This window comes from Streptomyces composti (assembly GCF_012034205.1).
In the GTDB taxonomy this organism is placed as follows: Bacteria; Actinomycetota; Actinomycetes; order Streptomycetales; family Streptomycetaceae; genus Streptomyces; species Streptomyces composti.
Map to the genome: position 1 here is coordinate 56,687 of NZ_JAATEM010000013.1, position 57,053 is coordinate 113,739.

Consider the following 57,053-nt stretch of genomic DNA (forward strand, 5'->3'; position numbering starts at 1 on the left):
CCGGCGGGCGATCGCGGCGTCGGAGATGTCCACGGCGTCCGGGCTGGCCTCGGCGGTGTCACTGCGCCGGGCGTAGGCGTCGAACAGGCGGCTCTTGTTCTCCAGGATCTGCAGCAGCCGTTCGTCCACGCTGTCCGTCGCCAGCAGCCGGTGCACCTGCACCGGACGGGTCTGCCCCATGCGGTGCGCGCGGGCCACGGCCTGATGCTCCAGCGTGGGCTTGACCTGCGGCTCGCACAGCACGACCACGGAGGCCGCCTGGAGGTTGAGCCCGACACCGCCGGCCTCGATCTGCGAGAGCAGCACCGCGGGCCCGTCGGTGCCGGTGAAATCGTCGACGATCTGCTGGCGCCCGGCGGCGGAGACCGAGCCGGAGATCGGGCCCAGGACGACGGGCCGCCGCACCCCGCCGCCGGCACCGTCCGCGGCGTTGTCCGCGCGGTTCGCGCCGTCGGCGCCGGATGCGCCGCCGTCCTCCTCCGCCAACGCCCGCCGGACGACGGCGAGTACGTCCCGGAAGTACGAGAACACCACCACCTTGAGCCCGTTCTCGGCGGCCTCGTCCACGAGCTCCCGAAGCCGCTGCAGCTTCGCCGACTTCTCCGGATCCGCGTAGGCGGCCCGGCGCATCGCCATGAAGTTCCCCTCGGCGACCGCCGCGCGGTAGGCCTCCTCGTCGGCCGCGCTGAACTCCTCCCACTCGTCGACCTGGAGCAGCGCGGGCAGCTCGGTGAGCACGTCCTGCTGGTTGCGGCGCAGATAGGCGGGCGCCACCGAGGCCCGGAAGGCCTGCGGCCCGGCGACCGCGTCGCTGCGCCGCACCGAGGGGACCAGATCGGGCCGCACATGCCGCAGCAGCGCCCGGAACTCCTCGACGTGGTTCTCCATCGGCGTGCCGGTCAGGAACAGCACCCGCTCGCAGTGACCGGACCACACCGCCACCGAGCGGGACCGGCGGGTCTCCGGGTTCTTGACGTAGTGCGCCTCGTCGACGACCAGCAGGGCCGGGCGGGTGCCGCCGCCGTCCTCGGGGGCGGGCAGAGTGCGCAGCATGTCGAAGGTGGTGACGGCGACACCGCCGCGCTCGCACCACTCGGCGTACGCGTCCTGCCGCTGCGGGCCGTGCAGGGCGAGCGCGCGCAGGGTGCTGCGGGAGCGGATCTCGCGGGTCCAGTTGATCAGCACGCCGGCCGGGCACACCACCAGGAAATGGCTGTACCCCTCGGCCGCCAGATGGGCCAGGACCGCGATGGCCTGCACGGTCTTGCCGAGCCCCATCTCGTCGCCGAGGATCACCCGGCGCTGGGCCAGCGCGAAACGGGCGCCGAAGGACTGGTAGCCGCGCAGCGAGACCCGGCGGTGGGTGTCGTCGAGCGGCTGGGCGTGCACCCGCTCGACCACCTCCGAAGGCAGGAAGCCCTCGCTCGCCGCCACGTCGGTGCGGTGCTCGGAGACCTCGGCTAGCTGGCTGTAGTACTCGGCGGAGCGCAGCTCGAAGCCGACCCAGGCCTCGATCTCGTCGGCGGGCGGGCGCAGCAGGTCGGTGGTCGCCTGGGCGAGCAGCAGCGGCAGGTCGCGGCGGCGGGCGTCGGCCACCGTCTCCTGCAGTTCGGCGACCGCGGCCAGCGCGCGCTCGCGCCGCTTGCGCCCCGCGAAGAGCATGCGCAACCGCCCGGAGGCGGGCCTGGCGGCGGGCAGCAGTTCGCCCAGCCGCTTCTCGAGCCGCTCGGCGGCGTCCAGGGCGCGGCGCAGCTCGGGCCCCGCCTCGACCAGGCGGTGCAGGGCGGCGACCAGGGCGGTGGTGCGCGGCTCGGGGTGGTCCACGTCGATGCGGACGGAGACGGTCTCGCCGACCGCGCGGGCGATCTGCCGGGCGGCGGCCAGCGCACGGTCGGCGGTCTGCTCCCCCACCCCGGGCAGCTGCCGCAGCTCGTACCGGCCGGCCTCGTACACGGCACGCACGGTCGTCAGCCCGGCCGCCTCGAGCGCGCCCAGCATCAGCCGGCCCTCGGTGGCGTCCCTGAGCCGGGCGACGGGGATGAGCTCCAGCTCCTCGGCGACCAGCTCCTCCTTGAGCGGGGCCAGCGCGGAACGCACGGCGTCCAGGGCGCGCTCGTGCTCCTCCCGCAGCGCGCGGGCCGCCTGGTGCAGCGGCCCGGCCTGCGCACACACCTCCCGCGCCACCCGCCCGGCCTGCACCGCCTCGCTCGCCATCACACCCCCGTCCCGCCGGGCCCGTGCTCGACCGACTCGACTCACCAGAACTCCTCGGCGTGCTCGCCGGGGGGCCATCCTGGCACGCCCCACCAGCACCGCGGACGCGTACGGCCGCTCCCCCCTTCCACAGGATCCGGCCGCACAGGACCCGCCCGGCCGCCCCGTAGCATGTTCGAACCCACGGCCATCGGCGGATCACTTGTTCTTCACGGGGGCGTAATAATTGAAAACGACACGAACCCGGATATGCACGCCGCGTGTGCTGCTGTGGACCACGGCAGGCGCGGCGGCCCTCGCGTTCCTCGTCGCGCTCGAATTCGCCGCCCGCCGGTACGGCCAGGCCGGCCCGCTCACCCATCAGGTGCGCGAACTGATCCTCCCGCCCAAGTCCGGCCCCCGCCTCTACGCCGGGCTGGCCCTGACCATGGTGGTGCTCACCTGGCGGCAGCGGCTGATCGCGGCCGGCGCCGCGGTCGCCATCGACCTCGCCTTCTTCCTGGTGCGCTGGGCGATCGGCGCCGACATGAACTTCGGCAACGGCGCGCTGTGGGTGATCGTGGGCTGCGCGGTCCTCGCCCTCACCCGCAGGACCGGCGCCGAACGCGTACTCCTGCTCAAGGGTGTGGGGCTGGGCCTGCTGCTGATGGCCGGGCAGAAGGCCGGGGACGCCTGGCTGCTCATCACCTCCAAGACCCGGCCCACCGTGCTCGACGAGTACGTCCTCGTCGCCGACCACGCCCTGGGCGACCCGTCCTGGCTGGCCGGCCGGCTGGTCGAGCTCACCGACCCGGTGAGCACCCACCTTCTCCATCTCATCTACGGCCAGCTCCCGCTGGCCGGTGCCCTCGTGGCGCTCTACCAGCTCCGCAACGTGGCCGTGGAACGCCGCTTCCCCCGCCACCACCTGATCCGCACATTCCTGGTCATAGGCCTCATCGGCCCGGCCGTCTACATGATGTTCCCGGTCGTCGGCCCCGTGTACGCCTTCGGCGCCGACGGCGGCACCTGGGCCGCGGCTCACCTGTGGCCGGACACGCTCCCGTCGGTTGAGCTCCCCCGGCCGATGCCGTTCGACGAGATCACCCCGCGCAACTGCATGCCCAGCCTGCACACGGCCTGGGCCGTCGCCCTGTTCATCCACACCCGCGACGGCTCCCGCTGGATGCGCTTCGCCGGCACCTTCTGGCTGATCGGCACCCTGAGCGCGACGCTCGGCTTCGGCTACCACTACGGCGCCGACCTCGTCGCCGGAGTCGTCTTCGTCCTCACCATCGACGCCGGGATGCGCGCGAGCGCCCGCGGCTGGACCCGATCCGACACCCTCCTGGTCGCCCACGGCACGGCCGTCTTCACCGCGCTCGTGCTCTCCTACCGCTGGCTGCCGGTCCCCATGTCCGAGCACCCGTGGATCTCCGGCCCCCTGATGATCCTGGCGATGCTCTCCGTGATCTACGGCTACCTGCGGCTCACGGCGTCCGAGAAGCCGGAGGCCACCCCGCCCGTGCCACCCGGCCCGCACCCGAACGAGGCGCGACCCGAACTCGTATGAGGGCGAGAGAAGGGGGGCGCATGCCGTAGATCCTCAGACGTGGAAGCGGAATGTGCACCACAACGCTGTGACCTGCGAAGACACGTTTCCCGGGGGTCCCAGTCAGCACAGAACCAGCACGGGAAGCACAAGGTCAGCACTACGCCACCTCCTCGTACTCTTCGGGCGCCTGCGGCGCATCGCTCGCCACGGGCACGGGCCGCATGGCGTCCTGCATGACCTCGCGGCAACGATGCCAGGCCCCGGGGACGAGATGCCCGTAGATGTCGACCGTGGTCTTGATCGACTTGTGGCCGAGCCAGCGCGAGACCTCGTGGATCGGGATGCCGTTCGCCAGGGCCGTCGAGGCGAAGAAGTGCCTCAGCGCGTGCGGGGTGTACTTGGGCTTGCCGTTCGCGCCCACCAGTCCGGCGCCCTTGCACGCCTTCTTGAAGTGGTAGCCGTATGTTGTGGCCGTGGGCATGATGCCCTTCCCACGCTCGCGGGGCGCGAAGAAGACGTCGAGCTGCCGGTCCCTGCCGGCCTTGTCCTTGAAGATCACCGGGATCGGCTCCCACCGCTCCAGGTGGGCCTTCTCTCCGAGGGGAGCGCCGGCCTCCTGCACCGCTGGTTGGCACAGCGGCTCCGCGACCGCTGGCTGACCGAGGCCAAGCACCGCGCCGCGCATGTCTCGTACGAGGCCGCACGGCACCGCGCGGAGAGGAGCGGCCTGTGACGGCGTACGACCGGCGCCTCGTCGAGCTCCTCCTGCCAGCGGTGTGGGACGCCGACGCGGCGTACGGCATCCGCAGCCCCACGGCCCCGGACGCGGACATGCCGAAGGGGACCGTCGATCCGAGGGCCGCGAGCACCCTGTTCGCCCACCTCGCCGACATACGGCAAGGGTGGGCGGCGGCTCCTCTCACTCTCGGCGAACGCCAGGCCCTAATCCTTCGGTACGGCGTGGATCTGCCGGACAACGAAGCCGGGGCCCTTCAGGGCATCACGGGACGAGCTGTCCGCTACCGATGCGAGCGCGGGGTCGGAAAGATCGCGGCTCACCTGAACGGACATGAATAGGTTGATGGTTACGACGGAGACAACTCGCCCAGCAACTGACGCAAGTCCTCCGCGAGGACGGCACACCGAAAGCCGGTGTCATCGTCAAGCATCTCCGTAGAGGCGTCGTTGAAGGCAGCGGGAGTCACCCGGGAGAACGGGCTCGTCCAAGCGCCGGCCTTGAGTTCGTACCGGCCCGGCTCGGAGTGCGTCGAAGTCCACTCCCACGCGTTACCGCACATGTCATACACCCCGTAGGGACTGACTCCGCTGTGGTATCGCGTCACCGGGGTAGTCGAGCCGATACCGCTTTCACGGGTGTTGCATTTGGCCGGAGTCTGCTGGCTGCCCCAGGGGTAGATGTCGCCTCTGGGGCCCCGGGCTGCCTTCTCCCACTGCTGCGAGCTCGGCAGTTCCTTGCCCGCCCAGACTGCGTACGCTGCGGCGTCATGCCACGTGACGAAAACCACGGGGTGATCGCGAATGCTTTCCGGGCACCGTCCCTTGGGCCAGTGCTGCGGAGGCGCGTGTCCTGTCGCCGCCACGAACCGCTCGTAGTCCGAGTTCGTCACGGGATAGACGTCGATGTAGAAGGCGGGGAGCCAGACAGGGTTGTTTCCGGCCCCCGACAAGTACACGCCCGCGTCGACGAGAGCCATCTTCTTGCCGTCATGTGGGTGTCGGACCTGATGTTGCCTGGGGAGGGCCGAGCCTTCCTCTGCCCTCTGACCGGGTAACACCGAGCCCAACGAGCTCGTGAGTTTCACGAACCTTGCGTGGACCTCCGGCGAGGATGATGCCAGAGCTGTGTCCAGGGCCGCTTGATTCACAGGGCGGATCTTGATCGTCTCGCCGCGGGCCTCCCACTTGGAGACCATGCGATCACTCACTCCGAGCTTCGCGGCGAACGCCTCGATGCTCATCCGCTGTGCCTCACGCAGCGCCCGGACCTCCAGTCCGGTCCACCTCTCAACTGTGGCCACCCGAGACTCCTTTGAGCGAATCAACGGGAGTCCAGCGTAGTCAGGTGATCGTTACGGCGCGTCGTTACAGCGGATCTGCCGGCACCTCCATGTACGCCTTGCGAAGAGTGTCAATGATTGGGTGGTCGTCGGTCAGGGCGATGTCGTCGACTCCGCTGACGGCACGGACTCCGATCGCCGCGTTGGTCGCGAAGACAGCCTGCATGCCCGCGACATCCGCGAGCCGGACCGGCATCTCCTCGTGGGCATGAGCGTCCTTGAGGAGCTGCATCGTCACGCCTCCGAGGATGCCCGCCTCCGGCCAGATCACGCGCTCCCCGTCGAAGAAGCCGATGTTCCAGGTACCGCCCTCCGAGACGAGCGATCGCTCGTCGACGAACAACGCGTCGTCGAACCCGTTGAGCTGGGCGGCCCGTCGGTGCAGGAGCTGCCCGAAGAGGCCGACACTCTTCACACTCGGCAGGTCGCGGACGTACTTCCTGCTCTGCACCCGCATCGGCGCCAACGGGAGGTTGGCCGCCGGCCTCGTCGTGACAAATACCTGCGGGTCCGCCTTGGCGGCAGGGTGGCCCATGTCGAAATTCGGGTCGAAGACCGTCACCCGCACGACGCACGCGCCTTCAGTCGGGGCTACGCGCCGCGCCAGGTCGCGCACGCGCTCAGGGTCCAGTTCGGCGCCGAAGAGAGCCTGGCAGTCCCTTACAAGCCGGTCCAGGTGGAGCGACAGCCCACGGACACGGCCGTCCTCAACGCGCATGGACGTGAAGTGTCCGTACCCGGTGAGGGCCAGGGTCTTGAGCTGGTCCACGCTGACTGGTTCGCCATTCAATTCAGCCATGCCGACAGCATGGCACCGCCGTAGCGGGAGCCGACGGAAAAGGTCCTGGTAAGCGACCTAAGTTCAGGGAAAGTTCGGTGCCAGGGCAGTGGGAAGACGTTCCGATCCCCTCGCTCGCCGGGCGAATCTTGTTCTGCCGCCGCGGACCGCTGGTACCGCGCCGAGCAGCAACTTTCTCCCCGCCTGGCTCACCGAAGCCTGTGCTGGGCCACCCTGCCGACCCTGAGACGGGAGTTCGCCATGCCCCGAACGAGCATGACCTTCGGCAAGAGCCTCTTGGTGATCGACACCGGCACCCCGGAGCACGACGGGACGACCATCGTCGAGCGCAAGGGGCTCGGGCATCCCGACACCCTTGCCGATCACCTGGCCGAGCGGCTGTCCCGGGCGTACAGCCGCTACACCGTGCAGCACTTCGGTGCCGTACTGCACCACAACTTCGACAAGCTCGCTCTCCTGGGCGGGGCGAGCGAGGTGCGCTACGGCGGCGGCAAGATGACAGCGCCGGTCCGGGTTCTGGTCAACGGGCGGGCCGCCCCCGCCTGCGGCGGCGAGCGCATCCCCGTCCTGGAGATCGTCGAGGCGGAGGTACGGGAGTTCTTCGCCGAGCGCCTTCCGGAGGTCTGCGATCACCTGGACATCTCGTTCAACATCACGAGCAATTCGAGCCCCGGCGCCGTGCTGACCGGCGACGCGGTCCCGGACCGGACTCGCTGGTTCAACCCGAGGTCCATCGACGACCTCCGGGAGCGCCGGGTGCGGTTCTCGAACGACACCTCGCTCGGTACGGGCTGGGCGCCGGAGAACCCCTTCGAGTCGTTCGTGCGCGAGCTGGTGGACCACCTCTCCGGGCCGAGCGACTTCAGGCGAGCACACGTGTGGTGCGGCTCGGACGTGAAGCTCATGGGCTACTGGGACGGCGAGAGCGCGGACATCGTGTTGTGCGTACCGCAGAAGTCGCGGCACGTCGGCAGCCGGGCGGAGTACATCCGCAATACCGAGAGCATCCTCGCCGAGTGCCACCGGCTCGTCGGCATCCGCCTTCCCGGTGCCGAGGCCCGCTTCCGGCTCAACGCGCGCGACATCCCGGAGAAGGATGAGCTGTACCTGACGTACACCGGCAGCTCGATCGAGTCGGGTGACGAAGGGGTCGTGGGCCGCGGCAACCGCGTCAATGGGCTGATCACCCCTCTGCGCCCGATGAACCTGGAGGGCGCCAACGGCAAGAACCCCGTCTACCACGTCGGCAAGCTCTACAACATCGCCGCGCAGCGTCTCGCGCACCGCCTGCACGAGGCGACCGGCGGGCACGCCGAGGTCCACCTCGTCAGCACCACGGGACAGCGGCTCGACCAGCCGTGGCGCATTCTTGTCCGCCTGTCCTCGCGGGACGTGGAGATCGACAAGGTGCAAGCCCTCGTCGTCGAGGCCCTCGACGGGTTCCCGGCCCTGACGGACGAGCTTGTCTCGGACGGGATTGTGCTCAGCTGATGACCACGCAGACGCTCGGAGATGTGCCGCCTGGTTGTCGGCGGCGCCTTCTCGACCACTACGGCTCAACGGCGGCGGCGTGGCTGCGGGCCGCGCCGCACCTTCTGGCCGAGGCGGCGGAGCGCTGGAAGCTCACGCTGCGGAGCTACCACGACGCGGGGCACGCCTCCGTCGTAGCCCTGGCAACCGCCCTCGACGGGACTCCGCTGATCCTCAAGGCGTGGTACGAGCCGCTCCGCTACCGCCAGGAGATCACCGCTCTTCAGACGTGGGCCGGCGGTCCGATCGCTGATGCCATCGAGGCCGCCGACGACCTGTCGGTGGCGGCACTGGAACTGATCGGCGGCCGTCCCGGCGGCGGCGCCCCTCTCTCGCGAGAGACGCAGATGGTGGCCGCCGCCATCCAAGGGCTTCACGGTCTCGGCCAGCGGGGGACGCTGCCGGATCTCCCGAGCCTGGCGCACTTCCGTCGGGAGGTGGTCGTGCCCCGTATCCGCCAACGAGTACGGCGGCTCAACCTGGGCTCCTTGGAGCCGCTCGTGGAGGAGGCGTGCGAGGAACTCCCCGGCCTGCGGGAAGACCCGGCCCGTACGACGGTGCTCCACGCCGACCTGTACCGGGAGAACGTCCTGTTCGACGGAGGAGGGCACCCGCGCCTGATCGACCCGCACCCCTTGGTGGGAGACGCGGTGTTCGACTGGGCCTTCTGGACGGTCTACTACGACCTTGAACGAGAAGTGGCCGACCGGCTGACCGCCGCCTCTCGGATCTCCCGTATCCCCGTTCCGGAGATCACGCCGTGGTGCAGGGCCCTCGCGGTCGACGGCCTCCTCTACTACACAGAGATCAACGACCCCGCGAAGCCGAAGATCGCGAGGGTGCTCTCCACGCTGCTGGCCTCCAGCCCGGGGAGCGATCGGTGACGACGTACATCCTCCGGCACGGGCAAACGGACTACAGCAAGCGGTACCTCGTCAACGGAGACCCCACTCGCCCCATCCGACTCAGTGAAGAGGGCGTGCGCTCGTGCGGACGAGCGTGGGCTGTGCTTCCCCTTCACAGCGTGCGCACGTGGCTGGCGAGCGAGTTCCCGCGAGCGCGGCAGACGGCTGCCCTGCTGATGGGGGTGCCGAAGGCGGAGCTCGTGGTGATCGGTCAGCTCAACGAGCTGGACTACGGGGAGTTCGAAGGCCGCCCGTTCCTGGAGTACGCCGCCTGGCTCGATCACCACGGCGGGGCGCGGCGCCCGCCGGGCGCCCGGGAGTCCCAGCGGGAAGGCATCCGGCGGATGCTCGCCGGAGTACGCGCGGCCCTGGAGCATCCGGGGCCACGCGTACTCGTCTGCCACGGCTTGCTGGTGTCGGTTCTGCTCTGGCACCGGGATCGTTCCCCGGGCGACGCCATGCCGCTGTTCTTCCCAGAGGCCCCGTGCGCCGAGCCGCTTGCCGTCACCGATGAGGCACTGCATGGATGGCTCAAGGCCCTGCTGACTGATCTTGACGGGGAGGGAGCCAGCGATGGAGATGGGCGCGGTGGCGCCGCGATATTGCGGGCCGAAGGGGGGTTCGGCAGTTGCTACCGTCGACCGTGTAGACCACTCGCCGGAGGAGGACTCCCCTCATGCATGATGCCCGCGCCCTGATCGACATGGGTGCCGAAGCGGTACGTCGCCTCGCTCGCCGCGGATACTCGCTGGACCTGTCCGTGCTGGAGAGTCTCCAGTCCCGGCGCAACCAGAACATCCGCTCGGCAGACGAGCTGCGGGCAGAGTCCAAGCGAGTGGCCAGTGAGGTCCAGCAGACGGCGAAGCAGGAGGGGGACATCGCCAAGCTGAAGGAGCGCGCCCGGGAGATCAAGGACCAGATCCGCGAGATCGAGGCCGACCAGGAGAGGGTGCAGGAGGAGCTCCGCAGCCTCCTGCTCAGCATCCCGAACATCCCCGACGACAGGGCTCCCGACGGCGACTCCGAGGAGTTCGCGGTCGAGGTCCGCCGTGTGGGCACCCCGCCAGCCTTCTCCTTCGAGCCGAAAGACCACGTCGATCTTGGCGAGGCCACTGGCATCTTCGACTTCGCCCGAGCGACGAAGCTGTCGGGCCCCCGCTTCGCGGTATCGCGAGGGGCGGGTGCGGCCCTTGAGCGTGCCCTCGCGGCGCTCTTCCTCGACCTGCACACCCGCCGTCACGGCTACGTCGAACACGCGGTGCCGTTCCTCGTCACCCGGAAGACCATGACCGGCACGGGCCAGCTCCCGAAGTTCGAGGAAGACCTGTTCAAGACCGGCACCGCGGATCGAGAGTTGTTCCTGATCCCGACGGCTGAGGTCCCCCTCACCAACCTCTACGCCGACGAGATCATCCCGCCCTCGGAACTTCCGGTCGCCCTCACGGCCCACACGCCGTGCTTCCGCTCGGAGGCCGGCTCGTACGGCCGCGACACCCGGGGGCTCATCCGCCAGCACCAGTTCGGCAAGGTGGAGATGGTCCGGATCTGCGCCCCGGAGGACGCCGACGCCGAGCTGGAGAAGATGATCGGCCACGCCGAGGCGTGCCTGAAGGAGCTGGGGCTCGCATACCGCGTGGTCACCCTCGCAGCAGGTGACACGGGTTTCGCCGCCCAGCTCACCTACGACCTGGAGGTCTGGTTCCCGAGCCAGAACACCTACCGCGAGATCTCCTCGGTCTCCAACTTCGGCACCTTCCAGGCCCGCCGCGCGAACATCCGCACCCGCGGCACGGACGGAAAGCCCAAGCTGGTCGCCACGCTCAACGGCTCGGGCCTTCCGATCGGCCGCACCCTCGCCGCTCTGCTCGAACAGTGCCAGCAACAGGACGGCTCGATCGTCCTGCCCGAATCACTCGTCCCGTACCTCGGCTTCCGCCGGATCCCGGCGGACGGAACACCGGAGGCATAGTGCTTGTCGGCGTCTGCGACTTTCCTGGCAGCTACGCATTCCCCCCTGCCGGATACGGCGGGATCGAACGATGGCTCTGGGCGGTCGCAGTAGGCGCCCGAGCCGCAGGCGCCGACGTACGCCTCCTGGGCCCGGGATGGCTCCCGGAACTGGAAGCCGAATGGGTCCGCAAGCCGGTCCGCCTCGAAGACATCACGCCCGGCTCGCTGGCCGAGCGTGAGCTCAAAGCCGCCGGCTACGACCTCCTGATCGTCGGCCACGAGTACCCGTCATTGCCCGCCTGGGTCCGCACCTGGACCCAACTCGACTGCGACGTAGCCACGTTCCAGCATTCCCCGGTCTTCCAACACGCCGAATCCGCGTTCGACGGCAAGCGATCCCGCCTGTACTGCTACTCGCCCGAGATGATCGAGCGCTACGCCGCCCACCAGCCCGTTCAGGAACTTGCTGTCCACCTCGGCCTCCACGAGGAGGAACCGCCGGCCACCAAGGGACGAGACCTCGTGTGGCTCGGCCGTATCGACGAGGAGAAGGCTCCCCACCTCGCGGTGCGAGCCGCTCAGATACTCGGCCATCGCATCCGCGTCGTCGGCCCCGTCTTCAGCGAGGACTACGTACGGAGCCACGAAAAGCTCTTCTCCGCAGACCACGTGGAGTGGGTCGGGGAACTCGGCGGCCCGGCGAAGACAGCCGCCATCCGCGAGGCATCCCTGTTCGTCTACACCTACGACCGCACCTACGTGGAAGCGGGCGCCGCCGTCTTCGGCGAATCGCTCCGAGCGGGAACGCCCATGGCCGCACTGACCTGGCGGGACGGAACCTGCGCCCAAGCCGCGCTCTGTGACCGCACGGGCGCCACGACGGTCGTCCCGCCCGACGCTGACGACGAGACGGCATCGCAGGCCCTCGCCGAGGCGATCGAGCGCGCCTCCGCACTGGATCACGCTCAGGTCCAAGCCATAGGCCAGCATCGCTTCGACCCGACGCGGCACTTCGAGGCGATGGCGGCACGCTGATGCTGACCGGGGGGCCCACGCATCAGGTATCAACCGCCCTTCGCCAAGTCCTCGGATCAGCCTGGGAGTTCACGTTCGAGGGCACGGATCTTGAGATCCGCCACCGTCGCCGAGGGTCACCGTACGCGCCGCCTCGCCGGCCGCCTTCGTGGGCCGAGCTCCTGGCCACCTTGGAAGACGCCTTCGCGGCCCGCGGCGTTCCTCGCGACGCGTGCATCCCGCTTCGCTGGGGAAGGGAAACCGAGCTGGCCATCTCGGCGGTCCAAGCCCTCGACCCCCTCCTCAAAGACGGCCGTCCCGTGACCTACCGCAGTGGATTCATTCCGCAACCGGTGGTCCGCTTCACCGGGGAGCGAGACGCCACGGGAGAGCTCCTCGACGGCTACCTGACCTCCTTCGTCAACGTCTCGCGCGTCCAGCCGATACAGAGCATCGACGAGTACGCCGCCGTCCTCGACGACTGGCTCTACGTCCTCTCACGACTCGGCTTCCATGCCCGGCATCTCAGCCTCTACGGTCAGCTGAAGGTCTGGCACCGCCGCCAGGTGGCCGGCGTGACCCTCATGTTCCGCCACCTGGACCTCACGCTCGGCGACATCGTGCTCCTCTGGAACAGAGAGAACCCTCAACGCATGGCCGTCGACCTGGGCACGGGCCTTGAACGCTTAGCTTGGGCCCGGACGCTGCGGAGCTGGAAGGAACTGATCTTCGGCTCTCTTGCCGGAGCCGCCCCCGCTCCCACCTTAGACGCGCTTCGCACGGCGACGCTCCTCCTGGGCAACGGCATCACGCCGGCCGCACGCGGCGCGGGCGGGGTGACCCGTCGGGTCCTGGGCGCGATGACCCCAGGGGCTGTAGGTCTCGGAGCGAGCGCCGTGGTTCGAGCATCGCACCAGTACTGGACGACGATCACTCCGCTTCCCGTCCCGTGGCCCGCCGTAACTACCGCCATCGAGCAGGAAGTTGCCCGTCGGGCCGCCACCTGCGGATGATCTTGGCTGGTGTCAAGACGAACCGCCCACGAATCACCTGCAAAGGACGTCAGAACGAGCGCGCCTCTTCCTCCTCGTCGTCCTCCGGCTCCTCGTCCTTACTGTTGGCGGGTTTGGAAGCTGGCTGGTGCGCCACGACCTCGGAGCCTCGGTAGTAACGCCACGCGCTCGGGTAGTCCACCCGCTTGTCGTCGTACATGATCACGTAGCCCATGAGGGCGCTGATCTGCCAGGTATCCGGCAATTGCGCCGCGACGAGGCGGAAGACCTCGTCCGCCGTCATGTCGACTGACGGCACGAACACGGAGATCTCATCGAACTGAGGACTCTCCTGGAAGCGGAAATTGTAAGGAAGACCATCCTTTATCGACTGAAGCAGGTCTGACAGCCTCTGCTCCCCGCGAGTCAGGTTCTCAGCCCTGCGGTCCAGGTCAATCGGGAATAGCATGTCAAAGTGGTTGGCTTTCAAGACTGTTCGGTCACGATTGCGCCCGGGGTCCTTGTTGCCGAACCCGTTAGCGTTCCAGGGGATATGACCGTCCGCCTTATACTTCTTAATGAGCAGCTTTTCGGGAGCGACCGCAGTGAAATCCTCGGCGACATAGAGGCACTTGAAAGTGATCTCATTGAGGGAGATGTTCCGGCGACCAGAGATCTTCCGAAGATGGTTGCCAAGCCGAGCAGGAAGAGGCTTATCGGCCTTCCCTACATACACGAGCTTGTCGCCGCGATAGAGCTGGTACACGCCGGACTTGCTGGCCAGCCGCTCGGCTTCCGCCTGCTCGTCCAGCAGATCGAGGTTGTGCCGAGTGAGTGGAGCACGTGTCAGCTTTCCAAGCGCTTCCGCCAGTTGATCCCCGAGAGCTTGCGTGATGCTGAGGCGGAACTGACTGCTGAACCGGCTGGCCATGCGAGTGAAACCCTCCCGAACGCGTGATCGCCGTCAGCCTATCCGGTGATCCGGTGGGTCGTGAGAAGAAAGTTACTGAAGTCGACACAATGATCAACAACTCCGCGGTACGCTTCTCCCATGTCTGAGCTGCGAGAAGCCCGCCGAGAGGTGGGGACCTGTGTCGAGTTGTTCGCCGGCGGTGGGGGGCTAGCGATGGCCGTGCACTCGGCGGGCTTCCGTCCACTGCTGGTCAACGAGTTCGCCAAGCGGGCGTGCGAGACCCTACGGAGCAACCCGGCGGAGCCCGCCAACGGCGACAGGCCCGCCCGCCCCTGGCCGCTCATCGAGGGAGACGTCCGGGAGATCGACTTCACCAAAGAGGTGAAGGAGCCCGTCGATGTCATCGCCGGAGGTCCACCGTGCCAGCCGTTCAGCCTGGGCGGCGTACACAGGGGCGACGAGGACGAACGCAACATGTTCCCTCAGATGTTCCGCGCCATCCGTGAACTGAAGCCCAAAGCGGTCATCTGCGAGAACGTCCGCGGCCTTCTACGCCCTTCGTTCGCCCCGTACTTCGAGTACATCAAGCGTGAACTGACACTCCCCTTCCTCACGCGAGACGGGGCGACATGGGAGGAACACGACGAGGCTCTAGCGAAGGCCATCGCCAACGATGACACCGATCCGTCCGAGCGCTATGTGGTGACTCACATGCCCGTCAACGCGGCTGACTACGGTGTCCCACAGATTCGCCATCGGGTGATTATCGTTGCCTTCCGCGCGGACCTCGGAATCGACTGGGAGAAGTATCGCCCCAAGCCGGAGTACTCGGAAGAGGCCCTGATTCATTCAATGCGGGATGGCGGGCCGTACTGGGACAGGCATACGGAGGTAGACGACGACGTGAAGAAGCGCGTCATCGAGAACCTGCCCGATCTCGACCTTGAGAACGAGAAAGTTAAGGAAAAGCTGAAGCTGAAGCCCTGGCGTACACTCAGGGACGCCATCGCGGGGATCGACGAGAACGAGGGTAAGCCACTTCCTCCCATTCCGGTGGAGGCGCTTAAGCCGAAGCGGCAGGTTGGCGAAATTCCGGATCACTTCGGGTGGCCAGGGGCGCGAATGTACCCAGGTCACACTCCTAATCTCCTGGATCGCCCGGCGAAAACTGTGAAGGCTGGTGTTCACGGTGTCCCCGGTGGGGAGTCCGTGATGCGATTGGACGACCCCGAATACGATGGAACCGGCTACCGGTATATGACGGTGCGCGAGACCGCGCGGGTCATGACGTTCCCTGACCGCTGGGTCCTTGAGGGGCCACGCGGCGAGAAGATGCGCCAGCTCGGCAACGCCGTCCCTGTCAAGCTCGGAGCAGCCTTCGCGAGGGCGGTGGCGGCTGCGCTAGCGGACGCGGAGAAGAGGCAGTGACAGAGACCGCGAGTGATCAGCGGCGGCACTGGAAGGAGCGCGTCCCCGCCGATACGGCCTGGAAGCCGAAAGCCGGCATGAGCAAACACGCTCGCGCGGCTGAGCAGGATCGGGCCGCCGGCGGCTCCCATATGCGCGCCGTCAGCTTGGGTGAGGGGCGATACGCGCGCGCCTCCATCGCCCTACGCCTGTACCGCAAGCAACGCCGTATCCGTGCCTACCTGCGGTGGTCACAAGCGGGGGAAACGCGCGAGCGGTACGTAGGCGAGGTGGATGCCTCGACTCGTGCCGCCAACCTTAAAACAGCCTGGGAAATGGCCCGTGCCGCCGGGTACGTCACTACCGAAGAGGTTCCATCCAGTTCCTGGGCGTCGTCTCTCGCGTCCCGGGCGGTGATGCAGGCCAACAAGGGAAGAGACACGAAACCGGAACGCCTTCTTCGGTCAGCACTTCACCGTAAGGGACTTCGCTATCGGGTTTCCACACGGCCGATACCGGAGTTGCGCAGAACGGCCGACATCGTATTCCCGAAAGCCCGCGTAGCTGTGTTTGTCGATGGATGTTTCTGGCATGGCTGTCCGGAGCACTATCGCCCTGCCTCAAAGCGTGCGGAATTCTGGAAAGACAAGATCGCGGGAAACCAAGCCCGAGACGCGGAAACGACAGCCACGCTCGAAGAGCATGGCTGGAAGGTCGTACGTCTCTGGGAACACGAAGACGCGTCGCAGGCTGCAGAGAGAGTAAGTCAGGTCGTGAGGGAACGGCTGGAAGGTATGGGAACAGGTAGCGCGGGCAGCCGACTGAAGGGGTTGCCTGAATGAGGCGTGAGCAAAGCCGCAGTTCCGGACTTTGCCGCCTTTTCCACCCATTTTCCGCCTCGCCGACCAGGGCGAGACGGCGATCCCTTAGTCGAGTCTCCCCTGTTCGATCAGCTCCCGCACCGCATCCTCATGGCGGCGGAGCACGATCCGACCGTCCCCCGTGCTGTACGCGACCACAGGCGTCCCCGGAGAGACGCCCGCTTGCGCGAGGAGCCCCAGCGGAAGGGTTACCTGCCCGGTCTCGCTGATGGTCACTTCTTCTGGCTCACGCAACATGCGTGGAGTCTCCCACGCGGCACCGACAGCGAGGGCGGGGAGTGCGGGCCGCCTGCCTCGGCGCCCGACATAAGGGGCCGGGTCAGCACCAAACCAGCACGGGAGGGATGCAGAGGGGTGATGAGCGGTGCCGACAGGTCAGCACCAAGTCAGCACGGGCACAAGAAGGGGGCCTAACCTCGAAGAGGTAGACCCCCTCTGACCTGCATGTTTGCTAGATCAGCGATGCTGAGCCACGGAACCCGCTACACGTTGAAGCGGAACTCCACCACGTCGCCGTCCTGCATCACGTAGTCCTTGCCCTCCATGCGGGCCTTGCCGCGGGCGCGGGCCTCGGCGACCGAGCCGGCCTCGACGAGGTCGTCGAAGGAGATGACCTCCGCCTTGATGAAGCCCTTCTGGAAGTCGGTGTGGATGACTCCGGCGGCCTCCGGGGCGGTCGCGCCCTTCTTGATGGTCCAGGCGCGGGACTCCTTGGGGCCCGCGGTGAGGTAGGTCTGCAGGCCGAGGGTCTGGAAGCCGACGCGGGCGAGGGTGGCGAGGCCGGGCTCGTCCTGGCCGACGGACTGGAGCAGCTCCAGGGCCTCCTCCTCGTCCAGCTCGGCGAGCTCCGCCTCCAGCTTGGCGTTGAGGAAGATCGCCTCGGCGGGGGCGACCAGCGCGCGCTGCTCGTTCTTGAAGTCCTCGTCGACCAGCTCGTCCTCGTCGACGTTGAAGACGTAGAGGAAGGGCTTGGTGGTGAGCAGGTGCAGGTCGTGCAACAGCTCGGCGCGCTCGCTGCCCTGGACGATGCCCTGCGAGAAGAGGGTGTCGCCCTTCTCCAGGATCTCCTTGGCTTCCTCGACCGCCTTGGCCTTGGGAGCCACGTCCTTCTTGATCCGCGACTCCTTCTGCAGGCGCGGCAGGACCTTCTCGATGGTCTGCAGGTCGGCCAGGATCAGCTCGGTGTTGATCGTCTCGATGTCGTCCTTCGGCGAGACCTTGCCGTCCACGTGCACGACGTTCTCGTCCTTGAAGGCACGGATCACCTGGCAGATCGCGTCGGACTCACGGATGTTCGCCAGGAACTTGTTGCCCAGGCCCTCGCCCTCGGAGGCGCCGCGCACGATGCCCGCGATGTCCACGAAGTCGACCGTCGCCGGGAGGATCCGCTGCGAGCCGAAGATCTCCGCCAGCTTCTGCAGCCGGGGGTCGGGGACGCCGACCACGCCGACGTTCGGCTCGATGGTGGCGAACGGGTAGTTGGCCGCCAGCACGTCGTTCTTGGTCAGGGCGTTGAACAGGGTCGACTTGCCGACATTCGGCAGACCGACGATTCCGATCGTGAGCGACACGTTTGCGACTTCCCGTACGTGAGGATGAGAACTGGATCAGGACTGGCTTCAGGACTGGATTCAGGACTGGATCAGGATGGGGGTGCTCGGCCTGCCGACTGGTCCGCGCGGGCCGATCCACCAGTCTACGGCGTGACCGCGCCCACCCCGGCGGCGTATCGAACGCCTGGTCGTGGCGGTACCCCGGCGTGTCTGTCGGGCTATTCGGCACATAAGCCGACCTAAGTTGGTCCAGTGGAGCAACCTAGGACGCGATCCGCGCAGTACCCGCCGCGACGGGACGGGCCCGAGGCCAGACCTTCCGGGGCGGGCAGGGCCGCCCGGCAGGCCAGGGCGGCACCCTCGCCGGCCCGTGCGCCGGGGCAGGCGCCGGCCAGGAAGCGGGCTCCGGCACCCCGGAAGCCGGCGCCGGTGCCTCCGCAGGCGGGGCGGGCCACCGGGGGCGGCGTCTCCCGGTCCCCGCGGACGTCCCGGCCGGCGGCCCGCGCGCCGCGTCCCGTACAGCGCCGGCCGGCCGCCGCCACCGCGGCCGCCCGCCGGTTTCCCGGTCCCCGGCTCACCGGGCTCGGCACCGGGCTCTTCTGCATCGCGGCGCTGCTGGTGCTCGGTCTGCTCGCCGGCGCGCTGTTCGGGCGGGCGGCCCAGACGGTGTACGGGGTGCTGTTCCTGCCGGTGTGCGCGCTGACGGCGCTGTGGGTGCGCCGCGGTGATCTGCTCACCGCGCCGGTGGTGGTGCCGGTGGGCTTCCTGGTGGGGCTGGTACCGGTCGCCGAGCGGGGCGACGGCAGCACGGGCAGCAGGCTGATGGGGCTGGTGACCGGTCTCGCGACCCAGGCCGGGTGGCTGTACGGGGGGACGCTGGTGGCGGGGGTGATCGTTCTGGTGCGGCGGATGCGCATGATCCGCCGGGAGCGGAGGGCCGGGCGGAGGGCCGGGTCCGGGTCCGGGCACGTGCGCCGCTGACCGGGTGCGTGCACCCGTGACCCGAGGGAGGCCGGCGCCGCTTCGGGCCGGCTCCCGGTCGCCGGCCGGTCAGACGCCGGTGGCCGCTCGCATCGCCGCTCCGACGATGCCCGCGTTGTTCTGCAGCTGGGCGGGGACGATCTCGGCCTTGATGCCCTTGATGTGCGGCAGGAACTTGTGCGCCTTGCGGCTGACGCCCCCGCCGATGATGAACAGCTCCGGCGAGAACAGCATCTCGACGTGGGCCAGGTACTTCTTCACCCGGCGGGCCCATTCCTCCCAGGACAGGTCGTGGTCCTCCTTGGCCTTGCTGGAGGCGCGCTTCTCCGCGTCGTGGCCGCGCAGCTCCAGATGGCCGAGCTCGGTGTTGGGGACGAGTACCCCGTCCGTGAACAGGGCGCTGCCGATGCCGGTGCCGAAGGTCAGCACGATGACGGTGCCCCGGTGGTGGCGGCCCGCGCCGAAGTGCATCTCGGCGATGCCGGCGGCGTCCGCGTCGTTGACCACGGTCACCGGCAGGCCGCCGAGACGGTCGCCGAGCAGGACGCGCGCGTCGGTGTCGACCCAGCTCTTGTCTACGTTGGCGGCGGTACGGACGGTGGCGCCGTCGGTGACCACGCCGGGGAAGGTGATGCCGACCGGGCCGGTCCAGCCGAAGTGGTCGACGACCTGCTTGACGCCGTCGGCCACCGCGTCGGGCGTGGCCGGGTGCGGGGTGAGGACCTTGTGGCGCTCCTGCGCCAGATCCCCCTTGTCCAGATCGACCGGGGCGCCCTTGATCCCGGATCCGCCGATGTCCACGCCGAAGATCTGCATAGCCTTACGTTACGACGGACCACGGAAGGTCACGGAGTCGATCTCCGTGACCTCCAGCACCCTCCGTGACGATGCGGCACTTTCCGTGACGGGCGGGGCGGACGCCGCGGTCACTCGGCCGCGGGCTCGCCGCTCCCGGCGCCGCCCCGCTCGGCCACCAGGGCGGCGGCCTCCTCACGCAGGTCGCGGCGCAGCTCCTTGGGCAGCGAGAAGGTGATGGACTCCTCGGCGGCCTTGACGATCTCCACGTCCTCGAAGCCGCGCTGGGCGAGCCACTCCAGAACCTGCTCGACCAGCACCTCCGGCACCGAGGCGCCCGAGGTGACGCCGACCGTGGTGACGCCCTCCAGCCAGGCCTCGTCGATCTCGTCGGCGAAGTCCACCAGGTACGCCTCGCGGGCGCCGGCCAGCTTGGCGACCTCGACCAGCCGCTTGGAGTTGGAGGAGTTGCGGGAGCCGACCACGATCACCAGGTCGGCCTGGGCGCCCATCTGCTTGACCGCGAGCTGGCGGTTCTGCGTGGCGTAGCAGATGTCGTCGCTGGGCGGGGAGACCAGCTGCGGGAACTTCTCCTTGAGGGCGTCGACGGTCTCCATGGTCTCGTCGACGCTGAGCGTGGTCTGGGAGAGCCAGACGACCTTGTTCGGGTCGCGGACCTCGACCTTCTCCACGTCGCCCGGGCCGTCGACCAGCTGGATGTGCTCGGGGGCCTCGCCGGAGGTGCCGATGACCTCCTCGTGGCCCTCGTGTCCGATCAGGAGGATGTCGTAGTCCTCCTTGGCGAACCGGACCGCTTCCTTGTGGACCTTGGTGACCAGCGGGCAGGTGGCGTCGATGGTGGCGAGCCGGCCGCGCCGGGCCTCCTCGTGCACGACGGGGGCGACGCCGTGCGCGGAGAACATCACGATGTTGCCCGGCGGGACCTCCTCCGTCCGTTCGACGAAGATGGCGCCCTTCTTCTCCAGGGTCTGCACCACATACTTGTTGTGCACGATCTCGTGCCGGACGTAGACGGGCGGACCGTACTGCTCGAGAGCCTTCTCGACGGCGATCACGGCGCGGTCCACACCCGCGCAGTAGCCCCGGGGGGCGGCGAGCAGGACACGGCGGCCAGGCGAAGCAGTCATGCGGTCCATCGTAAGGGCCGGGCCCCCTCGCCCGGATCAGCGGCGGCAGAGGACCGGGCGCGAGGTGGCGGAGCGACCGGGCGCGGCGGGCAGAGGGACCGGTCGCGGAGAGGGATGGGGGGCGGGCGCGGGGCGGTCACGGTGCGCTGTCGGTGCGGCGCACTACTCTCGCGGGCATGGCTGTCACAACGTCTGCGGAATCACCTCTGCCGGTCAGCGAGGTGTCGCGGCTCATCGGAGGCTGGATCGACCGGCTCGGCGCGGTGTGGGTCGAGGGGCAGATCACCCAGCTGTCGCGGCGGCCCGGTGCGGGCATGGTGTTCCTGACGCTGCGCGACCCGTCGTACGACATCTCCGTGGGCGTGACCTGCCGCCGGCAGGTGTTCGAGGCGGTGGCGGACGTGGTGAGCGAGGGTGCGCGGGTGATCGTGCACTGCAAGCCGGAGTGGTACGCGCCGCGCGGGCAGCTGTCGCTGCGGGCGGCCGAGATCCGTCCGGTGGGGGTCGGGGAGCTGCTGGCCCGCCTCGAGCAGCTGAAGAAGTCGCTGGCGCGGGAGGGTCTGTTCGCGGAGGAGCGCAAGAAGCCGCTGCCGTTCCTGCCGCAGCTGGTCGGGCTGGTGTGCGGGCGTGCCTCGGCCGCCGAGCGGGACGTGCTGGAGAACGCCCGGCACCGCTGGCCCGCGGTCCGCTTCGAGGTGCGCAATGTGGCGGTGCAGGGGGTGCACGCGGTGCCGGGGGTCGTCCAGGCGGTGAAGGAGCTGGACGACATCGACGAGGTGGACGTGATCATCGTGGCGCGCGGCGGCGGCAGCGTGGAGGATCTGCTGCCGTTCTCCGACGAGCAGCTGGTGCGCGCGGTGGCCGCCTGCCGTACGCCGGTGGTCTCGGCGATCGGTCACGAGCCGGACAATCCGCTGCTCGACTACGTCGCCGATCTGCGCGCCTCCACGCCGACGGACGCGGCCAAGAAGGTCGTGCCGGACGTGGGTGAGGAGTTCGAGCGGGTGCGGATGCTGCGGGACCGGGCGCGGCGCTGTGTGGAGGCGTTCCTGGACCGCGAGGAGCGGGGCCTGGCGCACGCTCTGGCCCGGCCCTCGATACAGGATCCGCACCGGATGATCGACGTCCGTGCGGAGGAGGTCACCGCGCTGATCGAGCGGAGCAGGCGCTGTCTGCGGCACCAGCTCGACCGGGCGGACTCGGAGCTGGCCCACACGCATGCGCGGGTGGTGGCCCTCTCCCCCGCAGCGACGCTGAAGCGCGGCTACGCCGTGCTGCAGCGCTCCGACGGACATGCGGTGCGCTCGGCGGAAGAGGTGCGGCCCGGCGAGGCGCTGCGGGCCCGGGTGTCGGAGGGCGAGTTCACGGTCCGCGTGGATGCGTAGGGTGGGCTGATGACCGGCGAGACGGAGCAGACGGTGACCGGCGGGACGGAGCAGGCGGCGGTGGCCGAGGCACTGGGGTACGAGCAGGCCAGGGACGAGCTGATCGAGGTCGTGCGGCGCCTGGAGGCGGGCGGCACGACGCTGGAGGAGTCACTGGCGCTGTGGGAGCGCGGCGAGGAGCTGGCCAAGGTGTGCCGGCGCTGGCTGGAGGGTGCGCGGGCCCGGCTGGACGCGGCGCTGGCGGAGGAGGCGGAGGCCGAGGACGCGGGCGAGGACGCGTAGCCCGCCGGCGGCGCGGTGCCGGGGACGGGACCTGTGAAGTGGATCACCACAGCCCAGATTTTGTTGAGCGTTGAACTTCTTTGGGCGTACGGTCGGATGCGTCAACCGCACCACCGAGAAGGTTCACGCAATGTCACTTGCTCTTGACCCGGCCGCCCAGGACCTGCTGTTCCGCGAGGCGCGCACCGCCAATACGTTCACCGACGAACCGGTGACCGAGGAGCAGGTGCGGGCGATCCACGACCTGGTCAAGTACGGCCCCACCGCCTTCAACCAGTGCCCGCTGCGGATCACCCTGGTCCGCTCCACCGAGGCCCGCGAGCGGCTGCTGCCGCACCTGGCCGAGGGCAACCGGGCCAAGACCGCGTCCGCGCCCCTGGTCGCGATCCTCTCCGCGGACAACGAGTTCCACGAGGAACTGCCCGCCCTGCTGCCGCACTTCCCGCAGGCCAAGGACCTCTTCTTCGCCGAGCGCCCGGTCCGGGAGAAGTCCGCCGCGCTGAACGCCGCCCTGCAGGCCGCTTACTTCATCATCGGCGTGCGGGCCGCGGGGCTGGCCGCCGGGCCGATGACCGGGTTCGACCACGAGGGCGTCCGCAAGGAGTTCCTGGACGACGACCACACCCCGCTGATGATCGTCAACATCGGCCGTCCCGGCCCGGACGCCTGGTTCCCGCGCAGCCCGCGGCTGGAGTACGAGCAGGTCGTCAGCGAGGTCTGACCGCGCAGGACCGCAGGACGCACCGCCGCGTCCGACTCCGCCGGGCGTACCGCCCCACGCGGAAGCACCCCAGGCGGAAGACCGGCCGCCGGCCGCACACTCACCCGGTCACGGAACAGGGCCCTCGCGGAGCGATCCGCGAGGGCCCTGTCGCGTCTGCCTGCCGGCGGCTCACTCGGTGCGCAGCGCCTGTGCCATCTTCGCCAGCTGCCCGAAGGGCGCCGTGCCGGTCACCACCGTGGTCGCGCCGTCCTTGCCCTCGAGGACCAGCGCGTCGTAGTGGTCCCCGTCGTAGCGCGTCCAGGTCTCGCCGTTGATCTCCTGGGTGACGTCCGTCTTCTCGGCGCCCTGGGTCGCCTCCTCGATGAACAGCACCGGCTTGCGCGTGGACTGCTCCACCCCGATGTACTCGCCCTCCGGGGTGTGGAAGCCGAGGTGCCAGGCCTCGCCCTCCTCGCCGCGGTAGCGCACGGAGGTCGCCTTCCAGGTCTTCGGCAGGCCCTCGGGGGCGGCCACCGGGTAGGAGGCGGCGCGGCGGGCGGTGAGCAGCTCGACCCGGTAGTCCACCCGCTTCAGCTCCGGGTCGCTGTCGTCGTGCGGGAGGAACAGCCAGACCACTCCCGCCACCAGACCGATGAGGCCCAGGGAGAGGATCATGTCCCGGGCCGACTTCTGCACGCTGCTCTTTCCTGCCACGCCCCTATCGTCGCAGGTGTCCGGAGCGCTCATCCGTGGGGTCCCCTGCTCATTTTGTCTGCCTAACGATAGAGTCGGGCCCACACCCTCATCCGGCCGTCGTCGTACAGAAAGGTGCGCTCCGATGACCGATCATCACCACTTGCCGTCCGAGCTCGATGTGCCCTCCGAGGCCCCCGACCGCAACCTCGCCCTGGAACTGGTGCGGGTGACGGAGGCCGCGGCGATGGCCGCCGGCCGCTGGGTCGGCCGAGGGGACAAGAACGGCGCCGACGGGGCCGCGGTGCGCGCCATGCGCACGCTCGTCTCCACCGTCTCGATGAACGGCGTGGTCGTCATCGGCGAGGGCGAGAAGGACGAGGCCCCGATGCTCTACAACGGCGAGCGCGTGGGTGACGGGACCGGACCGGAGTGCGACATCGCCGTCGACCCGATCGACGGCACGACACTGACCGCCAAGGGCATGACCAACGCCATCTCGGTCCTCGCGGCGGCCGAGCGCGGCTCGATGTTCGACCCGTCGGCGGTCTTCTACATGGACAAGCTGGTCACCGGGCCCGAGGCGGCGGACTTCGTCGACATCAACGCGCCGGTGAGCGTGAACATCCGCCGGGTCGCCAAGGCGAAGCGGGGCACGCCCGAGGACGTCACCGTGGTGATCCTGGACCGGCCGCGGCACGAGGGCATCATCAAGGAGATCCGGGAGACCGGGGCGCGGATCAAGCTGATCTCGGACGGTGACGTGGCGGGCTCGATCCTGGCGCTGCGCGAGGGCACCGGCATCGATCTGCTGCTCGGCATCGGCGGCACCCCCGAGGGCATCATCTCGGCCTGTGCCGTGAAGTGCCTGGGCGGGACGATCCAGGGCAAGCTCTGGCCCAAGGACGAGGAGGAGCGGCAGCGGGCCGTCGACGCGGGGCACGACCTGGACAAGGTGCTGACGACGGAGGATCTGGTCACCGGGGACAACGTGTTCTTCGTGGCCACCGGCATCACCGACGGCGAGCTGCTGCGGGGCGTGCGGTACCGGTCGGAGACGGCCACCACCGACTCCATCGTGATGCGCTCCAAGTCGGGAACGGTGCGGCGGATCGACTCCGAGCACCGGCTGAGCAAGCTGCGGGCCTACAGCGCGATCGACTTCGACCGGGCCAAGTGAGGCAGGGCTTCGGCCCGGTGACATGAGAGGGCACCCCCTGTGCGGAGGGGGTGCCCTCTTCGTACGGCCGGGGCCGTACGGCCGTTCTGGTGCGGCTGCCTCCTCGGCGCCTCGTGCAGTTGTCTCGTGTCTCGTGCGGTCGCTTCCCGTGCAGTTGTCTCGTGCAGTTGTCTCGTGCGGTCGCTTCCCGGGCGGTCGTTCCCGGGTTGTCGTTCCCGTGTCCGGTCGCGTGCGCCCGCTGCTCCGGTGCGGGATCAGCCGGCCGCGGCTATGCGGTTCGTCGTGCGGGCGGCCTTCTTCAGCTCCATCTCACGCCGCCGGCGGCGGGCCAGGACCACGCGGCGCTCGGCCGCGGTCAGGCCGCCCCAGACGCCGTAGGGCTCGGGCTGGAGAAGGGCGTGCTCGCGGCACTCCACCATGACCGGACAGCGGGCGCAGACCCGCTTGGCCGCCTCCTCGCGGGAGAGGCGGGCCGCGGTGGGCTCCTTCGACGGGGCGAAGAACAGACCGGCCTCGTCGCGGCGGCACACCGCCTCGGTGTGCCAGGGGGTGTCTTGGTCCCTGTCGCGCGCTGGCACCCGCTGGGCCGGAACGGCAGCTACCTGCAGGGACGAATGCGGCGGTTGCAGCACGGTCAACTCCTGACGACGGCTTCGCGGCTGGAGGGGGCTGCGAGATCCACGTGGTGAGCCCGGAGTGACCGGTGCGTCCGACACCGCGGCGCCGAGCCGTCCCCCGCGGCCGGCCCGCGAGGGCGGTTCGGCAACGCCGCGAGCGGGCGTGCCGGGTGTGCCGGGCTCCGCGTGAGTCCCGCGGCGCCCTCCTGGAGACGATGCAGCAAGGCTTACCCGTTGTGCGCGTGCCTATGCACTGAGTCCCCAACCGCCCGGTACGGGAACCGCGTTCAGTGGCACGGGAGGCCGCGGGGACGGCCGTTGCCGCCGGCCGATGCGGCCGGCCGATGCCCTCGGGCGGCCGGCGAACGGCGACCGGCGACCGGCGGCTGAATGCTTGCCTTCACCCCGGCGACCTACGCCCACATGCGCCACAAATAACCGATACGCCCGAAATCATCAGTAGTGGAAGGGTTGTTCGCGCCTGCCGTCAGTGCCCGAGATGCTTGCGCATGCCGCGATGGTGTGCGCGGTCCAGCGAGCGCTGCACCTTGTCCATGATGTCGGCGACCAGCTTGCCCCGCTTCGGGCGCGCCTCCACATTGCCCAGGACCGCCCAGCCGTCGACGTAGACCACCGGCGCCTCGGGGTCCTCCGCGTCGAGCGAGGCCACCTCGAAGTTGCCGAGCACGCCGCCACCCAGGCCGCGCAGCGAGACGTTCTCCGGGACGCGGACCTCGACGTTGCCGAAGACGGAGAACGCCTTGATCACGACCTGCTGGTGATCGAAGAGCGCCTCGCTCAGGTCGATCTCCACGCTGCCGAAGATCGCGTACGCGTGGATGCGGCGGCCCGCGCGCCAGCGGCCCTTGCGGACGGCGGCACTGAACACCGCGACGACGTTGTCGTCCGCGTCGACCGGGATGGCGTCGGCCGCGGGACGGCTCGGGGCGGGGGCAGGGCGGCGCTGGTGGCCGGCCGGGAGGTCGCGGACGAACGTCTCGAGCTCCCCCACCGTCTTGGCGGCCAGCACGCCCTCGACCCGCTCGGCGTGCTCCTCGGCGGTCAGCCTGCCCTCGGCCAGGGCCTCGCGCAGAAGCTCGGCTATGCGGTCACGGTCGGCGTCCGAGGCCCGCAGCTCGGCGGGCCTCGGTGCGTTGTCCTGCTGCGGTGCGTGCTTCTGAAGGTCCACGGCAGCAGCGTACCCAAACACGATAGATCGCGACACCCCCTGTGGTCCGGCAACTGAGCCTTACCTCACAGGCTCAGCCGCGGTCCGCAGGTTTTACGCTGGTGGGCGCCCGCCGACGGAGGCGGGCAGCCGTCTGTCGAGTGAGGAATGGGCGCGATGCCTGAGTTCGAGTACGCCGATCTGCTCCCCACGGGAGAGGACACCACCCCGTACCGGCTGGTGACCTCCGAAGGTGTCTCCACCTTCGAGGCCGACGGGCGGACCTTCCTCAAGGTGGAGCCGGAGGCGCTGCGCAAGCTCGCCGAGGAGGCCATCCGCGACATCCAGCACTATCTGCGCCCGGCCCACCTGGCCCAGCTGCGCCGCATCATCGACGACCCGGAGGCGTCCAGCAACGACAAGTTCGTGGCGCTGGACCTGCTCAAGAACGCCAACATCGCGGCGGCGGGCGTGCTGCCGATGTGCCAGGACACCGGCACGGCCATCGTGATGGGCAAGCGCGGGCAGAACGTGCTGACCCAGGGGCGGGACGAGGAGGCGCTGAGCCGCGGCATCTACGACGCGTACCGGAAGCTCAACCTGCGCTACTCGCAGATGGCTCCGCTCACCATGTGGGAGGAGAAGAACACCGGCACCAACCTCCCCGCGCAGATCGAGCTGTACGCGACCGACGGCGACGCGTACAAGTTCCTCTTCATGGCCAAGGGCGGGGGCTCCGCCAACAAGTCCTTCCTCTACCAGGAGACCAAGGCGGTCCTGAACGAGGCCTCCATGATGACGTTCCTGGAGGAGAAGATCCGTTCGCTCGGCACGGCCGCCTGCCCGCCGTACCACCTGGCGATCGTGGTCGGCGGCACCAGTGCCGAGTACGCGCTGAAGACCGCCAAGTACGCCTCCGCGCACTACCTGGACAACATGCCGACCGAGGGCTCCGAGCTGGGGCACGGCTTCCGGGACAAGGAGCTGGAGGAGAAGGTCTTCGAGCTGACGCAGAAGATCGGCATCGGGGCGCAGTTCGGCGGCAAGTACTTCTGCCACGACGTGCGCGTGATCCGCCTGCCCCGCCACGGCGCCTCCTGCCCGGTCGCGCTCGCGGTCTCCTGCTCGGCGGACCGCCAGGCCGTCGCGAAGATCACCGCCGAGGGCGTCTTCCTGGAACAGCTGGAGACGGACCCGGCGCGGTTCCTGCCGGACACCACGCCCGAGCAGCTGGCGGACGAGGGGGAGGTCGTCAAGATCGACCTCAACCAGCCGATGGACGCGATCCTCGCGGAGCTGACCAAGCACCCGGTGAAGACCCGGCTGTCGCTGAGCGGTCCGCTGGTCGTGGCGCGGGACATCGCGCACGCCAAGATCAAGGAGCGGCTGGACGCGGGCGAGGAGATGCCGCAGTACCTGAAGGACCACCCGGTCTACTACGCCGGCCCGGCGAAGACCCCGGAGGGCTACGCCTCCGGCTCCTTCGGCCCGACCACCGCCGGCCGGATGGACTCCTACGTGGAGCAGTTCCAGGCCGCGGGCGGCTCCAAGGTGATGCTGGCGAAGGGGAACCGCAGCAAGCAGGTCACCGATGCGTGTGCCGCGCACGGCGGCTTCTACCTGGGCTCCATCGGCGGCCCGGCCGCCCGGCTGGCGCAGGACTGCATCAAGAAGGTCGAGGTGCTCGAGTACGAGGAGCTCGGCATGGAGGCGGTCTGGAAGATCGAGGTCGAGGACTTCCCCGCGTTCATCGTCGTCGACGACAAGGGCAACGACTTCTTCCAGGACCCGTCCCCCGCTCCCACCTTCACCTCCATCCCGGTCCGCGGCCCCGGCCTCTCCTGACCACCCGCGAGTCCGACAGGTCCGGGGGCTCGGCCCTCCGGGCCCCCGGCTTCTCGGACACGCGCCGGACCGGCAAGTCGCCTCGTACGGCGCGTGTCTGACGGTGTGTGGCGCAACGCCCGCCCGCGGTGACGCCCCGGGGGCTCCGCCCCCGCCCCCTGGCCTGCCCCACCACCCGCCTCGGCACCTCGAACGCGCACCGAACAGGCAACTCGCTGCACTCGGTGTGCTTCAGGGCAGCGTGTGATACGTCGGCCAGACGCGCGCCGGCCGTTGCGCGCCGCCCGGCCGGAGGGGCGCCCGTCGGTCGGTCACGCGCGACCTCGGCACGCAGAGCCCCCAGCCCTCCTCCCTCCCCCGGACCGGCCCGGACACCGACGCCGACGCACTTCTCCCGGACGTAACACAGGGCGAGCCGGTTTCCCGGAAGACGAGCACGCACCGGCGTCCTGCCCCTCCAGCCTCGGATCGCCTCGGAGCCATGGGGTGAAGCCCCCGGGCGTGCGAGCGCACATGGGCCACCTCGGCGCCGGGGCCCGCCGGCCCGACCGGGTGTCAGGGGGCAAAGCCCCCGGGCGCGAGCGCGCAAGCACCCCCGGATTCCGGGCCGGCCCGGCCTGCCGCCGGAGGGCTGGGGGCGGAGCCCACGTAAGCGCCAACGCGCAAGAGCACCCCCGCCCGGCCCCGACCCGACCGGAGGCCCGGGGACGAGGACCGGGGCACGAGCGCGCCAGAACGCATCCCCGCGTCGGCCGGCCCGACCGGGGGTGCTGGGGGCAAAGCCCCCTCACAGCACAAGCACGCCCCCGCTCCCAGCCCTCAGCCCGCCCTGCCGCCGGGGGCTGGGGAGCGGCCCCCTGGAAGGGGAAGGCGCGGGGGTGGCGCGGGGCCGGGGGTGCTCGGTGACCCCCGGGTGGGTCAATGGGCGGAACATCCCCGGGCGCTCGGGCGCTGTACCCGTTATGAGCGAATACCGGATCGAGCACGACTCCATGGGCGAGGTGCGGGTGCCCGTGGATGCGAAGTGGCGGGCGCAGACGCAGCGGGCGGTCGAGAACTTCCCGGTCTCGGGGCAGCGGATCGAGCGGGCGCACATCGAGGCGCTGGCCCGGATCAAGGGCGCCGCGGCGAAGGTGAACGCCCGGCTCGGGGTGCTGGACAAGGACATCGCCGAGGCGATCCAGGAGGCGGCCGGCGAGGTCGCCGAGGGGCGGTGGGACGCGCACTTCCCCGTGGACGTGTTCCAGACCGGGTCGGGCACCTCGTCGAACATGAACACCAATGAGGTCATCGCGACGCTGGCGAGCGAGCGGCTCGGCCGGGACGTGCACCCCAACGACCACGTCAACGCCTCCCAGTCGTCCAACGACGTCTTCCCCTCCTCCATCCACATCGCGGCCACCGCCGCCGTCACCCGGGACCTGATCCCGGCGCTGGAGCATCTGGCCGCGTCGCTGGAGCGCAAGGCCGAGGAGTTCGCCGATGTGGTGAAGTCGGGGCGCACGCACCTGATGGACGCGACCCCGGTGACGCTCGGCCAGGAGTTCGGTGGCTACGCCGCGCAGGTGCGGTACGGCGTCGAACGGCTCCGGGCCTCCCTGCCGCGCCTGGCCGAACTTCCCCTCGGCGGCACCGCCGTGGGCACCGGAATCAACACCCCGCCCGGCTTCTCCGCCGCCGTGATCGAGGAGGTCGCCCGGGTCACCGGCCTGCCGCTGACCGAGGCGCGCGACCACTTCGAGGCGCAGGGCGCCCGCGACGGGATCGTGGAGACCAGCGGCCAGTTGCGCACCATCGCCGTGAGCCTGACGAAGATCGCCAACGATCTGCGGTGGATGTCCTCCGGCCCGCGCACCGGGCTGGCCGAGATCCGCCTGCCCGACCTGCAGCCCGGCTCGTCGATCATGCCGGGCAAGGTCAACCCGGTGATCCCGGAGGCGGTGCTGATGGTGTGCGCCCAGGTGATCGGCAACGACGCGACCGTGACCCACGCCGGCGCCTCCGGCAACTTCGAGCTCAATGTGATGCTGCCGGTCATCGCCAAGAACGTGCTGGAGTCGATCCGGCTGCTCTCCAGCGCCTCCCGGCTGCTGGCGGACCGCACCGTGGACGGGATCGAGGCCGACCGCGAGCGGGCCCGCGAGTACGCCGAGTCCTCGCCGTCCGTGGTCACCCCGCTCAACAAGTACATCGGCTACGAGGAGGCCGCGAAGGTGGCCAAGAAGTCGCTGGCAGAGCGGAAGACCATCCGGCAGGTGGTGCTGGAGGGCGGATATGTCGAGCGCGGCGACCTCACCGTGGAGCAGCTCGACGAGGCGCTGGACGTCCTGCGGATGACACGGCCGTGACGACGCGGTCCGGCCGTCTCCGGCACGGGTGAACCGTGGCGGGTGCCGCAGCGTCGTATGCCTGTGGCACCTAGTATCTGCGCATGACAGAGGGCGGAGCGGTGAGGCGCGGGCAGGCGGGCGGTACGGCGGACTTCTGGGCGCCCGGGACACAGATCCTGTGGCGGTACCGGGAGAACGGCGGCGCGCGCTTCCACATCGCGCGCCCCGTCACGGTCGTACGCGACGACGCGGAGCTGCTCGCGGTGTGGATGGCGCCGGGCACCGAGTGCGTGAAACCGGTCCTCGCGGACGGCACACCGGTGCACCGCGAGCCCCTGACCACCCGTTACACCAAGCCGCGCACGGTGCGGCGGGACCGCTGGTCCGGCACCGGCGTGCTGAAGCTGGCCCGGCCCGGCGACCCCTGGTCGGTGTGGCTGTTCTGGGAGCCGGGCTGGCGGTTCAAGAACTGGTACGTGAATCTCGAGGAGCCGCTCACCCGCTGGGCGGGCGGCGTGGACTCCGAGGATCACTTCCTGGACATCTCGGTGCGGCCGGACGGCACCTGGCACTGGCGTGACGAGGACGAGTTCGCGCAGGCGCAGCGGGACGGTCTGGTGGACTCCGCGCTGGCCGGACGGGTGCGCGAGGCCGGCCGGGCCGCGGTGGAGGTGATCACCGCCTGGGGACCTCCCTTCTCGGAGGACTGGCCGAACTGGCGCCCGGATCCGGCCTGGCCGGTACCGTCGTTGCCGCAGGACTGGGACCGCACGCCCGCGCATGTGTCCTCATGAGACCCTTGATGCGCCCCCGGGCACGAAACGTAGGATCGTCCTCCGCAAGACAGGGAGCAGATATCGACCGGGCGGCAACTACCGGAGCACGCGCTGGGCTTGACCGGACGTCACCGAGGGGCGGCAGGACGTGATCGAGGGGTACGGCAGCAACACCGGTACGGGCCGGGCACGGTCGGCCTACGGCACAGAAACATCCTCTGACCACACGCGGATCCCGTTCCCGGCAGTTGTTTTCCGGGTATCGGAATCTCGGCGGGACGAAGTGCACGCAGGGCGCACAGCGCCGGACGGACGGACTCGACACGCGTGACGGAGCAGCCGACCTCCTTCGAACGCCCCCAGCCGGGCGGCGCCCCGCCGGTCCCGGCGGGGCGCCGGTGCACACCCAGACACCGGCCCGCGTGCCCGGCGCCGCCCCGGCCTTACCGGCACAGAGCCGCTCCGGCGCCGAGCCTCCGGCGGCGGGGAGTACGTCCGGGAAGTCCTCCGGGGCGTCCGGTACGAAACCCGGTGCGCCGTCCGGATCCTCCGGCAGGCCGGCCGGCGCATCCTCCGGCAAGCCCTCGGGCTCGTCCGGGTCGTCCGAGGCGGCGGGTGCGTCCGGGAGGACGGCGGCCGGCGGCGGTCCGGAATCCCCGGGTGCCTCCGCGGCGGCCACCGGCGCACCCGCCGGCGGGCGGACCCCGGACACGGCGAGTACCCCGAGCGCCTCGCGCTCCTCGGGCTCCCCGCCTTCGGCGCCCCGCACCGAGCACTCCCAGCCGGGAGCCGAGCAGAGCGCGGCGCCGGACCCGCACCGGCCGCGGCCCGTGCCCGAGGGCATCCCGGTGCAGCCGGCCGGCGGTGAGCCGGCGGCGTCCGCGGGGCGCCCGGACGGGCGGGAGCGGCGCACGGGCAAGGGGACGCCGCCCGGGCGGCCCACGCCGATGCGGCGGGACGGGGACCGGCTGCGCTTCGTCGGCGCCGCGACCCGGCGGATCGCCCGCGGCCTCGATCTCGACGAGATCGTGATGGGGCTGTGCCGGGCGACCGTGCCCACCTTCGCCGACGCCATTCTGGTCTATCTGCGCGACCCGCTGCCGGTCGGCGACGAGCGGCCGACCGGCCCGCTGGTGCTGCGGCTGCGCCGCACCGACCGCATCCCGCCCGAGCGGGACACCGAGAGCGGTTTCGCCGCGGCCGTCCAGCCGGAGCCGTCCTCCGAGCTGGAGTCGGTCGGCGCCGAGCTGTGCACCGTGCGGCCCGGCAGCGCGCTCGCCGAGGTGCTGCGCGGGGTGCGACCGGTGTTCACGGAGGCGCCCGCCGCACGCGCCGCGCTGCCCGAACTTCTCGGCGAGGGCCGCGAGTCGGCCGTGCCGGACGGGCAGCGGGCCATTCTCGCGCCGCTGCGCGGCCGACGCCGGGTGATCGGTGCCGCGCTGTTCCTGCGCGGCACCGAGCGCATCCCGTTCGAGGCGGACGATCTGCTGGTCGCCGCGCAGCTCGCCACGCACAGCGCCCTCGGCATCGACAAGGCGGTGCTGTACGGGCGGGAGGCGTACATCGCCGACGAGCTGCAGCGCACCATGCTGCCGGAGAACCTGCCGCGCTGCACCGGCGTGCGGCTCGCCTCGCGCTACCTGCCGGCGGCGGAGACCGCGCGGGTCGGCGGCGACTGGTACGACGCGATCCCGCTGCCCGGCAGCCGGGTGGCCCTGGTGGTCGGGGACGTCATGGGGCACTCCATGACCTCCGCCGCGATCATGGGCCAGCTGCGCACCACCGCGCAGACCCTCGCGGGCCTGGACCTGCCGCCGCAGGAGGTGCTGCACCACCTCGACGAGCAGGCGCAGCGGCTCGGCGTGGACCGCATGGCGACCTGCCTGTACGCGGTGTACGACCCGGTGGCGCACCGGATCACCGTGGCCAACGCCGGTCATCCGCCGCCGGTGCTGCTGCATCTGGGCGGCGAGGCAGAGGTGCTGGAGGTTCCCGCGGGCGCGCCGATCGGCGTGGGCGGGGTGGACTTCGAGGCCGTGGAGCTGGACGCGCCCGCCGGGGCGACGCTGCTGCTGTACACCGACGGCCTGGTCGAGTCGCGTCTGCGGGACGTGTGGACGGGCATCGAGCAGCTGCGCGAGAAGCTCGCGGCGACCGCCCAGCTCACCGGTCCCGGGCACGCGCCGCCGCTGGAGGCGCTGTGCGACGAGGTGCTGGACATGCTCGGGCCGGGCGACCGGGACGACGACATCGCGCTGCTCGCTGCGCGGTTCGACGGGATCGCGCCGAGCGACGTGGCGTACTGGTTCCTGGAGCCGGAGGACGCGGCACCCGGCCGGGCCCGGCGGCTGGCCCGGCGGGCGCTGTCCCGCTGGGGCATGGAGGAGCTCAGCGACTCGGTGGAGCTGCTGGTCAGCGAGGTCGTGACGAACGCGGTCCGCTATGCCACGCGACCGGTGACGCTGCGCCTGCTGCGCACGGACGTGCTGCGCTGCGAGGTCGGCGACGACGTCCCCCAGCTGCCCCGGCTGCGGCAGGCCCGGGCGACCGACGAGGGCGGACGCGGCCTGTACCTGGTCAACCGGCTGGCCCGCCGCTGGGGTGCGACGCGCCTCAGCACCGGCAAGGTGGTCTGGTTCGAACTGAACAACTCGGGCGGCTGAACATCAGCCTGGGCCGCGGGGCCCGTGTGGGCGTGCCGTTGGTGTACGGCACCCGCACGGGCCCCGCGCCCTGACGGTCGAGGCGGCGCCTACTGCTGGTGCTGCCCCTGCGGGTCGTCCGGGTCGCCCGGAAGTTCCAGGGTGGGCGGGGGTGAGGGCTGGCCGTCCGTCGGGGGCTTGAACGTCGGAGGCGAGTGGCTCGGCGGCTCGGACGTCGGCTCCTGCGTGGGTTCCTGGGACGGCGGCGCGGAGGTTGGGGGCTCGCTCGACGGCTCCTGGCTCGGCGTCTGCGAGGGGCTCCGGGTGGGCGAGGGTGTCCAGGACGGCTGGACCGCGGCGCCCTGTTCGGTGTCCAGGTCGAACGTGCTGGTCTCGTCCAGCACGCCGAACATGTACGCCGCCCAGATCTGCGCCGGGTAGCCACCGCCGTTGACGCGCCGTTCGCCGCCCGCCCCGTACATCTCCACCTGCTTGTGCGGGGGCTTGTCGTCCTCGCCGAACAGGCCGACGGAGGTGACCAGGTCGGGCGTGTAGCCGGTGAACCAGGCCGACTTGTTGTTGTCGGAGGTTCCGGTCTTGCCGGCGACCTGCTGGCCCTTGCGCAGCGGGTTGTTGCGGACCGCCGCCTGCGCCGTGCCGTCGTCGACCACGCCGGTGAGCACCGAGGTCACGGTGTCGGCGGCGGCGCGGCTGATGACGCGCTCGCCGACCGCGTCCGGCATGGTGACCGTGCGGGTGCGGTGCTCGGCCTTCTTGATGATGGTCGGGGTGACCTTCTTGCCGTGGTTGTCGAGGGTGGCGTAGACGCCGGCCATCTGCAGCGGGCTGGCGCCCATGGAGCCCAGGGTCTGTGCGGGTACTGCCTCGAGGTCCTCGACCTTCATGCCGAGCTTGCCGGCGGTCTCCATCACCTTCGGCATGCCGATGTCGACGCCCATCTGCGCGAAGACGGAGTTGACGGACTTGTTCATCGCCGTCTGGACGGTGATGGGGCCGTAGTCGCGGTCGTCCTCGTTCTCGGGTGCGAAGCCGACCTTGCGGCCGTCCTCGACGACCTCGCGCTCGCTGGTGCCGTCGTAGATCGTGTCGGCGGTGATGGGGCTGCCCGACTGGGTGGTGGCCTGCTCCTCGAGGGCGGCGGCCAGGATGACCGGCTTGAAGGTGGAGGCGACCTGGTAGTCGGTGCGGGTGGCGTTGTTGACGTAGTGCTTGAGGTAGTCCTGCCCGCCGTACATCGCCACGACCGCGCCGGTCTTGGGGTTCACGGAGGCGGCGCCGGCCTGGATGTCCGCGTCGACCTTGCGGTCCTTGGGGTCCAGCTTCTCGTGGAGCTGGGTCTGCACGGCCTTCTCGAGGGCGGCCTGCTTCTTCTTGTCGATGTTGAGGGTGACGGTCCAGCCGCCCGCGTCCACCAGGGCGTCGGCCTGCTTGGCGTCCTCGGCGGTACCCTCGGCGATCAGCTGCTGCTTCAGCGCGTCGTTGGCCGCGCTCACCAGGTAGCCGGTCTGGCCCTTCAGGCCGGGCTCGCCCTTGGGCGGCTCGGGTACGGGGAACTTCATGCCGGCCCGCTCGGAGGCGTCCAGCCAGCCCTGCTCGACCATGTTGTCCAGGACGTAGTTCCAGCGGGCCTTGACCAGCTTCTTGCCCTTCTCCGAGGCGACCGCCCAGTCGTACTGGTTGGGCGCCTGGAGCAGTGCGGCGAGGTAGGCGCCCTGCTCGACGGTGAGCTTCTCGGCGTCGACGCGGTAGTAGGCCTGGGCGGCGGCCTGGATGCCGTAGGCGTTGCGGCCGTAGTAGCTGGTGTTGATGTAGCCGGCGAGGATGTAGTCCTTGGACTTCTCCCGGTCCAGCTTCAGCGAGATGACCAGTTCCTTGAGCTTGCGGCTGACGGTCTGGTCCTGCGTCAGGTAGTAGTTCTTGACGTACTGCTGGGTGATCGTCGAGCCGCCCTGCGCGCCCTTGCCGGAGAGGGTGTTGAACAGGCCGCGTGCGGTGCCCTTGAGGTCGACGCCGGCGTCCTTGTAGAAGGTCTTGTTCTCGGCGGCGACGAAGGTCTTCTGGACCGGCTTCGGCACCCGCGCCAGGTCGACGACCTCACGGTTGAAGCCGGTGCGGGCCATGATCGAGCCGTCGCTGTACTTGTAGACGTTGCCCTGCCGCTTGGCGTCCTCGTTGCCCGCCGCCGGGATGTCGATCATCAGGTAGAGCGCGATGAAGGCGCCCATGCCGAGCAGGCAGAGGCCGAAGAAGGTGCCGAGGATCTTCCGCCAGGTGAACAGGCGGCGTATGCCGCTGCGGCCGGCCGCCCCCGACGAGCGGCGGTCGCCGGGCGCCGCACGGCGCCCGCCGCGCTGTCGTGCGCGTCTTTCTTCCGCTCGTCCCATGGGTTCCTTCTGCTCCGCTTCATTCGTGTGTGCCCGCGTGCCACACGGTTCGCCGCTCAGGTCAGCTCAGAAAGCTAACACCGGCAGATGTGACAAAGGGCCGCCGATGCGGTCGTTACGGACGTGACAATCAGCACCCGTCCCAACGGAACCGACGTACCAGCGGGGGCCGAGGTTGCCGTGAGCGGGTAATGTGATATCACTTAGCGAGCACGGAGATAGAGCTCCGAGGCAGACAGAGACGGCTGGGAAGAGACGGGGAGCCCCATGGCCACGCAGGACATACAGGCCACCACCGACGTGCCCGAGATGCCCGATCCGCGGGTGCGGGAGTTCGCGGCACACAGCGTCGGCGGCGGTCTCGCACTGCTGCTCGGACTGGTGGGACTGCTGGGCGGCATCGCACTGGCCGTCTCCGCCACGGCGGTGACCGGGACCGGAGCCAAGGCCGCGATGATCGCGCCCGGTCTGCTCGTGGCGATCGTCTCGCTCTTCACCCTGGCCGGGCTGAACACGGTGGCGCCCGGCCAGGCGCGGGTGGTGCAGCTCTTCGGCCGGTACCGGGGCACGATCCGCGAGGACGGACTGCGCTGGGTGAACCCCTTCACCACGCGCAAGAAGATCTCCACGAGGGTGCGCAACCACGAGACCGCCGTGCTGAAGGTCAACGACGCCTACGGCAACCCGATCGAGCTGGCCGCGGTCGCGGTCTGGCGGGTGGCGGACACCGCGCAGGCCACCTTCGAGGTCGACGACTACGTCGAGTTCGTCTCCACCCAGACCGAGGCGGCCGTGCGGCACATCGCCATCGAGTACCCCTACGACGCCCACGACGAGGACGGCCTCTCCCTGCGCGGCAACGCCGAGGAGATCACCGAGAAGCTCTCCGCCGAACTGCACGCCCGGGTGGAGGCGGCCGGTGTGCAGATCATCGAGTCCCGCTTCACCCACCTCGCCTACGCCCCCGAGATCGCCTCGGCGATGCTCCAGCGGCAGCAGGCCGGTGCGGTGGTGGCGGCCCGCCGGCAGATCGTGGAGGGCGCCGTGGGCATGGTGGAGACGGCGCTCTCCCGGATCACCGAGCACGACATCGTGGAACTCGACCCCGAGCGGAAGGCGGCCATGGTGTCCAACCTGATGGTGGTGCTGTGCGGTGACCGTTCCGCGCAGCCGGTCGTCAACACCGGGACGCTCTACCAGTGACGCCCCCCGGGGAGGGTTCCTCGCCGCGCCGCCGGCCGCAGCGCAAGCAGGTGCTGCTGCGCCTCGACCCGGCGGTGTACGAGGCGCTGGCCCGCTGGGCCAACGACGAACTGCGGTCGGCCAACGCCCAGATCGAGTTCCTGCTCAGGCGGGCGCTGGCGGAGGCGGGCCGGCTGCCGGGCGACGCGCAGCCCATCCCGCGCCGTGGCCGCCCGCCGGCCCAGCCGCCCGTACAGCAGCCGGCCGCGCAACCGCCCGGCGACCGGCCGGAACCGCAGTAGCGCGGCACGCCGGAGCCTCCCGCCCCGCCGGGAGGCTCCGGCGTGGCGGTTGCAGAACCGTGACAATCGCCTCCCACCTGCGCTCTCCCACCCGGCGCCACCGAGTACACACGCCGCGTATACACACCGGGTATACACGGTGTGTACAGTGCTCTGCATGTCCATCGGTCACACCCTCCTGGGACTCCTGGAGTCCGGCCCGCGCCACGGCTACGACCTGAAGCGGGCCTTCGACGAGAAGTTCGGTCACGACCGGCCGCTGCACTACGGCCAGGTCTACTCGACGATGTCCCGCCTGCTGAAGAACGGGCTGGTCGAGGTCGACGGCATAGAGGCCGGCGACGGCCCCGAGCGCAAGCGGTACGCCATCACCGCCGCCGGGATCACCGACGTCGAGCGCTGGCTCGCCACACCGGAGAAGCCGGAACCGTATCTGCAGTCGACCCTCTACACCAAGGTCGTGCTCGCGCTGCTGACCAGCCGGGACGCGGCCGACATCCTCGACACGCAGCGCTCGGAGCATCTGCGCAGCATGCGGATCCTCACCGACCGCAAGCGCAAGGGCGACCTCGCGGACCAGCTGATCTGCGACCACGCGCTGTTCCACCTGGAGGCCGACCTGCGCTGGCTGGAGCTGACCGCGGCGCGCCTCGACAAGCTCCGGGAGGCGGTGACCCGATGAGCCCCGTCCCCGCCGGCAGCCTGCTGGCCGCCCAGGACCTGCGCAAGGCCTACGGCCCGACCACCGCCCTCGACGGCGCCGACTTCTCCATCCACCCCGGCGAGGTCGTCGCCGTGATGGGCCCCTCCGGGTCGGGCAAGTCGACGCTGCTGCACTGTCTCGCCGGCATCGTCACCCCCGACTCCGGCTCCATCCTCTACAACGGGCGCGAGCTGACCGCGATGAGCGACTCCGAGCGCAGCGCGCTGCGCCGCTCGGACTTCGGCTTCGTCTTCCAGTTCGGGCAGCTCGTCCCGGAGCTGACCTGCGTGGAGAACGTCGCCCTGCCGCTGCGGCTGAACGGCACCCGGCGCAAGGAGGCGGAGCGGGCCGCGCTGACCTGGCTGGAGCGGCTCGAGGTGGACGACGTCCGCAAGAAGCGGCCCGGCGAGGTCTCCGGCGGCCAGGGGCAGCGCGTCGCCGTCGCCCGGGCACTGGTCACCGGCCCGCGGGTGCTGTTCGCCGACGAGCCGACCGGAGCGCTCGACTCGCTCAACGGCGAGCGCGTGATGGAGCTGCTCACCGATGCCGCCCGCTCTACCAACGCCGCCGTCGTGCTGGTCACGCACGAGGCGCGGGTGGCCGCGTACTCCGACCGCGAGATCGTCGTGCGGGACGGCCGGTCGCGTGACATGGAGCGCGTCGTATGAGTGCCCGCGACTGGGCCCGGGACCTGGCCATGGGCACCCGGTTCGCCTTCGCGGGCGGCCGGGAGGGCTGGATCCGGGCGGTGCTGACCGCGGTCGGTGTCGGACTGGGCGTGGCGCTGCTGCTGATCACCGCGGCGGTCCCCAACGCGCTCGACGAACGGCACCGCCGCGAGCAGGCCCGACAGAACTTCACCTACGGCCAGCAGGTGCCGGAGAAGGCCGACGACACCCTGGCCATCGCCGACCTCGACACCGAGTTCCGGGGCCGGGACGTGCGGGGCCGGCTGATGGAGCCGGAGGGCCCGAAGGCGCCGCTGCCGCCGGGCGTCGACGAGTTCCCCGCGGCCGGCACCATGGTGGTCTCCCCCGCGCTGAAGGAGCTGCTGGAGTCCGGCGAGGGCACGCTGCTGCGGGAGCGGCTGCCGTACGAGATCACGGGCACCATCGGCGAGCAGGGACTCATCGGCTCGCACGAACTCGCCTACTACGCCGGTGCCGAGGGGCTCTCCGACCGAGTCGACGGCTCCCGGGTGTGGCGGATCGACACCTTCGGCTCGCCCGACCCCCGGCCCGGGTCGACCGACCCGGTGCTGCTGCTGCTCGTGCTGGTCGTGATCGTGGTGCTGCTCACCCCGGTCGCGGTGTTCATCGCGGCAGCCGTACGGTTCGGCGGCGAGCAGCGCGACCGCAGGCTGGCGGCGCTGCGCCTGGTCGGCTCCGACGGCGCGAGCACCCGCCGCATCGCCGCGGGCGAGGCGCTCGCGGGCTCGCTGCTCGGCCTGGTACTGGGCACCGGCTTCTTCCTGATCGGACGCGAGGCGGTGGCCTCCGTCGAGCTGTTCGGGATCAGCGTCTTCCCCAGCTATATGAACCCCTCCCCGCTGCTCGCGCTGACGGTCGCGGTGGCGGTCCCGGCGGCGGCCGTGGCGGTGACGCTGCTCGCGCTGCGCGGGGTGGTCATCGAGCCGCTCGGAGTGGTGCGGGCCGCCCGGCCCGCGCGGCGCCGGCTGTGGTGGCGGCTGCTGCTGCCGCTGGCCGGTGTGGCGATGCTCTACCCGATGATCGGACAGGGCCGCGAGGGCGGCGAGTTCAACGAGTACCTGGTGACCGGTGGTGTGCTGCTCCTGCTGATCGGTGTCACCGCGCTGCTGCCGTGGATCGTCGAGGCGGTCGTCGCCCGGCTCGGCTCCGGCGGTGTCGCCTGGCAGCTGGCGGTCCGCCGGCTCCAGCTGAGCAGCGGTACGGCCGCCCGCATGGTCAACGGGGTCGCGGTGGCGGTGGCCGGGGCGATCGCGCTGCAGATGCTGTTCTCCGGCGTCGAGGGCGACTACACCCAGTCGACCGGTTACGACGTGACCCGGGCCCAGATGCAGGTGCGGGTGCCCCAGGGCGTCGGACTCGCCGAGGCGACCTCGACGTTCGAGAACTCCAAGGGCGTCCGCACGGTGTATCCGCTGTCCGAGGGCTATCTGGGGGACGCCTCCTGGAACAAGGGCCCGGAGCGCACCGCCGAGCTGACCGTCGGCGACTGTGCGACGCTGCGCGAGGTGGCGAGGATGTCCTCCTGCCGGGACGGCGACGTCTTCCGGGTCTCGGGCGGCGAGTACGACACCGACACCCCGGCGCTGAGCAAGCCCGGCCGGAAGCTGTACCTGGAGCCGTCCGCGATGCCCGGGACGAAGGCGCCGGACCTGGTCTGGACCGTCCCCGCGGAGCTGAAGCAGGCCGAGTCCGTCGAGGACCCGACCGGCACACGGCGCGGCGGCTTCCTGATGACACCGGGCGCGCTGACCGATGACGTCACCAAGGCGCTCAGGCACGAGCTGTACATCGCGGTCGACCCGTCGGTGCCGGACGCCCGTGAGTACGTGCACAACACGGCGGCGGACCTCGATCCGCTGGCCGAGCCGATGAACTGGCAGGCCACCGAGCGCTCCGAGCGGTTCGACTCCATCCGCACCGGGCTGTTCGTCGGGGCGACGGCGGTGCTGGTGCTGATCGGGGCGAGCCTGCTGGTCTCCCAGCTGGAGCAGTTGCGTGAGCGGCGCAAGCTGCTCTCGACCCTGGTGGCCTTCGGCACCCGGCGGCGCACCCTGAGCCTGTCGGTGCTGTGGCAGACGGCCGTCCCGATCGGTCTCGGTCTGCTGCTCGCCTCGCTGGTGGGCATGACGCTGGGCGCGGTGCTGCTGCGGATGACGAACACCGCGGTGCGGATCGACTGGGCGAGCGTGGCGACGATGTCGGGGATCGGCGCGGGCGTGGTGCTGGTGGTGACGCTGCTGAGCCTGCCGCCGCTGCTGCGCATGATGCGCCCCGACGGCCTGCGCACGGAGTAGGCCTGACGCGGCCGCACCGCACGGAGCGGGCCGTGCCACCGGATTTCCGGCGGCACGGCCCGCACGCGTTCGCGTGGGCGTGCCGGTGACCGTGCGGCTCAGAGCCCGCTGTGCTCCTTCACCACCCGCCTGGCCTGCGCGAACAGCATGCCCACATTGACCGACTTGCGGCAGACGACCACCGCGACCACGTCCTGGTTCTCGTTCATCCGCACGAAAAGGTGCGTCAGGTTGTCGCTGTTGACCAGGATCTCCTGGAAGTAGTGCTGGTCGCTGGAGACGCCGCGGCGCTCCTTGAAGATGTCCTCGATCATCACCACCGTGCGGCCCTGGAACAGGTCGAGGGTCGCCCCCGCCAGCAGGTCCAGGACCTCGGCGGGATGGTTGTCCACGGTCTCGTAGGAGAGCAGCATCCCGGTCGCCATGTCGACCACGCCCGCGGCCAGGCAGTCGGGCGTCTCGCTGCGCAGGCTCTTCACCAGGCCCATGACCCGGTCGGAGAAGCCGGAGTTCATCCTCTTCGTCGTCGCCATACCTCTATGCCCTTTCCTTGCTGGATTCGCCCTCGGTCAGGAGGGAGCCGATACGCCGCAGCGCCGGCTGGGTGTGCTGGTGGAGGCGGTCGACGTCGATGCCCTCGTCGCCGAGGACGACCATCAGGGTGGTGTCGCCGACGGCGTAGAAGGCGGCACAGCCGTGGGTGCCGTAGGCGACGGTCCGCCGCAGCGTGCCGCGCCCGGTCGCCTGGGTGGTGCGCCGGGCCAGTCCGAGACCGGCGGCGGCCAGTGCGGCCAGGCCCTCGGCGTCGATGCCGTCACCGGTGTCCGCCGCGATGAGCAGTCCGTCGGCGGCGGCCAGGGCCGTGTCGGTGATGCCGGCGACCTGCTCCCGCAGGCCGCGCATCTCCGAGGCCAGTGCTTCGTGATCCATGGGGTGAACTCCCTGACGCCCGGCCGCGGCTGTCGCCGCGTACGGCCACGGGCGCCTCCTGTTCGTGTCGATGTGCCGCCATGCTTCCGGCGTGGCTCGGACAGCGGCCCCTCAGCCGCGGCCGCGCAGCCGGAAGAACCCTTTCCAGCTCGTCCCGGCCCTGCCGGGGTCGAGCGCCCTGCTCATGCCGCTCGCCCCGCGCCTGCGCCGCGGCAGCGCGGCGAGGGCGGGGGCGGGGGCGGCCCGGGCCGCCGCACCCGGCTCCGGGTGACGGCCCTGCCTCGTGTCGCCCGCCCTGGAGATGTCCGCCGCCGCGATGTCCTGGGCCCGGGAGGCGTCGCCCGCCGGACCGGCCTCCGCCCGCCGCTCCTCGGCGGCCGGCAGCGAGGCGAGCGCCGACAGCACGGACGGCGACAGCACGGGCCGCCCGGGGAAGCGTTCCCGCGGAGCGGCATCCCCCTGGGCCGCTGCCTGCCGGGGGCCGGCCAGGGCCGGGACCGGTTCCGGCGCGACCGGCGTGCCCGGTGCCGGCACAGGGGCAGCGGGTGCCCTCAGCGCGCCTTCTCGTGACGGGGAGCGGTTCGTGCCGGACTCCTGCGACACGGAGGGCGCCGCGGGAACGGCCCGCAGGGCAGGGCGCTCCGGGGCCGGCTGCCGTGGCAACGGCCGCTCTGCAGCGGCCGCCTGGGCGGCGGGCGGCCGGCCCGGAGCGGCGTCCGGCGTCGGCACGGGCCGTCGCATCGCGGGCGGCTGCCGGACAGCGGCGCCCGGGACGTTCGTCTGCGAAGTCACCGCTCGCCGGGGCGCGTTCCCCGGAGGGCCGGACCGCTCATGCCCCTGCCCGCCGGGGCCCGAGGCCGGCTGCCCCGCCGGGCGGCGCCGGCGCAGGGCCGCCGCCGGGTCGCCCTCGGTGCGGATGACCACGGGGGACGTCTCGGGGCCGGGGCAGGTCAGGTGGCCCTCCTGGAGCATGCGGGAGATCTCGGCGGTGACCGTGTAGACGCTGCGGCCGGTGCGGAAGGCGATGTCTCGGGCGGTGCGGCGGCCGTCGGCGTGGGTGAGGAGTTCGCGCTGGGAGCGGGGCAGACGGGGCCGGGCCGACTCGGCGGGGCCGGCCGGGACGGGGCGTTCGCCGTCCGGGCGGACGGCGTGCGGCAGGGCGGCCAGCGCGGCCAGTTTGCGGGTGGCCTCGTGCAGCAGGCGGGCGGGTGGTTCGCCCTGCTCGAGCGGTGCGAGCGGGTGGCCCTCGGCCGGCTCGGCGCACTCCTCGACGTGTCCGGCGAGGATCGCGAACACCGCGTCCTGCATCGCCATCATGCAGACGACCCGGAGCTGGACGGCTCCCGCGTAGCCGTGGGCGATCAGTCCGGCGGCGGGCCACCTGCCCGCACCGGGTTCCCGCATCAGTTCGGCCCACTGTTCGCCAGTGACCCGTCCGGAGCGCAGCAGCAGCGCCTCGGGGCCGGGAGCGCCGGGGCTCTCGACGGCGACCACCAGCCCGTCGCGGAGGTGGAAGGACCCGCCGGGCCGGCCGGACACCCGGATCTCACCGGTGGTGTGCGCGGCGGCCGCGTCCGCGAGGGCCCGGGACAGCCGCCGGTAGCCGTCCCGGTCCAGGACATCCCGAATACCGGACATCGCTCCCCTCGGCTGCCGCACCGGTGCCCCGAACCGGGGCGGTACACGGTGATTTCGCACAAACGCCTGATGCGTCGTACTGAGGGGGTATGTCTATCAGTTCGGATTCCTGCTCAGGTGCGTCTCCGCGCAGTTGACGGAACCTGGACGAATGCACCGCCCAACCAGTCCTGGACGCACCCTTACCTGAGCAATTCGCACCCGCTTTCCGTTCAGCCTCCGAGTCGGTCGCGGGGGTCGAGCACCCGCACCGGCAGCTCCCGCATCGCCTCCCGCAGGGCCTCCGCCAGCTCCTCGTACTCCGCCGCGCGGGCCGCGCCGGTGCGCATGGCGAGCGCGACGCGGCGGGTCGGGGCGGGGTCGGCGAAGTAGCCGGTGAGGAGCTGGCTGGAGCGGGTGGTCTCCACCTTGACGGCGGTCCGCGGCAGCAGCGTCACGCCGAGGCCGCCGGCGACCAGCTGCACCAGGGTGGACAGTCCGGCGGCGGTGGTGGTGGCCGGAACGCCGGCCCGCCCCGCCTCGCGGCAGATGTCCAGCGCCTGGTCGCGCAGGCAGTGCCCCTCGTCGAGCAGCAGCAGGTTCAGCTCGCGCAGCGCCTCCCGCGGGATGCCCTCGCGTCCGCCGAGCCAGTGGTCCAGCGGGGTGACCAGCACGAAGTCCTCGTCGAACAGCGGCAGTTCGGTCACTCCCGGCACGCCAAGCGGCACGGCGAGCAGCAGCAGGTCGAGCCGGCCGCTGGTGAGCCCCTCGAGGAGACTGGCGGTCTGCTCCTCGTGCACCTGGAGATCGAGGTGCGGATAGCGTTCGTGGACCAGCCGCAGCACGGTGGGCAGCAGATACGGCGCGACGGTGGGGATGACGCCGAGCCGCAGCGCGCCGGTGAACGGGGCGCGTACCGCCTCGGCCTCCTCCATCAGGGCGCCGACCTCCTCGAGCACCGCCTTGGCCCGCACCGCGAGCCGCTCACCGGCGGGCGAGAGCAGCACCCGGCGCGTCGTACGCTCGAGGAGCGTCACCCCGAGTGTCTCCTCCAGGGCGGAGACGGCACCGGACAGCGCCGGCTGGCTCATGCCGATGGCCGCGGCGGCGTCCCGGAAGTGCAAGTGCTCCGCCACCGCCGCGAACGCCCTCAGCTGAGCCAGGCTCGGCTGCCTGCGCCTGTGACTTGCGTTACCCACCGTCACTGATAACTACCTCCGATCAACTCGACCGAGTGTAGCTATTTCAGTAATCAATGCATGGTGTGCCAGCATCGGCACAGTCCAACCCAAGGGAGATGTCCGCAATCCGGATGTCTCTGCGTTGCAAGGAGAGCGTGTGCTCACTGTCGGTGACAAGTTCCCCGAGTTCGAACTGACCGCCTGCGTCTCGCTGGAGAAGGGCAAGGAGTTCGAGACGATCAACCACAAGACCTACGAGGGCAAGTGGAAGATCGTTTTCGCCTGGCCCAAGGACTTCACCTTCGTGTGCCCGACCGAGATCGCGGCGTTCGGCAAGCTGAACGACGAGTTCGCCGACCGCGACGCGCAGATCCTCGGCTTCTCCGGGGACTCGGAGTTCGTCCACCACGCCTGGCGCAAGGACCACGAGGACCTGCGCGACCTGCCCTTCCCGATGATGGCCGACCCCAAGCACGAGCTGATGCGGGACCTCGGCATCGAGGGCGAGGACGGCTACGCCAAGCGCGCGGTGTTCATCGTGGACCCGAACAACGAGATCCAGTTCTCCATGGTGACCGCGGGCTCCGTCGGCCGGAACCCGAAGGAGGTCCTGCGGGTGCTGGACGCGCTGCAGACCGACGAGCTGTGCCCGTGCAACTGGAACAAGGGCGACGAGACCCTGGACCCGGTCAAGCTCCTGGCTGGTGAGTGAGGCATGTCCCTCGACTCCCTCAAGGCCCGGATACCGGACTACGCCAAGGACCTGAAGCTCAACCTGGGTTCGGTCATCGGCAACTCCGACCTGCCGGCCCAGCAGCTGTGGGGCACGGTGCTGTCGACGGCCATCGCCTCGCGTTCGCCCATCGTGCTGCGCGAGCTCGAGCCGGAGGCGAAGGCGAACCTGTCGCCGGAGGCGTACCAGGCGGCCAAGGCCGCCGCCGCGGTGATGGCGATGAACAACGTCTTCTACCGCACCCGCCACCTGCTGTCGGACCACGAGTACGGCAGCCTGCGCGCCGGTCTGCGGATGAACGTGATCGGCAACCCGGGTGTCGACAAGGTCGACTTCGAGTACTGGTCCTTCGCGGTCTCCGCCATCAACGGCTGCGGCATGTGCCTCGACTCGCACGAGCAGGTGCTCCGCAAGGCCGGCCTGGAGCGCGACGTGATCCAGGAGGCCTTCAAGATCGCCGCGGTCATCCAGGCGGTCGCCGCCACCCTGGACGCCGAGGCGGCCCTCGCGGAGTGACTCCGCGAACCCCTCACACGGCCGAAGGCCCGCCCACCGGACGGTGGGCGGGCCTTCGCCTTCGTACGCGCTCCCCGGGGCGGCCGAAGCCGCCGTGCGCGGCTCGGCGGCGTTTCTAGGGCTGCTCCCGGGGCTCCGGGGGTTCGTCGCCGCTCGCGCTCGGCGCCCCGCTGTCACCCGAGGCGGGCTGGGCCTCGGGCGGGAGCGTGGTCGCCTCCGACAGAGCGGTCGCGCCGTGGGGCTTCGGGGAGTGGGAGACGTCGACGCCGGCGGAGTGGGCGCGGAGGTAGCCGACGACCGTGTTGGTCACGGCGACCAGGGGGACGGCCACGACCGCGCCGCCGATGCCGGCGACCATGCCGCCGGTGGCGACCGCCAGGACGACGGCCAGAGGGTGCACGCGTACCGCGCGGCCCAGGATGAAGGGCTGCAGGACGTGGCCCTCGATCTGCTGGACCGCCAGGACGACGGCGAGGGTCATCACGCCGGTGAACACGCCCTGGGTGACCAGCGCGACGACCACGGCGAGGGCGCCGGAGACGACCGCACCGACCAGCGGGATGAAGGAGAACAGGAAGATGAAGACGGCGAGCGGCACCGCCATCGGCACGTCGAGGAAGTAGATGCCGATGCCGATGAAGATGGCGTCGATCAGCGCCACGATCACCGTGCCGCGCACATACGCCGTGAGTGTGCGCCAGGCGACCGGTCCCGCACCGGCGACGCCGGGGCGGGCGGCGGCGGGCACCAGCTTGAGCGCCCACTGCCAGATGCGCTTGCCGTCGTAGAGCAGGAACAGGGTGGAGAAGGCCGCCAGCAGGATGCCGGTGAGCGCCTCCACGACGACCGTGACGCCCTCCAGGCCCGCCGAGGTGATCTGCTCGGTGTTGGCGCCGACCGCCTCGCGCAGGTTCTTGGCGATCTCGTTGATCTGCTTGTCGGTGACGTGGAAGGGGCTGTTGAGCAGCCAGTTGCGCAGCTCGTCGATGCCGTCCTGGATCTGGTCGGAGAGATTGTCGATGTTCTCCATGACCTGCCAGGTCACGAACCAGCCGATGAGGCCCATGACGACGAAGCCGAACAGCGCCGTCAGCGCGGTGGCCGGGCCGCGCGGCACTCCGAGGCGGCGCAGGCGGGCCACCGTCGGCTGGAGCAGAGCCGTGATCAGCAGGGCGGCGACGAAGGCCAGGACGACGAGCTGGACGGCGCTGATGACGCGCATCAGGACCCAGAGGGTGCCCGCCAGCACCAGCAGCCGCCAGCCGGCCTCGGCGGCAACCCGCACGCCCCACGGCACGGCCTGGGCGGGATCGGGCCGGGGCCGGACGGTGGGCGCGTAGTCGGGCGGCGGCGGCACGGACGGCGTGGCCTCGACGGGCTCCCCGCCCGCCGGGCCCACCAGTTCGCCGCGCTCGACCTCGGCCCGGCGTTCCTCCAACCGCTTCCCGGCTTCGGCCAGCCGGGTTCCGATCCGGTTCAGCCACCCTGGCACTCGCGACATGCTCCGTCCCTTTCCCCCGTCTCGCCCCGCCACTCCCCGCGGGTCGTCGGTCAGACCGTACATGGCGAAAGCCCCGCACCGTGGAACGGCGAGGGGCTGTGCCGGGGCGAATGGGCCCTGGTGGGGCGGACGAGCTCTAGTACCAGTGGTTGGCCTGCCAGAACGACCAGGCCTCGCAGGGGCTGCCGTAGCGCTCGTTCATGTAGTTCAGGCCCCACTTGATCTGGGTGGCCGGGTTGGTCTGCCAGTCGGAGCCGGCAGAGGCCATCTTGGAGCCCGGCAGGGCCTGGAAGAGGCCGTAGGCGCCCGAGGAGGGGTTGACGGCCCGGTAGTTCCAGCTGGACTCGTGGTCCACGATGTTGCTGAAGCACTGCCACTGTCCGGCCGGCACCATCTGGCGTGCCATCGCCTGGATCTGGGCGACGGTGTAAGAGCTCTGGACGGCGAAGTCGGACGCGTCCTTGGAGCGGCTGGCGGCCTCCTGCTGCTTCTTCCGCTCCTCGGCCTCCTTGGCGGCCTTGGCAGCCTTCTCGGCGGCCTCCTTCTTGGCGACCGCGGTCTCGGCGGCTGCCTTGCGGGCGGCCTCCTCGGCTTCCTTCTTCGCGCTCGTGTCCGCTGCAATGGCCATGGTTTCGGCCTGCTGCGTCAGGGACGCGGTCTGCACCTCGGCCTGCTGGCCCGCGGGGATGTCCGCGAGCAGCGTCGTGGCACCAGTTGCCGTCGCTTCGGCGTCGTTGTTCTGCGCGGTGCTGCCCGAGGCAACACCGACGACGCTTCCGACAGCGGTGACCGCCGTGGCCGAGGCCACTGCGAATCCCCGGACCGAGATCCGGCTCACACGGTTTCCTTCCAGCATCGCCCGCTTCGGTGACCCTCGCGGACGCAATCGTGCCCCTGGCACTGGCCTCCCCAACTGCGGGTCACGGGAGGCACGGGCCCGGTGGGCAACTCCCCGGGGGGAGTGCCGCGTGGTGCTCGGGCGGCATACGACGACGCTATGGAGTTGAAGCTGTGTCTTCTGTTGTGCCGTACCGCTGGGGGTACGGCCGTGTCGTATGCGGGGCCTGACAGGAGTGAGACTTTGCCGTAACCAGACGGCGCAAGGCAATTCCACGTTGCGTGTGAAAGCTCACATGCCGTTTGGGCCAGGGGATTTTCGGAAAGCGGCACACGCGCCGACGCCGCCCAGCTAGGCTCTACGCCTTTCCGGACGGCGCCAACTACCGCGTAACCGCACCGTGTTGGTACGGGCCGGGCGAGACGGGTCAGACCTGCCCGTCCTCCAGCATTTCGGTCACAAGGGCGGCGATCTGGGACCTCTCGGACCGGGTCAGGGTCACATGGGCGAAAAGCGGATGGCCCTTGAGTTTCTCGACAACCGCGACAACGCCGTCGTACCGGCCGACCCGGAGGTTGTCCCGCTGAGCCACGTCGTGGGTGAGCACCACCCGGGAGTTGGCCCCGATCCGGGACAGCACCGTCAGCAGAACGTTTCGCTCCAGCGACTGCGCCTCGTCCACGATCACGAAGGCGTCGTGCAGCGAGCGCCCCCGGATGTGCGTCAGCGGCAGCACCTCGAGCATGCCGCGCGAGGTGACCTCCTCGATGACCTCCCGGCTGGTGACCGCCGAGAGCGTGTCGAAGACGGCCTGCGCCCAGGGGCTCATCTTCTCGGCCTCGGTGCCGGGCAGATAGCCCAGCTCCTGCCCGCCCACCGCGTACAGCGGGCGGAAGACCATCACCTTCTGGTGCTGACGGCGCTCCAGGACCGCCTCCAGGCCCGCGCACAGCGCCAGCGCCGACTTGCCGGTGCCGGCCCTGCCGCCCATGGAGACGATGCCGACGTCCGGGTCGAGCAGCAGGTCGAGCGCGATCCGCTGCTCGGCGCTGCGGCCCTTGATGCCGAAGGCGTCCCGGTCGCCGCGCACCAGGCGGACATCGCCCTCGGGGGTGATCCGGCCGAGCGCCTTGCCGCGCTCGGAGTGGATCCTCAGCCCGGTGTGCACGGGCAGGTCGGCGACCTCGGGCACATGGACGTGCCCCTCCTCGAAGAGGATGTCCACCTGCTCACCGGGCAGGGTCACTTCGGACATCCCGGTCCAGCCGGAGGAGTCCGTGATGGCGAGCTCGGCCCGGTACTCCTCGGCGACGAGCCCCACGGAGGACGCCTTGATCCGCAGCGGGAGGTCCTTCGACACGACCGTGACGTCGTACCCCTCGGCCTGCAGATTGCGGGCCACGGCGAGGATGCGGGAGTCGTTGTCCCCCAGCCGGTAGCCGCTGGGCAGCACGCTGGGGTCCGAGTGGTTGAGCTCGACACGCACGGTCCCGCCGAGGCCCCCGATCGGGATGGGGGTGTCCAGCCGGCCGTGCCGCACCCGGTAGTCGTCGAGCAGGCGCAGGGCCTGCCGGGCGAAGTAGCCGAGTTCGGGATGGTGCCGCTTGGCCTCCAGCTCCGTCACCACGACGACCGGGAGCACGACCTCGTGCTCGTCGAAGCGGGTCAGGGCGTTGGGGTCGGCCAGCAGGACGCTGGTGTCGAGAACATAGGTGCGCCGGTCTGGCTTGTGGCGCTGTGCGCTGGTCACCACGGAAGGACGTACCCCCTCGGATGAGGTCGGGGAGCGACGGAGCGGAGGCTGGGCCGGGAGGGAGCCGAGGTCCAGGCCGGTTGCCGGCCGCCCCGCACCAGCGGTGGCCGGGAACCGGCCCTCCGCTGCTTCTTCCGTGCCGTGACCGCACGGTCGGGCTGGTGCAAAAGGGCCTCCCGGGCGGACGGCACCCGCGCCGCCCGCTGAGATCCGACACCCGTGGTTCGGGTGTCGACCTGTCTGGCTTATGCCCTCGAACAAGCGCTGCCATGCAAGTCCGCGTGATGGCGCGCCGGTGAACTCCGGGTGGGGGCGCGGGGGCGGTACCGGGGCCGGTGCGCCGTCCTGTGCCCCTGACGTGCGCCGCGAGTACGCCGGTCAGCGCCCCCGGGGGGGCCGGCGCTGGAGGCGGGAATGAGTGGCCGGGGTCAGCCGCCGTAACGCCGGTGACGGGCGGCGTAGTCGCGCAGGGCACGCAGGAAGTCCACCTTGCGGAAGGCCGGCCAGAAGACCTCGCAGAAGTAGTACTCCGAATGGGCGGTCTGCCAGAGCATGAATCCGGACAGCCGCTGCTCGCCGCTGGTGCGGATGACCAGGTCCGGGTCGGGCTGCTCGCGGGTGTAGAGGTGACGTCCGATCATGTCGATGTCGACGGCCTCGGCGAGTTCCTCCATGGAGATGCCCTTGGCGTGGGCGTCGAGCAGCATGGAGCGCACGGCGTCGGCGATCTCCTGCCGTCCGCCGTAGCCGATGGCGACATTGACCGTTATGCCGTTGACGTCGGAGGTGGCGTCCTCGGCCTCCTTGAGGGTGCGCTGCATCCCGGCGGGCAGCAGGTCGAGGGTGCCGACGTGGTGGACCCGCCAGCGGCCGTCGGCGGCCAGGGAGCGCACCACGTCCTCGATGATGCCGAGGAGCGGGACCAGTTCCTCCTTGGGCCGGTCGAAGTTGTCCGTCGACAGCAGCCACAGGGTGACGACCTCGACGTCCGTCTCGCTGCACCAGCCGAGGAACTCCTCGATCTTGTCCGCACCGGCCCGGTGGCCCTGCGCGGTGGTGGACCCGGCCGCCTTCGCCCAGCGTCGGTTGCCGTCCATGATGACGCCGATGTGCTTGGGCACCTGAGCGTGGTCCAGGTGGCCTTCCACCCGGCGCGCGTACAGCCTGACCAGCAGGCCGCGCAGCTTGTCGCGCAGGTTCACGTGATCGTCAGCCCCTCCGTACGGATCGGACAGGCGTGGCCTCGGCCGCGCTGCGCGGCCTGCGACCCGGTGCGGGTGCGGTCGGACCCTGTCCGTATGGCGGTCCCCGGAGCGGAAGCCTACCCCTGGGGGTGCCGGGGTCCCCAACCTCCGCTGTGGGGGCGAATGTCAGGGCTGCGGGGGCTGCCGGGGGATTGCGCCGGTACGCCGCACGAACGGGTTGTCCGGGGTCCCCAGGGGTGTCCGGGGGCGCCCAGGGGTGCCCAGGGGTGCCCGGAGGGACGGGACGCGGATGCGGGGGCCGTTCCGGCGGAGAGGGCGCCGGGCGCGCGCCGGCGGACGCAGCGGACGCGTCCAAGGGCGGTGGCGGCCCCGGCCCGGCAGGGGAGAGAGCGGGGCGCGGAGGCGGGGAAAGAAAACGGGCCGGTCCGTGGGGGGGAGACGGACCGGCCCGAGGGGGGGTTTCCACCATAACCCTTCGTAAGGGATGCCGTGCACATTGCCGCCGCACAACTACGCTCCGGAATCGGTCGGCGACGCCGCGATGCCCCCGGAAGGCGCCGTTCATCACATCGTCCTGGCCGAAATCAGCCGGAAAACAGCGGAAAACCGGGTACTGAGGGGATGCCGTGAAGGAAGTGACGGTGTGAGGCACCGATCGCGACAACTCTTCCGGCCGTCCCCCCGACGGGTGACCCGGGCGCGGCGCACGCGCTTGACCCGGGCGTGCACCGCGCAGCCCCCTCCACTGCGCGGTACCGCCTCCCGCGCAGCTTTGCTGGCGCGAATCATCTTGGTCTGAACCTACGCGAACGGGGGCCGTGAAGGCGAGCCGGGATCGATAACGATGCGGAAACCCCAGGGGCGAATGGTGCATATGAGGCACATGACGCGCAAGAGGGCGGAACCGCAGGGCACCGGGCGCCGCGGGACGAAATCGGGCGCCGGCCGGAGGAGTTGAGCGGGAACGCTTGCGTCGCGCGGCTGAGACGGCAGGGTAAGGGCTGGTCGTTCACAGGGTTGCGGTGGAGGAGGGTGCCGTGGGGCGCTGGCGGGACGGATTCGGCGTGCTGGTCGTGAAGCCGGAGGGCGGTGAGGCACGGCGGGTCCCGCTGGAGATCGCCTCCTCCTACCGGGCGCGGACCAAGGGACTGCTGGGCCGGGACGCGGTGGAGGGTGCCCTGCTGCTCACGCCGGCCAACAGCGTGCACACCTTCCGGATGCGAATCCCCATCGACGTCGCCTATCTCGACCGGCGGCTCAGGGTGATCGCCGTGCGGACGATGCGCCCCGGGCGGCTGGGCCTGCCGAGACTCCGCGCACGGCACGTCCTGGAGGCGGAGGCCGGGGCGATGGCGGGGTGGGGACTGGCCCCGGGCGCCGAGGTGGAGGTCGGCACCGAGTCCGGCGGGGCCCCCGGGCGCGCGGGGACCGGCGGGCCGGCCGACGCCGCCGGAGCCGCCGGGTGACCGTCCGGAACCGCCGGACCGGCACGGGGGCTCCGGCTCACGTCTCCGCGGGGTCCGGCAGTTCCTCGAGGGGCCGGGTGGTGATCAGGGCCGTGAGCACCATCGGCGCGTCGCCGTCGGGCTGCTGGAGGGACAGGGCGAGCCAGCGGGGGCCGGTGCCGGACGGGCGCAGGGGGCCCCAGACCGTGAGGTCTCCGAAGTAGTCCAGCTCGGCGAGCGTGCGGTACGGCTCCGGGAGCGGGGGCCGCGGGCCGGAGCGGGTCAGGAAGAGAGGGACGCGCAGGGAGACGGTGCGGTGGGCGCCCCAGCGCTGGTCCAGTTCCTCGGTCAGGGCGGCCAGATGGGCCTCGGCCCGCTCCTCGGCCGCGTTCCAGTCGGCGCCGTACACACCGGTCAGCCAGGGCCCCTCCCACAGCGGGAGGAGCAGGAACCCCTCGCCCCGGGTGCCCGCCCATTCGCCGGTCGCCGGGTCGCTGTCCCGGGCGGCGGGACCGGAGCCGGGGACGGGAGCGGACAGGGCGCCCTCGACGGTCGCGAGGGCTTCCCGCAGGTCGAAGGGCCGGTCGTGCTCGGTGGTCACAGGGTGGGCCTGTCCATGGGCTGGGGCAGGGCGTCGAGGGCGCCGGCCGCCTTCAGTGCGGTGTAGGCGCTGACGACGGGTGCGGTGTCGCCGGGCTGGGCGATCGTCAGCAGGGCGCCGCCCTCCGGCTCGCTCAGCCGGCGGGTCGCGTCCGCCAGGCCGCCGGGGATCCGGTCCGCCCGCGCCGGGGACAGATACCCCACCCAGCCGACCGACGGCGTGCCGATCTTGAAGCCCGCCTCCTTCTTGAGTGCCGCCGTCACCTCGCGGTCGCTGAAGTCTCCGTAGTCCGGATGCCAGGTTTCGGCGATCACGGTGAGCAGATCGGCGCCGGGCAGGCGGGCCTCGTCGGGGGCGACGATGGTGGCCACCAGGGACTGGAGCAGGTACTGGGGCCTGCCGCCGGCCAGGCCGGCGATCTCCAGTTTCCAGCCGGGTGCCGGGTCGGCGGCGAGCAGCCGCAGCGAGGTGCCGTCGGCGGCGGACCAGTCGTCGGCGGCCTGGGCCGCGCGGAGGGCCTCGAGGAGCGGCTTCTCATCCGCGCGGACGGTGGTGCCGTCGGCCGTCCGCCACGTCCAGCCGCCGTCGTCCGCCGTCTTCTCGACGGCGCCGGGAAGCAGTTCGGCGAAGCGCGTCAGCGTCGTGCTCCAGCGCGCGGCCAGCGCCTCCGCCGGCTCCTGCCGTGGGCCCCAGAAGCCCCGCACCACTCGTCGCATCTCGGTACTGCCCCTTCCTCGTCGTCCTCGTCGTGCCGTCGTAGGAAGTCCGCCCGCGGCGGCCCGTACGTCACCTTAGGCCGCGCCTCCGGGACGCGCGGCGCCGTCCGCGCCGCGCGCGCCCCGTCAGTCGAAGCGGTCGGGGTTGCGCCCGCCGGACGTCTCCTTGGGCTTGGTGTGGACGACGTCGATGTCCAGGCCCTCGTCCTCGAAGGCGTTCCGGGCTGCCTCGGCGACGTCCTCGTTGGAGAAGTGCCACTCGACGCGCTTGCCCCGGGCCGCCTCGACCTGGCGGCGGGCCTCCTTGACCAGCCGTTCCCGTCCGGACGGGGTGAGTTCGCCGTCCGCGCCGAGGAAGCTCTTGTAGCCGTTCTTGGCCTCCAGGTAGGTCTGGCGCGAGGAGTCCCAGCCGTCGAACTCGACGTCCGGCACGTCCGGGTCCGGATGCGGGACGACGTACTCGTATCCGCGCTTGGTCCCGGTGACCTGCTCCTGGTAGCGCAGCCAGGACTCGTTCTTCCAGTTCGGCGGGGGGTTGCGGTCGCGGCTGGCCCAGAAGCCGTCGCCGTTGTCCGGGTCGCCGTACCTGCGCTCGCGCAGGTCGGCCGCCCAGTCCGGCGGGTTGTAGTTGCGCGGGTCGCTGGTGTCGTTGCGCTGCGGCTCCGGCCACTCCTTGCGAGCCTTCAGTGCCTCTTGGGCCCGCTGCGGCTCCTCGGCGCGCTTGCGCGCCAGGTAGGCCTCGCGCTCCTGCTTGCGTGCCTCCTCGGCCTTCTTCTTGGCCTCCGGGTCGCAGCCCTCCTCGGCCCGGATGACATACGCCGGGCCGGCCTGCGCGGCGGCGAGGACCTCCGTGCCGCCCGGGTTCAGCCCGGTCGGCGGGGCGTTGGGCGCTCCGTCGCCGTCCGGCACCCGGCGGGGCGGGGCGGCGATGGCGCAGCCGGTCCTGCGGGCGGCCTCCTCCGCCTCGTCGGCGGCCTCGTCGGCGCGGCGTGCCGCGTCCTCCAGGGCGTCCATGTCACCGGCCTTGGCGGCGCGGCGCGCGTCCGCCGCCGCGTCTGCGGCGTCGTCGACCACGCGGGTCAGCCGGCCGAGGCTGCCGATCTTCTCGACGATCTTGGCCTCGCCGTAGCCGGGGATGAACAGGGAGCCGATGTTCCAGATGACGGTGGAGACGGCCCGGGTCTCGTTGCCCTGGTTCCACTGGTCGGCGACGTCGTCGCCGATGAACATGTCGTACAGGATGGTGCCGCCGGTGCCCAGCGAGGCGCCGCCCCAGTCCAGGATCGCGCCGAGGTAGTCGCCGTCGTCCCACTTGTCGCGTGCGTCGGCGGTGTTGTTCCACCACTCCTCGCCGAGCGACTTGCCGTAGTCCGCCAGTCCCTCGACGGTCTCGATCGGGTTGGTGATGACGTCCCAGGCGCCGGTGATGTCGCCCCAGAGGCCGTCGACGAAGATGCCCTGGCCGACCTGCTTGATCTGGTCGCCGGCGCAGCTGAAGAAGGCACCGAAGCCGGAGAAGCAGCCTTCGTCGTCGCCCTCGTCGCCGCCGTCCCCGTTGTTCTCGGTGGGGTCCACGTACGGCGTCTCGTCGATCTCCTCCTCGTCCGACACGGGGTCGGCGGGGTTCACATCGTCGCCGGGGCCACCGTCGTCACCGGTTCCGTTGTCGCCGTTCCCGTCGCCGTTGCCCGTGCCGCCGTTGTCGCCGTTGCCCGTGCCGCCGTTACCGCCGGTGTCTCCGTTGCCGCCGGTGCCGCCACCGGTGCCGCCGCTGCCGCCCGTGTCACCGCCGGTGCCACCGTTGTTGCCGCCGGTGCCACCGTTGTTGCCGTTGTTGCCGCCGTTGTTGCCGCCGGTGTTGCCTCCGACGGCACCGCCATTGCCGCCGGTACCGCCGTTCCCGCCGGTACCGCCGGTGTCACCACCGCGGTCGTCCCCGCCGCGGTTGCCGTCCCCCTGGCCGTTGCCGTTTCCGTCCCCGGCGGTGACCGTGCCGTCGCCGCCCTCCGGGCCGGGGCAGGCGGCACCGGTGACCTTGCAGATCTGCGCCTGGATGCCGGTGAAGATCTGTGTGCCGAGCCCGCTGACGACCAGCGCGGCGATGAT

General features: G+C 70.7%; 51 protein-coding genes (2 of these 51 running past the window's edge). 27 read left to right on the forward strand and 24 right to left on the reverse strand.

Annotated elements, in window-relative coordinates:
- On the reverse strand, nt 1-2,214 hold the 5' portion of the coding sequence (locus HCJ93_RS12480) for a DEAD/DEAH box helicase (protein WP_167994465.1). The gene continues 96 nt to the left of window position 1, outside the view; 2,214 of the gene's 2,310 nt are visible here — the first part of the coding sequence; the start codon lies at nt 2,212-2,214; its stop codon lies off the left edge, out of view.
- Nucleotides 2,215-2,479: 265 nt separating this feature from the next.
- Between HCJ93_RS12480 and HCJ93_RS12485 the strand changes: the two genes are divergently transcribed.
- Complete coding sequence (locus tag HCJ93_RS12485; RefSeq protein WP_167994467.1) at nt 2,480-3,766, forward strand: phosphatase PAP2 family protein; 1,287 nt, start codon at nt 2,480-2,482, stop codon at nt 3,764-3,766.
- Between the two features lie 139 nt (nt 3,767-3,905).
- Here the strand turns inward: HCJ93_RS12485 and HCJ93_RS29435 are convergent, their stop codons facing one another.
- Nucleotides 3,906-4,370, reverse strand: coding sequence for a tyrosine-type recombinase/integrase (locus HCJ93_RS29435; RefSeq protein ID WP_309141385.1), 465 nt, complete (start codon nt 4,368-4,370; stop codon nt 3,906-3,908).
- 107 nt (nt 4,371-4,477) lie between these two features.
- Between HCJ93_RS29435 and HCJ93_RS12495 the strand changes: the two genes are divergently transcribed.
- On the forward strand, nt 4,478-4,825 hold the full coding sequence (locus tag HCJ93_RS12495; protein WP_167994257.1) for a hypothetical protein: 348 nt from the start codon (nt 4,478-4,480) through the stop codon (nt 4,823-4,825).
- Between the two features lie 8 nt (nt 4,826-4,833).
- On the opposite strand, the gene HCJ93_RS12500 is transcribed toward HCJ93_RS12495, so the two are convergent.
- Together HCJ93_RS12500 and HCJ93_RS12505 are read right to left on the reverse strand one after the other, a co-directional pair.
- Entirely contained in the window at nt 4,834-5,787 is a 954-nt protein-coding gene (locus HCJ93_RS12500; protein ID WP_167994269.1) for an SUMF1/EgtB/PvdO family nonheme iron enzyme, read from the reverse strand.
- 64 nt (nt 5,788-5,851) lie between these two features.
- A complete protein-coding gene (locus HCJ93_RS12505; protein ID WP_167994271.1) occupies nt 5,852-6,625 on the reverse strand; it encodes an aminotransferase class IV family protein in 774 nt (257 codons plus the stop codon).
- Nucleotides 6,626-6,865: 240 nt separating this feature from the next.
- Between HCJ93_RS12505 and HCJ93_RS12510 the strand changes: the two genes are divergently transcribed.
- The 6 genes from HCJ93_RS12510 to HCJ93_RS12535 all read left to right on the forward strand — a co-directional run bounded on the left by HCJ93_RS12510 (nt 6,866) and on the right by HCJ93_RS12535 (nt 13,037).
- Nucleotides 6,866-8,116 carry a methionine adenosyltransferase gene (locus tag HCJ93_RS12510; protein ID WP_167994273.1) on the forward strand — a complete coding sequence of 417 codons (1,251 nt, stop codon included), beginning with the start codon at nt 6,866-6,868 and terminating at the stop codon, nt 8,114-8,116.
- Nucleotides 8,116-9,039, forward strand: a complete 924-nt coding sequence (locus HCJ93_RS12515) for an aminoglycoside phosphotransferase family protein (protein WP_167994275.1) — start codon at nt 8,116-8,118, stop codon at nt 9,037-9,039. The genes HCJ93_RS12510 and HCJ93_RS12515 overlap by 1 nt, the downstream gene beginning before the upstream one ends.
- Entirely contained in the window at nt 9,036-9,758 is a 723-nt protein-coding gene (locus HCJ93_RS12520) for a histidine phosphatase family protein (RefSeq protein WP_309141386.1), read from the forward strand. Before HCJ93_RS12515 ends, HCJ93_RS12520 begins: the two co-directional genes overlap by 4 nt.
- Nucleotides 9,737-11,029, forward strand: coding sequence for a serine--tRNA ligase (gene serS / locus HCJ93_RS12525; RefSeq protein WP_167994277.1), 1,293 nt, complete (start codon nt 9,737-9,739; stop codon nt 11,027-11,029). The genes HCJ93_RS12520 and serS overlap by 22 nt, the downstream gene beginning before the upstream one ends.
- Nucleotides 11,029-12,045, forward strand: coding sequence for a glycosyltransferase (locus HCJ93_RS30015; protein ID WP_167994279.1), 1,017 nt, complete (start codon nt 11,029-11,031; stop codon nt 12,043-12,045). Before serS ends, HCJ93_RS30015 begins: the two co-directional genes overlap by 1 nt.
- Nucleotides 12,046-12,215: 170 nt before the next feature.
- Nucleotides 12,216-13,037: a hypothetical protein gene (locus HCJ93_RS12535; protein ID WP_240967573.1), complete on the forward strand. Its 822-nt coding sequence runs from the start codon at nt 12,216-12,218 to the stop codon at nt 13,035-13,037.
- Nucleotides 13,038-13,086: 49 nt separating this feature from the next.
- Here the strand turns inward: HCJ93_RS12535 and HCJ93_RS12540 are convergent, their stop codons facing one another.
- Nucleotides 13,087-13,947: a GIY-YIG nuclease family protein gene (locus HCJ93_RS12540; protein WP_167994281.1), complete on the reverse strand. Its 861-nt coding sequence runs from the start codon at nt 13,945-13,947 to the stop codon at nt 13,087-13,089.
- Between the two features lie 120 nt (nt 13,948-14,067).
- Between HCJ93_RS12540 and HCJ93_RS12545 the strand changes: the two genes are divergently transcribed.
- Both HCJ93_RS12545 and HCJ93_RS30020 read left to right on the forward strand, forming a co-directional pair.
- Nucleotides 14,068-15,357, forward strand: a complete 1,290-nt coding sequence (locus HCJ93_RS12545) for a DNA cytosine methyltransferase (RefSeq protein ID WP_167994283.1) — start codon at nt 14,068-14,070, stop codon at nt 15,355-15,357.
- Nucleotides 15,354-16,178, forward strand: coding sequence for a very short patch repair endonuclease (locus HCJ93_RS30020; RefSeq protein ID WP_309141387.1), 825 nt, complete (start codon nt 15,354-15,356; stop codon nt 16,176-16,178). The genes HCJ93_RS12545 and HCJ93_RS30020 overlap by 4 nt, the downstream gene beginning before the upstream one ends.
- A gap of 84 nt (nt 16,179-16,262) precedes the next feature.
- Here the strand turns inward: HCJ93_RS30020 and HCJ93_RS30145 are convergent, their stop codons facing one another.
- The gene (locus HCJ93_RS30145; protein ID WP_167994285.1) at nt 16,263-16,454 is read right to left on the reverse strand and encodes an AbrB/MazE/SpoVT family DNA-binding domain-containing protein; all 192 of its coding nucleotides are present in this window, start codon (nt 16,452-16,454) and stop codon (nt 16,263-16,265) included.
- Between the two features lie 245 nt (nt 16,455-16,699).
- On the reverse strand, nt 16,700-17,788 hold the full coding sequence (gene ychF, locus HCJ93_RS12560) for a redox-regulated ATPase YchF (RefSeq protein ID WP_167994287.1): 1,089 nt from the start codon (nt 17,786-17,788) through the stop codon (nt 16,700-16,702).
- A gap of 411 nt (nt 17,789-18,199) precedes the next feature.
- Between ychF and HCJ93_RS29170 the strand changes: the two genes are divergently transcribed.
- Nucleotides 18,200-18,751 carry a DUF6542 domain-containing protein gene (locus HCJ93_RS29170; protein ID WP_309141388.1) on the forward strand — a complete coding sequence of 184 codons (552 nt, stop codon included), beginning with the start codon at nt 18,200-18,202 and terminating at the stop codon, nt 18,749-18,751.
- A gap of 69 nt (nt 18,752-18,820) precedes the next feature.
- Here HCJ93_RS29170 and ppgK read toward each other — a convergent pair whose 3' ends face one another.
- On the reverse strand, nt 18,821-19,567 hold the full coding sequence (gene ppgK, locus HCJ93_RS12570) for a polyphosphate--glucose phosphotransferase (protein ID WP_167994291.1): 747 nt from the start codon (nt 19,565-19,567) through the stop codon (nt 18,821-18,823).
- A gap of 110 nt (nt 19,568-19,677) precedes the next feature.
- Entirely contained in the window at nt 19,678-20,703 is a 1,026-nt protein-coding gene (locus HCJ93_RS12575; RefSeq protein WP_206317308.1) for a 4-hydroxy-3-methylbut-2-enyl diphosphate reductase, read from the reverse strand.
- Nucleotides 20,704-20,870: 167 nt separating this feature from the next.
- Between HCJ93_RS12575 and xseA the strand changes: the two genes are divergently transcribed.
- The 3 genes from xseA to HCJ93_RS12590 all read left to right on the forward strand — a co-directional run bounded on the left by xseA (nt 20,871) and on the right by HCJ93_RS12590 (nt 23,082).
- Nucleotides 20,871-22,079: an exodeoxyribonuclease VII large subunit gene (xseA, locus tag HCJ93_RS12580; protein WP_167994295.1), complete on the forward strand. Its 1,209-nt coding sequence runs from the start codon at nt 20,871-20,873 to the stop codon at nt 22,077-22,079.
- A gap of 9 nt (nt 22,080-22,088) precedes the next feature.
- Complete coding sequence (locus HCJ93_RS12585; protein WP_167994297.1) at nt 22,089-22,361, forward strand: exodeoxyribonuclease VII small subunit; 273 nt, start codon at nt 22,089-22,091, stop codon at nt 22,359-22,361.
- Nucleotides 22,362-22,491: 130 nt separating this feature from the next.
- A complete protein-coding gene (locus HCJ93_RS12590; protein ID WP_167994299.1) occupies nt 22,492-23,082 on the forward strand; it encodes a malonic semialdehyde reductase in 591 nt (196 codons plus the stop codon).
- 171 nt (nt 23,083-23,253) lie between these two features.
- Here HCJ93_RS12590 and HCJ93_RS12595 read toward each other — a convergent pair whose 3' ends face one another.
- Nucleotides 23,254-23,811 (reverse strand): DUF4245 domain-containing protein, encoded by a 558-nt coding sequence (locus HCJ93_RS12595; protein ID WP_167994301.1) that lies wholly within the window; start codon nt 23,809-23,811, stop codon nt 23,254-23,256.
- Nucleotides 23,812-23,902: 91 nt separating this feature from the next.
- On the opposite strand from HCJ93_RS12595, the gene glpX reads away from it, so the two are divergent.
- Nucleotides 23,903-24,937, forward strand: coding sequence for a class II fructose-bisphosphatase (glpX, locus tag HCJ93_RS12600; protein ID WP_167994303.1), 1,035 nt, complete (start codon nt 23,903-23,905; stop codon nt 24,935-24,937).
- Between the two features lie 254 nt (nt 24,938-25,191).
- On the opposite strand, the gene HCJ93_RS12605 is transcribed toward glpX, so the two are convergent.
- Entirely contained in the window at nt 25,192-25,569 is a 378-nt protein-coding gene (locus tag HCJ93_RS12605) for a WhiB family transcriptional regulator (protein WP_167994305.1), read from the reverse strand.
- A gap of 472 nt (nt 25,570-26,041) precedes the next feature.
- Nucleotides 26,042-26,743: a DUF1707 SHOCT-like domain-containing protein gene (locus HCJ93_RS12610; protein WP_167994307.1), complete on the reverse strand. Its 702-nt coding sequence runs from the start codon at nt 26,741-26,743 to the stop codon at nt 26,042-26,044.
- 147 nt (nt 26,744-26,890) lie between these two features.
- On the opposite strand from HCJ93_RS12610, the gene HCJ93_RS12615 reads away from it, so the two are divergent.
- The 4 genes from HCJ93_RS12615 (at nt 26,891) to HCJ93_RS12630 (ending at nt 34,336) form a co-directional block, all read left to right on the forward strand.
- Nucleotides 26,891-28,567: a fumarate hydratase gene (locus HCJ93_RS12615; RefSeq protein ID WP_167994309.1), complete on the forward strand. Its 1,677-nt coding sequence runs from the start codon at nt 26,891-26,893 to the stop codon at nt 28,565-28,567.
- Nucleotides 28,568-29,529: 962 nt separating this feature from the next.
- Nucleotides 29,530-30,915, forward strand: a complete 1,386-nt coding sequence (locus HCJ93_RS12620; RefSeq protein ID WP_167994311.1) for a class II fumarate hydratase — start codon at nt 29,530-29,532, stop codon at nt 30,913-30,915.
- Nucleotides 30,916-30,998: 83 nt separating this feature from the next.
- Nucleotides 30,999-31,691: a cytidylyl-2-hydroxypropylphosphonate hydrolase gene (fomD, locus tag HCJ93_RS12625; protein ID WP_167994313.1), complete on the forward strand. Its 693-nt coding sequence runs from the start codon at nt 30,999-31,001 to the stop codon at nt 31,689-31,691.
- A gap of 404 nt (nt 31,692-32,095) precedes the next feature.
- On the forward strand, nt 32,096-34,336 hold the full coding sequence (locus HCJ93_RS12630; RefSeq protein ID WP_373563577.1) for a SpoIIE family protein phosphatase: 2,241 nt from the start codon (nt 32,096-32,098) through the stop codon (nt 34,334-34,336).
- 89 nt (nt 34,337-34,425) lie between these two features.
- On the opposite strand, the gene HCJ93_RS12635 is transcribed toward HCJ93_RS12630, so the two are convergent.
- Entirely contained in the window at nt 34,426-36,720 is a 2,295-nt protein-coding gene (locus HCJ93_RS12635; RefSeq protein WP_167994315.1) for a transglycosylase domain-containing protein, read from the reverse strand.
- 267 nt (nt 36,721-36,987) lie between these two features.
- Between HCJ93_RS12635 and HCJ93_RS12640 the strand changes: the two genes are divergently transcribed.
- The 5 genes from HCJ93_RS12640 (at nt 36,988) to HCJ93_RS12660 (ending at nt 41,911) form a co-directional block, all read left to right on the forward strand.
- Nucleotides 36,988-37,923 carry an SPFH domain-containing protein gene (locus tag HCJ93_RS12640; RefSeq protein WP_167994317.1) on the forward strand — a complete coding sequence of 312 codons (936 nt, stop codon included), beginning with the start codon at nt 36,988-36,990 and terminating at the stop codon, nt 37,921-37,923.
- Nucleotides 37,920-38,204, forward strand: coding sequence for a type II toxin-antitoxin system antitoxin (locus HCJ93_RS12645; RefSeq protein ID WP_167994319.1), 285 nt, complete (start codon nt 37,920-37,922; stop codon nt 38,202-38,204). Before HCJ93_RS12640 ends, HCJ93_RS12645 begins: the two co-directional genes overlap by 4 nt.
- A gap of 157 nt (nt 38,205-38,361) precedes the next feature.
- The gene (locus tag HCJ93_RS12650; protein WP_167994321.1) at nt 38,362-38,886 is read left to right on the forward strand and encodes a PadR family transcriptional regulator; all 525 of its coding nucleotides are present in this window, start codon (nt 38,362-38,364) and stop codon (nt 38,884-38,886) included.
- Nucleotides 38,883-39,575, forward strand: coding sequence for an ABC transporter ATP-binding protein (locus tag HCJ93_RS12655; protein WP_167994323.1), 693 nt, complete (start codon nt 38,883-38,885; stop codon nt 39,573-39,575). The genes HCJ93_RS12650 and HCJ93_RS12655 overlap by 4 nt, the downstream gene beginning before the upstream one ends.
- The gene (locus HCJ93_RS12660; protein WP_167994324.1) at nt 39,572-41,911 is read left to right on the forward strand and encodes an ABC transporter permease; all 2,340 of its coding nucleotides are present in this window, start codon (nt 39,572-39,574) and stop codon (nt 41,909-41,911) included. The genes HCJ93_RS12655 and HCJ93_RS12660 overlap by 4 nt, the downstream gene beginning before the upstream one ends.
- Before the next feature lie 98 nt (nt 41,912-42,009).
- Here the strand turns inward: HCJ93_RS12660 and HCJ93_RS12665 are convergent, their stop codons facing one another.
- From HCJ93_RS12665 to HCJ93_RS12680, 4 genes are all read right to left on the reverse strand, one after another.
- Nucleotides 42,010-42,444 (reverse strand): hypothetical protein, encoded by a 435-nt coding sequence (locus HCJ93_RS12665; RefSeq protein ID WP_167994326.1) that lies wholly within the window; start codon nt 42,442-42,444, stop codon nt 42,010-42,012.
- Between the two features lie 4 nt (nt 42,445-42,448).
- Complete coding sequence (locus HCJ93_RS12670; RefSeq protein ID WP_206317310.1) at nt 42,449-42,841, reverse strand: roadblock/LC7 domain-containing protein; 393 nt, start codon at nt 42,839-42,841, stop codon at nt 42,449-42,451.
- Nucleotides 42,842-42,952: 111 nt separating this feature from the next.
- Nucleotides 42,953-44,479, reverse strand: coding sequence for a hypothetical protein (locus tag HCJ93_RS30025; RefSeq protein WP_167994328.1), 1,527 nt, complete (start codon nt 44,477-44,479; stop codon nt 42,953-42,955).
- A 212-nt stretch (nt 44,480-44,691) separates the two neighbouring features.
- The gene (locus HCJ93_RS12680) at nt 44,692-45,663 is read right to left on the reverse strand and encodes a LysR substrate-binding domain-containing protein (RefSeq protein WP_167994330.1); all 972 of its coding nucleotides are present in this window, start codon (nt 45,661-45,663) and stop codon (nt 44,692-44,694) included.
- A gap of 133 nt (nt 45,664-45,796) precedes the next feature.
- On the opposite strand from HCJ93_RS12680, the gene HCJ93_RS12685 reads away from it, so the two are divergent.
- Both HCJ93_RS12685 and HCJ93_RS12690 read left to right on the forward strand, forming a co-directional pair.
- On the forward strand, nt 45,797-46,351 hold the full coding sequence (locus tag HCJ93_RS12685) for a peroxiredoxin (protein ID WP_167994332.1): 555 nt from the start codon (nt 45,797-45,799) through the stop codon (nt 46,349-46,351).
- Between the two features lie 3 nt (nt 46,352-46,354).
- The gene (locus HCJ93_RS12690) at nt 46,355-46,888 is read left to right on the forward strand and encodes an alkyl hydroperoxide reductase (RefSeq protein ID WP_167994334.1); all 534 of its coding nucleotides are present in this window, start codon (nt 46,355-46,357) and stop codon (nt 46,886-46,888) included.
- Nucleotides 46,889-47,003: 115 nt separating this feature from the next.
- Here HCJ93_RS12690 and HCJ93_RS12695 read toward each other — a convergent pair whose 3' ends face one another.
- The 4 genes from HCJ93_RS12695 to HCJ93_RS12710 form a co-directional block, all read right to left on the reverse strand.
- Nucleotides 47,004-48,389 carry an AI-2E family transporter gene (locus tag HCJ93_RS12695; RefSeq protein WP_167994336.1) on the reverse strand — a complete coding sequence of 462 codons (1,386 nt, stop codon included), beginning with the start codon at nt 48,387-48,389 and terminating at the stop codon, nt 47,004-47,006.
- A gap of 136 nt (nt 48,390-48,525) precedes the next feature.
- A complete protein-coding gene (locus HCJ93_RS12700) occupies nt 48,526-49,227 on the reverse strand; it encodes an aggregation-promoting factor C-terminal-like domain-containing protein (RefSeq protein ID WP_167994345.1) in 702 nt (233 codons plus the stop codon).
- Between the two features lie 427 nt (nt 49,228-49,654).
- Nucleotides 49,655-50,980, reverse strand: coding sequence for an RNA 5'-3' helicase PhoH2 (gene phoH2, locus HCJ93_RS12705; RefSeq protein WP_167994347.1), 1,326 nt, complete (start codon nt 50,978-50,980; stop codon nt 49,655-49,657).
- A gap of 428 nt (nt 50,981-51,408) precedes the next feature.
- Complete coding sequence (locus tag HCJ93_RS12710; protein ID WP_167994349.1) at nt 51,409-52,182, reverse strand: isoprenyl transferase; 774 nt, start codon at nt 52,180-52,182, stop codon at nt 51,409-51,411.
- A 1,040-nt stretch (nt 52,183-53,222) separates the two neighbouring features.
- On the opposite strand from HCJ93_RS12710, the gene HCJ93_RS12715 reads away from it, so the two are divergent.
- Complete coding sequence (locus HCJ93_RS12715) at nt 53,223-53,651, forward strand: DUF192 domain-containing protein (protein WP_167994351.1); 429 nt, start codon at nt 53,223-53,225, stop codon at nt 53,649-53,651.
- Nucleotides 53,652-53,688: 37 nt separating this feature from the next.
- Here HCJ93_RS12715 and HCJ93_RS12720 read toward each other — a convergent pair whose 3' ends face one another.
- The 3 genes from HCJ93_RS12720 to HCJ93_RS12730 all read right to left on the reverse strand — a co-directional run.
- Entirely contained in the window at nt 53,689-54,231 is a 543-nt protein-coding gene (locus HCJ93_RS12720) for a hypothetical protein (protein ID WP_167994353.1), read from the reverse strand.
- Nucleotides 54,228-54,947, reverse strand: coding sequence for a hypothetical protein (locus HCJ93_RS12725; RefSeq protein WP_167994355.1), 720 nt, complete (start codon nt 54,945-54,947; stop codon nt 54,228-54,230). The genes HCJ93_RS12720 and HCJ93_RS12725 overlap by 4 nt, the downstream gene beginning before the upstream one ends.
- A 126-nt stretch (nt 54,948-55,073) precedes the next feature.
- Nucleotides 55,074-57,053, reverse strand: partial view of a Tox-REase-5 domain-containing protein gene (locus tag HCJ93_RS12730; protein WP_167994357.1) — the 3' portion only. Its footprint extends 588 nt past the window's final position; only the last 1,980 of its 2,568 coding nucleotides appear in the window; its start codon lies beyond the right edge, outside the window — the gene reads right to left on this strand; its stop codon occupies nt 55,074-55,076.

Coding starts and splice junctions, on each gene's coding strand:
- HCJ93_RS12505 (WP_167994271.1), bottom strand. CDS start 6,625: ATGGCTGAATTGAATGGCGAACCAGTCAGCGTGGACCAGCTCAAGACC.
- HCJ93_RS12510 (WP_167994273.1), top strand. CDS start 6,866: ATGCCCCGAACGAGCATGACCTTCGGCAAGAGCCTCTTGGTGATCGAC.
- HCJ93_RS12515 (WP_167994275.1), top strand. CDS start 8,116: ATGACCACGCAGACGCTCGGAGATGTGCCGCCTGGTTGTCGGCGGCGC.
- serS (WP_167994277.1), top strand. CDS start 9,737: ATGCATGATGCCCGCGCCCTGATCGACATGGGTGCCGAAGCGGTACGT.
- HCJ93_RS12540 (WP_167994281.1), bottom strand. CDS start 13,947: ATGGCCAGCCGGTTCAGCAGTCAGTTCCGCCTCAGCATCACGCAAGCT.
- HCJ93_RS12545 (WP_167994283.1), top strand. CDS start 14,068: ATGTCTGAGCTGCGAGAAGCCCGCCGAGAGGTGGGGACCTGTGTCGAG.
- HCJ93_RS30145 (WP_167994285.1), bottom strand. CDS start 16,454: ATGTTGCGTGAGCCAGAAGAAGTGACCATCAGCGAGACCGGGCAGGTA.
- ppgK (WP_167994291.1), bottom strand. CDS start 19,567: ATGCAGATCTTCGGCGTGGACATCGGCGGATCCGGGATCAAGGGCGCC.
- HCJ93_RS12575 (WP_206317308.1), bottom strand. CDS start 20,703: ATGGACCGCATGACTGCTTCGCCTGGCCGCCGTGTCCTGCTCGCCGCC.
- xseA (WP_167994295.1), top strand. CDS start 20,871: ATGGCTGTCACAACGTCTGCGGAATCACCTCTGCCGGTCAGCGAGGTG.
- HCJ93_RS12585 (WP_167994297.1), top strand. CDS start 22,089: ATGACCGGCGAGACGGAGCAGACGGTGACCGGCGGGACGGAGCAGGCG.
- HCJ93_RS12590 (WP_167994299.1), top strand. CDS start 22,492: ATGTCACTTGCTCTTGACCCGGCCGCCCAGGACCTGCTGTTCCGCGAG.
- HCJ93_RS12595 (WP_167994301.1), bottom strand. CDS start 23,811: ATGAGCGCTCCGGACACCTGCGACGATAGGGGCGTGGCAGGAAAGAGC.
- glpX (WP_167994303.1), top strand. CDS start 23,903: ATGACCGATCATCACCACTTGCCGTCCGAGCTCGATGTGCCCTCCGAG.
- HCJ93_RS12615 (WP_167994309.1), top strand. CDS start 26,891: ATGGGCGCGATGCCTGAGTTCGAGTACGCCGATCTGCTCCCCACGGGA.
- HCJ93_RS12620 (WP_167994311.1), top strand. CDS start 29,530: ATGAGCGAATACCGGATCGAGCACGACTCCATGGGCGAGGTGCGGGTG.
- fomD (WP_167994313.1), top strand. CDS start 30,999: ATGACAGAGGGCGGAGCGGTGAGGCGCGGGCAGGCGGGCGGTACGGCG.
- HCJ93_RS12635 (WP_167994315.1), bottom strand. CDS start 36,720: ATGGGACGAGCGGAAGAAAGACGCGCACGACAGCGCGGCGGGCGCCGT.
- HCJ93_RS12640 (WP_167994317.1), top strand. CDS start 36,988: ATGGCCACGCAGGACATACAGGCCACCACCGACGTGCCCGAGATGCCC.
- HCJ93_RS12650 (WP_167994321.1), top strand. CDS start 38,362: ATGTCCATCGGTCACACCCTCCTGGGACTCCTGGAGTCCGGCCCGCGC.
- HCJ93_RS12655 (WP_167994323.1), top strand. CDS start 38,883: ATGAGCCCCGTCCCCGCCGGCAGCCTGCTGGCCGCCCAGGACCTGCGC.
- HCJ93_RS12660 (WP_167994324.1), top strand. CDS start 39,572: ATGAGTGCCCGCGACTGGGCCCGGGACCTGGCCATGGGCACCCGGTTC.
- HCJ93_RS12665 (WP_167994326.1), bottom strand. CDS start 42,444: ATGGCGACGACGAAGAGGATGAACTCCGGCTTCTCCGACCGGGTCATG.
- HCJ93_RS12670 (WP_206317310.1), bottom strand. CDS start 42,841: ATGGATCACGAAGCACTGGCCTCGGAGATGCGCGGCCTGCGGGAGCAG.
- HCJ93_RS30025 (WP_167994328.1), bottom strand. CDS start 44,479: ATGTCCGGTATTCGGGATGTCCTGGACCGGGACGGCTACCGGCGGCTG.
- HCJ93_RS12690 (WP_167994334.1), top strand. CDS start 46,355: ATGTCCCTCGACTCCCTCAAGGCCCGGATACCGGACTACGCCAAGGAC.
- HCJ93_RS12695 (WP_167994336.1), bottom strand. CDS start 48,389: ATGTCGCGAGTGCCAGGGTGGCTGAACCGGATCGGAACCCGGCTGGCC.
- HCJ93_RS12725 (WP_167994355.1), bottom strand. CDS start 54,947: ATGCGACGAGTGGTGCGGGGCTTCTGGGGCCCACGGCAGGAGCCGGCG.